The 51,251-nt window shown below is 68.3% G+C and carries 51 protein-coding genes; 27 read left to right on the top strand and 24 right to left on the bottom strand.

What is annotated here, in order from left to right:
• Positions 1–339, bottom strand: a 339-nt coding sequence (locus D7V88_RS04980; RefSeq protein WP_147448622.1) for a hypothetical protein, incomplete at its 3' end; no start/stop codon positions are given.
• A gap of 68 nt (positions 340–407) precedes the next feature.
• On the opposite strand from D7V88_RS04980, the gene D7V88_RS04975 reads away from it, so the two are divergent.
• Entirely contained in the window at positions 408–758 is a 351-nt protein-coding gene (locus D7V88_RS04975; protein WP_147448621.1) for a hypothetical protein, read from the top strand.
• Between the two features lie 474 nt (positions 759–1,232).
• Positions 1,233–1,862: a hypothetical protein gene (locus D7V88_RS04970; protein WP_147448620.1), complete on the top strand. Its 630-nt coding sequence runs from the start codon at positions 1,233–1,235 to the stop codon at positions 1,860–1,862.
• A 15-nt stretch (positions 1,863–1,877) separates the two neighbouring features.
• On the opposite strand, the gene D7V88_RS04965 is transcribed toward D7V88_RS04970, so the two are convergent.
• Genes D7V88_RS04965 through D7V88_RS04955 form a run of 3 tightly spaced genes read right to left on the bottom strand, consistent with a single transcriptional unit; the run spans position 1,878 to position 3,739 of the window.
• Positions 1,878–2,354: a hypothetical protein gene (locus D7V88_RS04965; RefSeq protein ID WP_120539437.1), complete on the bottom strand. Its 477-nt coding sequence runs from the start codon at positions 2,352–2,354 to the stop codon at positions 1,878–1,880.
• A 49-nt stretch (positions 2,355–2,403) separates the two neighbouring features.
• Positions 2,404–2,928: a hypothetical protein gene (locus D7V88_RS04960; RefSeq protein WP_120539436.1), complete on the bottom strand. Its 525-nt coding sequence runs from the start codon at positions 2,926–2,928 to the stop codon at positions 2,404–2,406.
• 40 nt (positions 2,929–2,968) lie between these two features.
• The gene (locus D7V88_RS04955; protein WP_147448619.1) at positions 2,969–3,739 is read right to left on the bottom strand and encodes a hypothetical protein; all 771 of its coding nucleotides are present in this window, start codon (positions 3,737–3,739) and stop codon (positions 2,969–2,971) included.
• A gap of 134 nt (positions 3,740–3,873) precedes the next feature.
• Here D7V88_RS04955 and D7V88_RS04950 point away from each other — a divergent pair, with 134 nt between their 5' ends.
• Positions 3,874–4,266: a RidA family protein gene (locus tag D7V88_RS04950; protein ID WP_120539434.1), complete on the top strand. Its 393-nt coding sequence runs from the start codon at positions 3,874–3,876 to the stop codon at positions 4,264–4,266.
• A gap of 79 nt (positions 4,267–4,345) precedes the next feature.
• Here the strand turns inward: D7V88_RS04950 and D7V88_RS43615 are convergent, their stop codons facing one another.
• The 3 genes from D7V88_RS43615 to D7V88_RS04940 all read right to left on the bottom strand — a co-directional run bounded on the left by D7V88_RS43615 (position 4,346) and on the right by D7V88_RS04940 (position 6,367).
• A complete protein-coding gene (locus D7V88_RS43615) occupies positions 4,346–4,516 on the bottom strand; it encodes a hypothetical protein (protein ID WP_167509810.1) in 171 nt (56 codons plus the stop codon).
• Positions 4,517–4,628: 112 nt separating this feature from the next.
• Positions 4,629–5,417, bottom strand: coding sequence for a hypothetical protein (locus D7V88_RS04945; protein ID WP_120539433.1), 789 nt, complete (start codon positions 5,415–5,417; stop codon positions 4,629–4,631).
• 80 nt (positions 5,418–5,497) lie between these two features.
• Entirely contained in the window at positions 5,498–6,367 is an 870-nt protein-coding gene (locus D7V88_RS04940) for a hypothetical protein (protein ID WP_147448618.1), read from the bottom strand.
• Positions 6,368–6,551: 184 nt separating this feature from the next.
• Between D7V88_RS04940 and D7V88_RS04935 the strand changes: the two genes are divergently transcribed.
• A complete protein-coding gene (locus tag D7V88_RS04935) occupies positions 6,552–7,265 on the top strand; it encodes a hypothetical protein (RefSeq protein WP_147448617.1) in 714 nt (237 codons plus the stop codon).
• Positions 7,266–7,322: 57 nt separating this feature from the next.
• Here D7V88_RS04935 and D7V88_RS04930 read toward each other — a convergent pair whose 3' ends face one another.
• Together D7V88_RS04930 and D7V88_RS04925 are read right to left on the bottom strand one after the other, a co-directional pair.
• Positions 7,323–8,198 (bottom strand): hypothetical protein, encoded by an 876-nt coding sequence (locus tag D7V88_RS04930; protein WP_147448616.1) that lies wholly within the window; start codon positions 8,196–8,198, stop codon positions 7,323–7,325.
• 203 nt (positions 8,199–8,401) lie between these two features.
• The gene (locus tag D7V88_RS04925; protein ID WP_120539429.1) at positions 8,402–8,782 is read right to left on the bottom strand and encodes a VOC family protein; all 381 of its coding nucleotides are present in this window, start codon (positions 8,780–8,782) and stop codon (positions 8,402–8,404) included.
• A 130-nt stretch (positions 8,783–8,912) separates the two neighbouring features.
• Here D7V88_RS04925 and D7V88_RS04920 point away from each other — a divergent pair, with 130 nt between their 5' ends.
• A complete protein-coding gene (locus D7V88_RS04920) occupies positions 8,913–9,689 on the top strand; it encodes a hypothetical protein (RefSeq protein WP_147448615.1) in 777 nt (258 codons plus the stop codon).
• Positions 9,686–11,806 carry a hypothetical protein gene (locus tag D7V88_RS04915; RefSeq protein ID WP_120539427.1) on the top strand — a complete coding sequence of 707 codons (2,121 nt, stop codon included), beginning with the start codon at positions 9,686–9,688 and terminating at the stop codon, positions 11,804–11,806. Before D7V88_RS04920 ends, D7V88_RS04915 begins: the two co-directional genes overlap by 4 nt.
• A gap of 108 nt (positions 11,807–11,914) precedes the next feature.
• Here the strand turns inward: D7V88_RS04915 and D7V88_RS04910 are convergent, their stop codons facing one another.
• From D7V88_RS04910 to D7V88_RS04895, 4 genes are all read right to left on the bottom strand, one after another.
• Positions 11,915–12,532, bottom strand: a complete 618-nt coding sequence (locus D7V88_RS04910) for a CAP domain-containing protein (RefSeq protein ID WP_120539426.1) — start codon at positions 12,530–12,532, stop codon at positions 11,915–11,917.
• 250 nt (positions 12,533–12,782) lie between these two features.
• Positions 12,783–14,405 (bottom strand): Ig-like domain-containing protein, encoded by a 1,623-nt coding sequence (locus D7V88_RS04905; RefSeq protein ID WP_120539425.1) that lies wholly within the window; start codon positions 14,403–14,405, stop codon positions 12,783–12,785.
• Between the two features lie 168 nt (positions 14,406–14,573).
• Positions 14,574–15,386, bottom strand: coding sequence for a metallophosphoesterase family protein (locus tag D7V88_RS04900; protein WP_120539424.1), 813 nt, complete (start codon positions 15,384–15,386; stop codon positions 14,574–14,576).
• 78 nt (positions 15,387–15,464) lie between these two features.
• Complete coding sequence (locus D7V88_RS04895; protein WP_120539423.1) at positions 15,465–15,911, bottom strand: DUF4437 domain-containing protein; 447 nt, start codon at positions 15,909–15,911, stop codon at positions 15,465–15,467.
• Between the two features lie 101 nt (positions 15,912–16,012).
• Here D7V88_RS04895 and D7V88_RS04890 point away from each other — a divergent pair, with 101 nt between their 5' ends.
• Together D7V88_RS04890 and D7V88_RS04885 are read left to right on the top strand one after the other, a co-directional pair.
• Entirely contained in the window at positions 16,013–16,978 is a 966-nt protein-coding gene (locus D7V88_RS04890) for a LysR family transcriptional regulator (protein ID WP_158624999.1), read from the top strand.
• 9 nt (positions 16,979–16,987) lie between these two features.
• On the top strand, positions 16,988–17,593 hold the full coding sequence (locus D7V88_RS04885) for a hypothetical protein (RefSeq protein WP_147448614.1): 606 nt from the start codon (positions 16,988–16,990) through the stop codon (positions 17,591–17,593).
• Between the two features lies 1 nt (position 17,594).
• On the opposite strand, the gene D7V88_RS04880 is transcribed toward D7V88_RS04885, so the two are convergent.
• The gene (locus tag D7V88_RS04880; RefSeq protein WP_120539420.1) at positions 17,595–18,098 is read right to left on the bottom strand and encodes a nuclear transport factor 2 family protein; all 504 of its coding nucleotides are present in this window, start codon (positions 18,096–18,098) and stop codon (positions 17,595–17,597) included.
• A 60-nt stretch (positions 18,099–18,158) separates the two neighbouring features.
• Between D7V88_RS04880 and D7V88_RS04875 the strand changes: the two genes are divergently transcribed.
• The 4 genes from D7V88_RS04875 to D7V88_RS04860 all read left to right on the top strand — a co-directional run bounded on the left by D7V88_RS04875 (position 18,159) and on the right by D7V88_RS04860 (position 22,143).
• Positions 18,159–18,617: a ribosomal L7/L12 family protein gene (locus D7V88_RS04875; protein ID WP_120539419.1), complete on the top strand. Its 459-nt coding sequence runs from the start codon at positions 18,159–18,161 to the stop codon at positions 18,615–18,617.
• Positions 18,618–18,715: 98 nt separating this feature from the next.
• Positions 18,716–20,206: a putative metal-binding motif-containing protein gene (locus tag D7V88_RS04870; RefSeq protein WP_147448613.1), complete on the top strand. Its 1,491-nt coding sequence runs from the start codon at positions 18,716–18,718 to the stop codon at positions 20,204–20,206.
• 109 nt (positions 20,207–20,315) lie between these two features.
• The gene (locus D7V88_RS04865; protein ID WP_208726115.1) at positions 20,316–20,819 is read left to right on the top strand and encodes a MarR family winged helix-turn-helix transcriptional regulator; all 504 of its coding nucleotides are present in this window, start codon (positions 20,316–20,318) and stop codon (positions 20,817–20,819) included.
• A complete protein-coding gene (locus tag D7V88_RS04860; RefSeq protein WP_120539416.1) occupies positions 20,785–22,143 on the top strand; it encodes a S41 family peptidase in 1,359 nt (452 codons plus the stop codon). The genes D7V88_RS04865 and D7V88_RS04860 overlap by 35 nt, the downstream gene beginning before the upstream one ends.
• 15 nt (positions 22,144–22,158) lie before the next feature.
• Here D7V88_RS04860 and D7V88_RS04855 read toward each other — a convergent pair whose 3' ends face one another.
• The 4 genes from D7V88_RS04855 to D7V88_RS04840 are packed head-to-tail and all read right to left on the bottom strand — an operon-like array spanning position 22,159 to position 25,780.
• Positions 22,159–22,917 carry an iron ABC transporter ATP-binding protein gene (locus D7V88_RS04855; protein WP_120539415.1) on the bottom strand — a complete coding sequence of 253 codons (759 nt, stop codon included), beginning with the start codon at positions 22,915–22,917 and terminating at the stop codon, positions 22,159–22,161.
• On the bottom strand, positions 22,914–23,891 hold the full coding sequence (locus D7V88_RS04850; RefSeq protein WP_120539414.1) for an iron chelate uptake ABC transporter family permease subunit: 978 nt from the start codon (positions 23,889–23,891) through the stop codon (positions 22,914–22,916). Before D7V88_RS04850 ends, D7V88_RS04855 begins: the two co-directional genes overlap by 4 nt.
• Positions 23,875–24,933 carry an ABC transporter permease gene (locus D7V88_RS04845; RefSeq protein ID WP_120539413.1) on the bottom strand — a complete coding sequence of 353 codons (1,059 nt, stop codon included), beginning with the start codon at positions 24,931–24,933 and terminating at the stop codon, positions 23,875–23,877. Before D7V88_RS04845 ends, D7V88_RS04850 begins: the two co-directional genes overlap by 17 nt.
• Positions 24,896–25,780 (bottom strand): siderophore ABC transporter substrate-binding protein, encoded by an 885-nt coding sequence (locus tag D7V88_RS04840; RefSeq protein WP_244237986.1) that lies wholly within the window; start codon positions 25,778–25,780, stop codon positions 24,896–24,898. The genes D7V88_RS04845 and D7V88_RS04840 overlap by 38 nt, the downstream gene beginning before the upstream one ends.
• 292 nt (positions 25,781–26,072) lie before the next feature.
• Between D7V88_RS04840 and D7V88_RS04835 the strand changes: the two genes are divergently transcribed.
• The 5 genes from D7V88_RS04835 (at position 26,073) to D7V88_RS04815 (ending at position 34,269) form a co-directional block, all read left to right on the top strand.
• A complete protein-coding gene (locus tag D7V88_RS04835) occupies positions 26,073–27,719 on the top strand; it encodes a glycoside hydrolase family 43 protein (RefSeq protein ID WP_120539411.1) in 1,647 nt (548 codons plus the stop codon).
• Positions 27,720–27,743: 24 nt separating this feature from the next.
• On the top strand, positions 27,744–28,211 hold the full coding sequence (rnhA, locus tag D7V88_RS04830; protein ID WP_120539410.1) for a ribonuclease HI: 468 nt from the start codon (positions 27,744–27,746) through the stop codon (positions 28,209–28,211).
• Positions 28,212–28,363: 152 nt separating this feature from the next.
• Positions 28,364–30,850, top strand: coding sequence for a type VI secretion system Vgr family protein (locus D7V88_RS04825; protein ID WP_120539409.1), 2,487 nt, complete (start codon positions 28,364–28,366; stop codon positions 30,848–30,850).
• A gap of 18 nt (positions 30,851–30,868) precedes the next feature.
• A complete protein-coding gene (locus D7V88_RS04820) occupies positions 30,869–33,160 on the top strand; it encodes an amidohydrolase family protein (RefSeq protein ID WP_120539408.1) in 2,292 nt (763 codons plus the stop codon).
• Positions 33,161–33,189: 29 nt separating this feature from the next.
• Positions 33,190–34,269, top strand: a complete 1,080-nt coding sequence (locus D7V88_RS04815; protein WP_147448612.1) for a hypothetical protein — start codon at positions 33,190–33,192, stop codon at positions 34,267–34,269.
• 18 nt (positions 34,270–34,287) lie between these two features.
• Here D7V88_RS04815 and D7V88_RS04810 read toward each other — a convergent pair whose 3' ends face one another.
• The 3 genes from D7V88_RS04810 to D7V88_RS04800 are packed head-to-tail and all read right to left on the bottom strand — an operon-like array spanning position 34,288 to position 36,965.
• Entirely contained in the window at positions 34,288–35,067 is a 780-nt protein-coding gene (locus D7V88_RS04810; RefSeq protein ID WP_120539406.1) for a hypothetical protein, read from the bottom strand.
• Positions 35,064–35,468 carry a hypothetical protein gene (locus tag D7V88_RS04805; RefSeq protein ID WP_120539405.1) on the bottom strand — a complete coding sequence of 135 codons (405 nt, stop codon included), beginning with the start codon at positions 35,466–35,468 and terminating at the stop codon, positions 35,064–35,066. The genes D7V88_RS04810 and D7V88_RS04805 overlap by 4 nt, the downstream gene beginning before the upstream one ends.
• Before the next feature lie 54 nt (positions 35,469–35,522).
• The gene (locus D7V88_RS04800; protein ID WP_158624998.1) at positions 35,523–36,965 is read right to left on the bottom strand and encodes a hypothetical protein; all 1,443 of its coding nucleotides are present in this window, start codon (positions 36,963–36,965) and stop codon (positions 35,523–35,525) included.
• Positions 36,966–37,111: 146 nt separating this feature from the next.
• Here D7V88_RS04800 and D7V88_RS04795 point away from each other — a divergent pair, with 146 nt between their 5' ends.
• From D7V88_RS04795 to D7V88_RS04775, 5 genes are all read left to right on the top strand, one after another.
• The gene (locus tag D7V88_RS04795) at positions 37,112–37,549 is read left to right on the top strand and encodes a diol dehydratase small subunit (protein ID WP_208726114.1); all 438 of its coding nucleotides are present in this window, start codon (positions 37,112–37,114) and stop codon (positions 37,547–37,549) included.
• Positions 37,550–37,618: 69 nt separating this feature from the next.
• Positions 37,619–39,919, top strand: a complete 2,301-nt coding sequence (locus D7V88_RS04790) for a propanediol/glycerol family dehydratase large subunit (RefSeq protein WP_279635983.1) — start codon at positions 37,619–37,621, stop codon at positions 39,917–39,919.
• A 5-nt stretch (positions 39,920–39,924) separates the two neighbouring features.
• Complete coding sequence (locus tag D7V88_RS04785) at positions 39,925–41,787, top strand: diol dehydratase reactivase subunit alpha (protein ID WP_120539402.1); 1,863 nt, start codon at positions 39,925–39,927, stop codon at positions 41,785–41,787.
• On the top strand, positions 41,777–42,178 hold the full coding sequence (locus D7V88_RS04780; RefSeq protein WP_120539401.1) for a glycerol dehydratase reactivase beta/small subunit family protein: 402 nt from the start codon (positions 41,777–41,779) through the stop codon (positions 42,176–42,178). Before D7V88_RS04785 ends, D7V88_RS04780 begins: the two co-directional genes overlap by 11 nt.
• Positions 42,175–42,585, top strand: a complete 411-nt coding sequence (locus tag D7V88_RS04775; protein ID WP_120539400.1) for a GlcG/HbpS family heme-binding protein — start codon at positions 42,175–42,177, stop codon at positions 42,583–42,585. Before D7V88_RS04780 ends, D7V88_RS04775 begins: the two co-directional genes overlap by 4 nt.
• Positions 42,586–42,610: 25 nt before the next feature.
• Here the strand turns inward: D7V88_RS04775 and D7V88_RS42890 are convergent, their stop codons facing one another.
• The gene (locus D7V88_RS42890) at positions 42,611–43,030 is read right to left on the bottom strand and encodes a hypothetical protein (protein ID WP_158624997.1); all 420 of its coding nucleotides are present in this window, start codon (positions 43,028–43,030) and stop codon (positions 42,611–42,613) included.
• Between the two features lie 85 nt (positions 43,031–43,115).
• Between D7V88_RS42890 and D7V88_RS04770 the strand changes: the two genes are divergently transcribed.
• Both D7V88_RS04770 and D7V88_RS04765 read left to right on the top strand, forming a co-directional pair.
• A complete protein-coding gene (locus D7V88_RS04770; protein ID WP_158624996.1) occupies positions 43,116–43,910 on the top strand; it encodes a helix-turn-helix domain-containing protein in 795 nt (264 codons plus the stop codon).
• An 89-nt stretch (positions 43,911–43,999) separates the two neighbouring features.
• The gene (locus D7V88_RS04765) at positions 44,000–44,386 is read left to right on the top strand and encodes a hypothetical protein (RefSeq protein WP_120539398.1); all 387 of its coding nucleotides are present in this window, start codon (positions 44,000–44,002) and stop codon (positions 44,384–44,386) included.
• Positions 44,387–44,502: 116 nt separating this feature from the next.
• Here the strand turns inward: D7V88_RS04765 and D7V88_RS04760 are convergent, their stop codons facing one another.
• The gene (locus tag D7V88_RS04760) at positions 44,503–46,341 is read right to left on the bottom strand and encodes a CBM96 family carbohydrate-binding protein (protein ID WP_208726112.1); all 1,839 of its coding nucleotides are present in this window, start codon (positions 46,339–46,341) and stop codon (positions 44,503–44,505) included.
• 115 nt (positions 46,342–46,456) lie between these two features.
• Here D7V88_RS04760 and D7V88_RS04755 point away from each other — a divergent pair, with 115 nt between their 5' ends.
• The 3 genes from D7V88_RS04755 to D7V88_RS04745 all read left to right on the top strand — a co-directional run bounded on the left by D7V88_RS04755 (position 46,457) and on the right by D7V88_RS04745 (position 50,235).
• Positions 46,457–47,650: an LLM class flavin-dependent oxidoreductase gene (locus D7V88_RS04755; RefSeq protein ID WP_120539441.1), complete on the top strand. Its 1,194-nt coding sequence runs from the start codon at positions 46,457–46,459 to the stop codon at positions 47,648–47,650.
• 121 nt (positions 47,651–47,771) lie between these two features.
• Positions 47,772–48,914, top strand: coding sequence for a ferrichrome ABC transporter substrate-binding protein (locus D7V88_RS04750; RefSeq protein ID WP_244237985.1), 1,143 nt, complete (start codon positions 47,772–47,774; stop codon positions 48,912–48,914).
• Positions 48,915–49,503: 589 nt separating this feature from the next.
• The gene (locus D7V88_RS04745) at positions 49,504–50,235 is read left to right on the top strand and encodes an SGNH/GDSL hydrolase family protein (RefSeq protein ID WP_244237984.1); all 732 of its coding nucleotides are present in this window, start codon (positions 49,504–49,506) and stop codon (positions 50,233–50,235) included.
• Positions 50,236–50,237: 2 nt separating this feature from the next.
• Here the strand turns inward: D7V88_RS04745 and D7V88_RS04740 are convergent.
• A partial coding sequence (locus D7V88_RS04740; RefSeq protein WP_208726110.1) for a hypothetical protein occupies positions 50,238–51,251 on the bottom strand: 1,014 nt, incomplete at its 5' end.

The raw sequence follows: 51,251 nt of genomic DNA, 5'->3' as shown, positions 1-51,251 counted from the left end.
GCCCTGGGGCGGCTGGGGCAGGTGGGCGCGCACGCGAGGGGGCGCGTCTCCGGGAATGGCGACGCTGAATCGGCGCGGGTCGAGCTTCGTGAGGGGCAGGGCGGTGGGGTTGCCCTCGGTGAAGAGCTGGACCTTGGCGGCGAGCGGGTCGGTGTGGGCGGCGAGGTCGCGGCCAAGCTCCGCGTTCACCTCGAGCTGGAGTCCGAAGGGGCTGCCGAGCAGCAGGTCCTTGATGCCCAGGGACGCGCGGCCGAGCACGGGCGTGTTGCCCGGGAAGTAGAACGTGGCCTCCTCGATGGCGATGCCCTGCCAGGAGGCACTCTGTCCACGGGCCAGCACGGCGTCGGGGGTGACGGCGGTGGAGCTGTCGATGAACGACCTTGCGGACCGTGACGCCGACGTTCCCCATGACGAAGTGGGGCGGCTCGAACCAGCACTGGAAGACGGCACCCGCGGGAGCGTCCGGGTCGAAGGAGTCGGGGCTGTCCACGAACCCGGTGTCGAAGCTCCCGTCGGCGCGCAGCTCGAAGCGGAAGACGCCGCTGGCGACCAGCCGGACCTTGCGGCCGTTCACGTCCTTGACGAGGTGGGCAGGGTGGACGCCCTCCGCCGGCACCCACTGGGCGGCGGTGAAGGGCATGGGCACCGACACCCGGTTCAGCAGCAGGTCGAGCGTGAAGCCCGAGGGCGAGGGCTCTACCGTCTGCCCGGTGCCGGGCGTGGCGCGCCGGAAGGCGAGCTGGAACGGGACGCCGTAGCGAAGGTCGGACGTATCGACCGCGCGTCCCGCATGGGGGGGGCAGGGTGCCCAGGGGGGAGCGCAGGGTGCCCTGGTGGATGAAGGCGTTCGGGCTCTCCAGCGTCCGGACATCGAGCACCGCCAGTTGCTCGAGCACTCGGGCCACATCGGCGGGCACCATGGAGAGCGAGCCCGGAGGCGCCCAGCCGACGAGGTCGAGAATGCTGATGCCCCTGCGCAGGTCCGCCATGCCCACCACCCCTCAGGGGCCGGCATGGTGAAGTCCTCAGCAGGTCGCTGCCACGTCCCCCCGGTGTGGCGTCAGTGTTGAGGACAGCGCTTCGCACATGAGCCGCGGGTGCTGCGTGATTGCCATTGAGACGGGGCCCGCCAGGGGGTTGGCAGGGCCGGAATCACCCGGGATCGCGAGGGGGTTTCCCAAACGAGAGGCGTCTCAAGTTTCCGGTCACCCAGCGAGCAAAGGGGCTTTCCCATGAGGGTCGAAAGGCTTCTGGCAGCACTGCTTGGCGCACTACTGATCTCCAGCACGCCGATGACCGCGGCGGCCCAGGCGCCGAGCTCCGATGTGCGGACTCGTGCGGAGGTCCGCACCCCCGGTACCTCGCTCGACATCACCTGGGACCAGCCGATGCCGGCCGCCGAGTCGGAGGCGTTGACGAAGAGCCTGCAGGGCGCCGTGGAGGAGGAAGGCGTTCAGACCTTCATCCCGAAGCCCAACGGCAATGGGCCGCACTACGACGTCGTCAGGTGCGACAAGGCGAACCACATCTTCACGGACCGGAACGGCATCTTCAGCGTCCGCTACAACTGCCGCTTCAACAACGTCAACTGGGGGTTCAGGGTTTCGCAGAAGCTCGTGGCCATCGCTGTCGGAGACATGAGGGAGTCTGGAATGGTCTGGCATACAGCCACGAAGAAGCTGGGCCAGAACGGGCACCACACCGTGCCCATCTACTACCAGCTCCACGGGACCCAGGGCGGGGTCAAGGATGGTGACGTCTTGCATTGGTCCGACAGGATCTCCTTCCGCGTCAATGCCGGTGGCCGGGAAGGGACCGCCGTCCTCAACATCGGTGGAACCTTCAAGATCGCCCGTCGGTGACGGCCTGGAGCGCTGCTAGAAATCGTCCTTCTTCCTCGGGAACTTGTTCTTGTCCGCGATGCGATGCAGCAGCGCGAAGTTCGTGAGCCGTCCGGCGGCCAGGGACTGCTTCTTCGCGTCGTAGAAGTTCTGCTCACCGCAGCCGAAGCACACCACCACATCCACCCAGGTGTCGCCGCGCCAGAAGCGCAGGGCCATGTCCGGGTTGAAGGTGCACATCATCCGCCCCTTCTTGGGCGTGTTCTCCGGAGAGGTCCAGCTTGCGGCCAGCTCCTTGAGCTCCTCAGGCGTCAGGTCTTGACCCTTCACGGTGAAGACGGCCATGCCCACCCGGGGACGCGTGTCCTCCGTGGGAGGCGTGTCTGGGGTGGGGTCTATCCGGGCTCGGTACACCTCCACGCGGTCCGGCTTCTGGAAGAAGTCGGCCAACGTCGGTGGGTTCGCGCACGCCAGGAACGCCAGCGAGTACAGCGGAATGAGGAGCTTCACCATGGTTCAAGCCTGACAGCGATTGCCTGGACCTGACAACCCCCTCCGGCGCTCAGCTCCAGGCCGCCCCTTGCAGCATCGCTTTCAGCCACGGGTAGCGGTGCTCGACCTGCAACGCCTGACACCACTGTTGGAAGTATTCCGCCAGCCTGACACGATGGGCGTGGGTCCGCGCGTGGTGCAGCTCGAAGTCCTTGCGATTCTGGACCTTGTCGCCCACGAGCATGGCGTTGACCTCCACCAGGGGCGACAGCCGGATGCCCTCGGGAGGCAGCGTGGCACGGGAGAGGTAGGCATTGGCCACCGACCGGTACTCCATCGCGAGCCCCAGCACGAAGGCCCCATCGGGAACAGGTTCCACGGCCTGGGCGACCCGTGCGTAGTGGTCCCGCAGGTCCTCGTCGCCCTGGACGAGGGGGTGCAGGCAGAACGCCCGCATGGCCTGCGGTGATGCCTGGGTGCGCAGCATGACGGCCAGGCCTTCATGGATGTGATTCATGAAGGGGACCTGGCTGCGGCTGGCGCGTTGCTGGCCGTAGAAGTCCTGGACGAGCCCGTGTTCAACGCTCTGAAGCACACCGGAGACTTCAAGGGCGGCCCAGGTCGAGGGATGCAGGTCAGGAGGCGGTTGGCCTGGCATACGAGCGAGTCCTCCTCCATGTCTGGAGCGCCACCCATGTGGCACAGCAGAGCGTCGCAAGCGCTCCGGAGATGCACGCGAGGATCCCCAACGCCAGGGCGAACATCCGAAGGTCCGGCTCGTAGGGTTCCGCCCAGCGCTCGCTCGTGCCAGGCCGCGAGAGATGAGGCGCGAGGTTCCAGAGCAGCACGGCCATCGCCAGGAGTCCGCCCGATGCGAAAAGCCAGGCGCCAGGCGACCGCGTCCAGGCCGTGACGTGCCGGCCAACTTCGGCGGGGCCCTGAGGAGAAAGGACCCTGCGCAGCCACCGCCACAAGCCCCACACGATGGCACCCGCGACGAGCAGGAGCGTCGCGAGGAGGCCGATGAGAACACCGTAGACGAAGAGCGGGGCGGTCATCGAGCACGGTCCAGCACCCAGTTTCCCGTCGTCAGTCCTCCTCGCAACGAGGAGATAGGTCCATCCCGTCTGGAGATGGGCGCCACAGTCGCTTGAGCTCTCGACAGTGCTGGCCCAGAGTTCCACGGGGCGCTCAGGCCACGAGCCCCGCAGGAAGAGGAAGGGGCGAACTCGCAGCAGTCGCTCCCGGATGAAGAAGCGCTCCCTCCGGGCACCCCCGTCCCCCGCGTCAACGGCCCCGATGAAGATGATGGTTTGCGCATCGGCGAGCTCCAACTCCAGGATGTTCCGCGTGGGTTCGCAACTGCACGCAGCCGCCGTCGCGGGGACGAGGAACACCAGAAGCACCGAGAGACGAGCCCATCGCATTGTCACGAACATAGCCTGACGCGAAGTGGGGGGCGTCGGCCTGCCTGGACACCGCCTCCGGACTCTATCCGGTAGGGTCCCGTGTAGACCCGAGCAACCCAATGGAGAAACCCATGACGTCAGCGAAGCACCAGCCCATCGTCGCGCCTGGACTGCCCAGGCCCGCGGGCCCGTACTCTCCCGGCATGCAGTTGGACCGGCTGCTCTTCATCTCCGGACAGGCCGCCCGGGACCCATCCACTGGCGTGCAGGCGGAGGGAATCGAAGCGCAGACGGAGCAGGTGTTGCGCAACCTGGAGCGCATCCTCGTGGCCGGCGGCTCCAGCCTCCAGCACGTCCTGCGCTGCGGCGTCTTCCTGGTGGACATGCAGGAGTTCGCCCGGATGAACGTCGTCTACGAGCGTGTCTTCGCCGGCCACCGGCCCGCGCGCACCACCGTGCAGGTGTCCGCGCTTCCCGACGTCGGCCTGCGCGTGGAGATTGATTGTATCGCCTACGTGCCTTGAGCCTCCTGGCACGGGGCGCACCCTGGAGCTCCGCGCCCACCGTCCAGCGCGGAGCTCCCAGCATTGAAGCGAAGGCGCCTTAGACCGGCGGCGGGTAGGGGCAGATCAGCGCGCCGGTGATGGGATGCCGATAGCAGCCCGACGGCAGCTCCGCGGCCTGAGCCGTGCCCGGAACCAGGGTGAGCCCCGCCACGCCAACGCCAGCGATCGCGGAGAGAAGGGCAACGATGCGAAGGGTCTTCTTGGACATTCACGCACTCCTGAAAACGAGTCGGTACAGCGAGACCATCCTACCGCTTGCGGCCACTGCCCGGCACCCTGGGGACATCGCGAGCCGCGCGCGCCGTCCGGCGCGGCAGGGCTCAGTCGGGTCGCGATGCCAGCGAGCGGCCCGGTTGCCCGATGAGGTAGGTGATGACCACTCCTGGCGCGCGATGAACGCCGCTGCCCCATCGGTATCCATCGGTGTCCAGCCCCGTGGTCAGCTTCTCGAGCTCCTCCGGCGTATAGGTCCGCAGCGACGACACCAGGCCGTCCCAGAGGATGAGCAGCGGAATGATGGGCACCAGGTAGGTGAGGACTAGGCGCCACCCGCGCACCGGGCGGATGAGCAGGGTGAAGATCCACACGAGCGGTACGACGAGCAGGAACTGCACGAGGAGGTACGGCAGCGTGCGCTGGGTCAGCTCGTAGGCGGCGAAGGGGGCCCCGTGCGCGGCGGCGTCCGCGAGGAGCGCCCGGGCCTGCTCCGGGGGGAAGTGGTGCAGCCCCTCGAAGAGGGTCCTCACCCCCGTCAGCTCCTCGGGGATGCGGGTGGCGTCAACCGGGGTGTCGCGGTAGTACGCGCCGGGAGGCAGCTCCTGCACCGGGGTGGGATGAAGGTCGGTGAGCACCACCTCGGCTTCGCTGTGCACCGCGTGGAGTGCCGGAAGCAGGGTGCGCCACGGGCCCCCCGTGCCGGAGCAGAGGTCGACGATGCGATTCGTGCCCGCCGAGCGCAGCAGCTCCGCCAGATGCGGCACCACACTGTTGTAGGGCCGCACGCGGTCGAGCACGACGCGGAGGTAGTCGACCTCGCCCCGGCGCAACAGCCCGGGCAGCCACGGTTGGTCGAGGAATTCGAAGAGCTGCAGGCGGGGGAGCAGAGGCATCGAGCAGAGGATAGGGCCAGCTCGTGGCGCCCGTCCCCTGAATCAGGCGCCCTGCTCACGGCCCTCCGGTCGCGACGCCCTCAATGCCCCAGCGCCCTCAGGTCGAACTGGGCGGCGTCCGTGCTCACGCCCGACAGCGTGTAGAAATCCACGAGGTTCTTGTGGAAGTCGCGCGGGTCGAGCCGGAACAGCATGAAGTCCTGACCCTGGACCGAATAGTCCACGCCTCCCATCTTGAGCGTCCGGCGCTTGCCGCCCAGCGGGTCGTCATACTTCCCGGCCGCGAAGGTCCGCACCGTCGCCGTGTTCAGCAGGGTGAATGTCTGGAATATCCATTCCCGTTGAGCCAGGCCGATGAATGAGCGGATCTCCCGGAGCCTGTCGATGTGGTCGCAGGGGTCGCCACGCTTGCGCGAGCGAGGGGATGCCAGCCATTCGTTCAAGGTCAGGAACGGCATCGCCTCGTTACAGTTGTTCTGGTAGTGGTGGTAGACATAGTTCCCGTCCATCCTCCCGGGAGGCAGGTAGAGGACGTAGGAATGGCCGAGCGGCTTCGAGTCCACCCGTAGCAGGTAGTGGTGTTGCTCGGACCGGCCCCGCAGACGGAACTTCACGAACTCGAAGTCCGACATGATGGAGGACGGAGCCTTCCTCCTCTGCTCCGACAGGTCTGTTTCAAAGGACTTGAGCAGCATGCCGCACAGCCAGTTCGCGAGCTGGCCACACGTCTGCGGCAGGTAGATGGGTGGAAACGGGAGGGGATGCTCAAAGTCGGGGCAACTGAAAGGCCACATCGCATCGAGTTCCTGTCGAGGGTCCTCGGGCGCGCCTTCCGCGGTGGCGCGCGCTGGGGGCAGGCCGATGGCGTACCAGGCATTGAGCTTCTTGAACCGGGGCTCCCTGCTGCTGCAGTCCGCCACGAGTTGCCGTATCCATGTATCCAGATCCATGACGAACCTCCCGTGAGACGAAGCTCCCTCACGTCAGCCGGTCGTGTCCATGGCGCTCTGCCAGGAATCCCCTCAAAAGCGCTGATGGACCCCTCGCGTCCGAAAACCTCACGGCGCGTGGATTCACAACCACTGCTCCCCTCCACTACGTTTCCCCGCTCCTGGAGGTCGGAGGGGGGTGCGCATGGATTGGAAGAGCGTCAGGGTGGCCCTGGTGGTGGTCGCGGTGCTGGGCGCGGGCGTGGCATGGCGGCTGTACCAGCAGTGGCGACCCATGGACTACGACCGCATGGTGGCGGCCATGAGCGCGAGCAGGCCCACCACCGGCATGGAGCGCTACCTGCGGCATTGGGCCCTGGCCACGAAGGCCCACCCTGAAATCCGGCAGTGGTTCGACGCCACGCCGACGATGACCCAGGTCGAACGGGATCAGGTGTCGAAGCAGAAGACGCGGGACGGAATGAACCGGCTCTCCGACAAGGACCTGGTGGACCGCATGGAGCTCCTCTCCCAGATGGTGGAGAAGTTGGGGGTGAAGGACTGCGCCGCGTTCGGCCGTGGCGGCATCAATCCGGAGGTGCTCGGCCGGATGTTCAATCTCATGGACGACGCGTCCCTCCAGCGCTTCAGCGGCATCGTGGTCAATGCGATGGCGGCCGACCTGCGGCAATCCCCTCCGGCCCGGAAGGCCCTCCAGGAAGACGTGGAGCAGGCCTTCATGGAGATGGGGACCCACCTCACCCAGGAGGATGCCCAGCGGATGGCGGACAACCTCCAGGACATGGCCTCTCTCCCGGACGACGAGGCCTGCTGGACGGCCCGGCTCCTCTACCGCGAGGGCAGCGAGCTGAAGGGCCGCAACCGTCGCAACCTGGCGCTGGCGCTCATCAACGGCTGACCGCGCACCGGAAGCCAGACTCCGAGCCCTGGGATGAAGCCCGTGGGCTCACGGTCCTCAGGCCGCGCGGGAGAGCCCCCGGCGCTCCACGAAGGCTTGCAGCTCGGGCCACCGGGCCACCAGGACCTCGAAGTCGCCAGGGCGCACGGGCTGCAGGGAGGCCAGCGTGGCATCGATGGCGGCAGCGTGGATGGCCGGGTCCAGGGCATCCAGGGCGAAGGCCCTGAGGAGCTTGAGGCGGCGGGCGTCCCGCCCCACCAATGCATCCGCCTCGCCCGGCCGCGCGTCCAGCGCCGCCACCGCGTCGGCGGGTTTGCCCTCGCGGCAGAGGAGCGCGACCTCCGGAAGCAGCGCGTAGATGGGAGGCAGCTCGCCGTCCCGCTTGCGGCCCTCCTCCAGCCATGCGCGCGCGGAGGCGAGGTCTCCCTGGGCGAAGCGCGCCGTGGCAATCAGGCTGGGCATCCATCGGTGCATCGCCGGCACGGAGCCTCGCAGCTTGCCCGAGCGCTCCGCGGAGCCGAAGAGCTCCAGCGAGCGCGCGGCGTCTCCCTTCGCGAACTGGCACTGACCCATCATGGCGACCGACACCGCGCGCTGCGCTCCCTGGGTGCTGCGGCGGGCGGCTTCCTCGAAGCGGAGGGTGGCTGCCTGTTCGTCACCCGCGCTGAAGAAGGAAATGCCCTCGTTGTAGGCCGCTGCCCAGCGGCGGATCCGCCAGTAGAAGAAGGCGAACAGCACCAGGAACACGGCGACGATGAGGGGGATGAACAACTGCGGACCCATGGACTCGCTGAGCCCGCCTCCGCCGCGGCTGGCATGGTTGTAGGCGACGAGGAAGACGACGACGGCACCCAGCCAGATGAGGACCCGTTGCCCCGAGAAGACTGGAAAGGGTTTGAGGTGAGGCTCTTTCGGCAGGGGAAGTTCGTTCACGGGGGAGTCCATGGCGTGGTGGGCAATTCCTCTCGTATCCTAGATGGCGCTTCACGTGCCACCTCTCGACGGACGAAGAGGCAGCCGGACGACGCAGGCCCCGCCCAAACCCTGACAGCGAAGGGAGGGCTGCGTTCCCAAAGCCGTGCCTCACTTCGGGAGGGAGAGCCATGGCCCGGGGGCCCCCCTTGCGTCGGGCCAGCTCAGCCGCGGAAGACCGCTTCCATGTTGTTGCCGTCCGGATCGAGCACGAAGGCCGCGTAGTAGCCCTGCGGGTAGCCGGTGGCGGGGGAGCGAAGCCCGGGCGCTCCGTTGTCCGTCCCACCCGCCGCCATCGCGGCCGCGTGGAAGGCGTCGACCTCCGCCCGGCTTCGGGCCGCGAAGGCCGTGTGTTGCTTCACGCTGTGCGGATGGAAGCGATCGATCCAGAAGATGGGGTGGTCGCGACCGTACCCGATGCCATCGGTACCAAGGTCCTCGGGAAGCTGCATGACCCGGCGGAGGCCCAGCGCTCCCAGTGCCGCGTCGTAGAAGGCAGCGGAACGGGCGACGTCCGCGACGCCAATGCCAGTGTGGTCGAGCATGGGCAGGCACGTACCAGAGAACCCGCTCGGTCGTGAAGCAGGAGCCTCTGGCCCTCCGGTACGTGTCATGGAGTGGGCCTTCCGAGCGCGGGCCGGTTCTCCTATGCTGACCCGCGGGGGGTACATATCGATGGGATGGAAAAAGCCCGTGGGGCTCGCGTCATCGCTGAGCCCGTTGGTCGTCCTGGCCTTGCTGTGTCTGGCCTTTCCTGCGCATGCGCGTGACTGGTTCGTTCGCGCGGGCGCCGTGGGGGGCGACGGCTCCCGCGAGAAGCCATTCCGTGACCCCTTCCAGGCCATTACCGAGGCCATCCGCGTCACGGGAGGCTTCGGCACCCGGCCGGCCCAGGTCCGTGACAACACCGTCCTGTTCGTCTGGAACCGGAGCCGCCCGCACGATGGCTCGACCTCAACGGGCAGCGGGCTCGCGCTGACGGGCAACGCCCCGGCGGTGGTGGAGGGGAACGTGTTCCAATACATCGACAACTTCGCGGTGCGGGCTGACTCCCGGCTGAACGAGGTCGTGCTCACGAACAACGCGTTCTTCCGAAACTGGGCGGCGTTCCGTTCGACGCAGGGCATGCCGCCACCGACGGTGGACGAGAAGTCCATGCAACTGCTCGCGGACCTTCCCTTCAAGAAGGCGGAAGGGAACGTGGTGGCGGACGGCGGCTTCGACATCGATCCCGCCTTCTATGCGAGCTGGTTCGCCCGGACCTCGCAGTTGACCAGCCTGTTCACCCCCGAGGAATGGAGCCAGGTCGCGCCCCGACAGATGGGCGGCGAGCCGGCGAAGCCGGGTGTGGGCCGCGCACTTGACTGGAAGGCGGCAGCGAAGCTGTTTCCGAAGAACGCCCGCGTGAAGGGCGCGCGTCCGAAGCCACTGGAGACCGGGAGCGATCGATGAAGAAGACCCTGACCCTGGCGATGCTTTCGCTCCTCGTCGCCGCGCCCGCCTGGGCGGATGAAATCGACGACCGGGTGCGTGCGATTGACGACAACCTGTCCCGCATCAAGGACAAGCTCGACGGAATCGTCTCCGATTCGAGCTCCAGCGATATCGACTCCGCCCTGGATTACCTGAACACGGTCAAGAGCGAGGTCGACCGGCTCAAGTCGCTCGACCCGCAGAGCGACCCGGGCAAGTCGATGGTCTATTACTATCCGGACTGGATTCCGAAGTTCCGGGAGTCGGCGCAGGCGCTGAAGCGGATGAAGGACTTCCAGGTGAAGGCCGACGAGTCCCGCCTGTCCGAGCGTTGCTCGGAAGCGGACCGGAACCTGCGGGCGTTCATGCAGAACTTCGTCGAGCGCAAGGACCCGAACGGGGTCTCGAAGGTCTCCGAAGAGGCCGACAAGGTCGGGCGCCAGTACTCCGACGAGTACAAGCGCATGCAGGAGGTCCACGGTGAGATGGACCGCGCACGTGGGACCGCGAGGTACTTCTCCGAATCCCAGGGCCGCTGGTCGGACGTGAAGGGCGAGCTCCACGACGGCGTGAGCGATATCTGGGATCGCTGGACGCGCCGGATGGAGGAGACGAAGTCGAAGTGCCAGGAGCTGGCACGGGGACGCGAATCCGACGCCGTGAAGGATGCGCTCGCGAAGCTCGGCGACAGCAGCCGGGTGCGCCGGGAGCTTACCGAGAGGATCAACCAGTCGCTCGACCAGGCCGCGGGTGCTCTTTCGGGCGCTGGCGCTCGCACCGGCACGTCGGAACTCGACTCGGCACTCGGCTCCAGCACCGACATCGCGGCCTGGCTTGAACAGCTCAAGAGTGCGCGTGGCGAGGACGACACCGCGAAGCGGATGACCGATGTCTGGCCGGACCGGAACAAGGAGTTCCGCCGCTCGGTGGAATTGCTGAAGCAGGTGAAGCCGCAGCAGTTCTCGTTCGATTCAATCCAGGTGACGTGCAAGACGACCGAGGACCAGCTCATGGGCACGGTGCGGGCCTACCTGGGCGCCCTGGATGATGCCGACGAGGGCGTGAAGGTCGTCACCGAACGGGCGGAGCGGTTCTCCACGGAGACGCGCCAGCAGCTTGAAGCCGCGGAGCGGAAGTTCAGCGAGCAGGAGCGGCTCCTGGAGGAGGCGAAGCGCTTCTCGTTCGACGAAGGGCGCTGGCGGACGGTCCGTGACCGCGTCCAGGAGACCGCGGTCGCCATGCAGCGGCACATGCGCAGCCGGCTCGACGAGTCGAAGGCCGTGTGCGGCAAGCTCGTGCAGGGCACCAACAACCCGGACGTGGTGAACGCGCTCAAGGTGCTGAAGGACCGCGACCTGCTGGTGAAGACGACCCTGGAGCGGGTCGCCCGGGAGTACGAGGAATGGAAGAAGGAGCGCCGGGGCCTGAAGCCGGGCGGGAGGTTCCGCCAGGAGAGCGCGGAGAAGCTCCTCCAGGCCTTCTGTGACCAGGACGAATACCAGCTCGCCGACCGTGTGCAGCGCGTCGCCGACGAGGTGGCGTCCGTGATGGGCAACCTGCAACGCCAGTACCTCGACCGGCTCAAGCGGTTGATTGACGACGTGAAGGCGGTCGAGTCCACCCGGAACCCGACGCTCAAGGCGGAGGTGAACCGCCAGAAGCGGAACATGACCGCGACCTACAAGCGCCTTGAGGATGCGGGGAATCTGGGCATCCTGCGTGGCAGGAACAACCCGCTGGTGAACATGTACCTGGAGAACGGGAACAAGAAGCACCTCGCGCTCCAGACCGGCTGCACGGCGATGGAGTACGAGATTCCAGGGGGGCGCATCGACTGCGTGAACGTCTCGGATGGCTCTTGTGAGGTCATCGAGATCAAGCCCAACAGCCCCTCGGGGCGCTCCGCGGGCGAGGCGCAGATCGCCAGCCGGAAGTCCGTCCTCGAAGACCTGCACCGGAACAACAGACTCGGGGGACTGATGCAGCGCTGCGTGAAGGATGGCAGCCTGAACATCCGGTACCTGGTGAGGTACTACGAGTACTGCCCCGTGGGGATCGCCAACATCGACGTGCAGAACGAGGAGCCCGACGAGTAACGCGCTGTCCGTCTCCGACCCTGACAGGAGGGAGCCTGCGCGAGCCTTCATGCGCTCGCGCAGGGGACCTGCTCCAGACCCTCGTCTCCGTCGGGTCCGGGGTGACGGTCAGGGCCGGCCGAAGTCCTGCACCCAGTAGCCGTACGTGCTGCCCGGCACGGTGTATTGACCCACGCCCACATGGAGGTGCGCGGGGTTCATGATGTTGTTGCAGTCACGGGGAGTGGCCATCCATGCGTCCACCACGGCGGCCGCGGTGCTGGTGTAACCCGCGGCGATGTTCTCCTCCGCGTACGAAAGCGGCGTGTAGCCCGCGAGGGTGATCCGCCGCAAAGGCGTCCAGCCGCTCTGGCCGATGTTGCCGAAGTAGCCAAACTTGCCCATGTCCAGGGCGTGATTGCGCGCGGAGCAGTTCAGGCGCGACTCCGCGGTGAGCGGCGGCACCGGCGGTTTCGCCACGCCGCCACAGATGGCTCCCGTCGCACGCCGCTGGTTGACGAGTGCAATCACGGCCTGCTCCATCTCGAGCGAGAAGCCGGATACGAACGCGATCGAGGTGCAGTAGCCCGCAGGCTGGGCGTTCGTACGGCTCTCGACCGTTCCCAGGTCGTCGGTGGGGAGGACGGTGCTCTCGTTGATGGGGGTGGTCGTGGGCGCTGCATCACAGCCACCCAGCAGGGCGGTGCCAAGGAGCATCAGGGAGACAGAACGGGAGGTGAAGCTCATGCGAGGAACCCTTTCAGTGGACGGTGAAGTCCAGGTGTTCCGAGTTTACCACTTTTACATTTTTGACTGAAGGTTTCCCGGCCGCAGGGGCTGGGATGGGGCGCCCGGGTTGCATGGCGGACAATCGCCTCTGTCGCGTGGTGCCCTTCGGGGCGCGGCCATCCAGCGGATGAAAGGCGAGGCGGCGCTCGACCCGGTGATGCCGTGCGGACGAGGGCACCCGCGCCCCCGCCCGCACATCTGCTTCAACCTACGGCACGGTCACGGTAACCGGGTTGCTGCGCCGCACATTGCCCGCGCGGTCCGTGGCGATGGCGACAATCACATGCGTGCCGGACTGGCCGGTGGTGTCCCAGGTCTTCGTGAACGGCGCGGTGGTCGCGTAGGGCGTGAGGTTCACGCCGTCCACTTCGAAGATGACGTAGGCCAGGGCCTGGCTGTCGCTCGCGGACGCCGCCAGCGTGACGATGCCGCTGACCACCGCGCCGTTGGCGGGCGAGGTGATGTTCGACACGGACGGCTTCACGTTGTCCACGATGAGCGACCGGGTGTTGAGGACGGACGCGTTGCCCGCGGCGTCGGTCGCCTGGAAGCCGATGTTGTAGGCGCGGTTGCCCAGCACCAGCGTGTTCCAGGAGATGGAGTAGACGGTGCCGGAGACGTTGGGACTCGACGTCAGCACGGCCCCGTCCTGGTAGACCCGCGCCAGGGACACGGGAGCCCCCCCTTGCAGGGCCACCGTCCACGACACGGTGACGGTGCCGCGCACGTAGTTCTGGGTGGTGGGCGTGTACTGGGGCGCGCCCGTGAGGACCAGCGGGGGATTGTTGTCCACGGTGACGTTCACCGCGCTGGAGGTGCCGCTGTTGCCGGCGGCATCGAAGGCCTGCGCGGTCAGCGAATGCACCCCTTGCAACAACGACGACGTGTTCCAGGACGCGCTGAACGGCGCGGTGAACGAAGAGCCGATGAGCGAGGCGCCATCGAAGAAGTCCACGCGGGCGACACCCACGTCGTCGGTGGCGTTCGCCGTGACCGTCACGGTGGAGCGCACGAAGCTGCCGCCAGCCGGCGCGGTGAGCGTCGCGGTGGGCGCCTGGGTATCGTCGTCCAGCAGGGTGCGCAGGTCGGCGGCGCGGCGCCCGAGTTCCTTCGGCTCGGTCGGCTCGGTGGTGCCGAGGATGGCCCGGCCCGCCCCGGGCGGGAAGCGGTCGGTGATGGCCTGGAGGGCGGAGTTGAACGCCTCGGTGCCAGGCGTCAGGCGGGCCAGCGCATGCCAGCGGCGGGCCTGCTCGAGCACGTCCGCGTGCGTCCGCGCGGGCAGCTCGTACGCGAGGGTGATGGTGAGGCCCAGCGGCTGGCCGCTCGCGTCGAGCACGTCGAAGACGAAGTGACCTTCACCGGCGCTGCCTCGCGACACGTCGCGCAGGTCCAGGCGGTTGGCGATGGACCGCAGGCGCAGGGGCGCCTTCGTCAGGTCCAGCTTTCCATCGGCGCGCGTCGGCCAGTCCCGCGCGACGCCGGCCTCCCACCGCGTGAGCAGGTCCCGCACGAAGTCCTCGGGGGCCACGGGGCCGCTCAGCCTGGCGACCAGACGACCGAAGCTCCACGCTCCCTCCGCGGCATTCCCGTCCGTGGACAGCGCACCAGACCCCGTGGTGCGAACCGCGTCGTTCACCACGCCCGGGTCCTGGATGACCAGCTCTCGCTCCGGGACGATGGCGGAGGTGCGCTCCAGAGAGGCTTTCGCTTCATGGGCCTGGGACGGGCTGTTCTCCGGCGTGCCCTGGACCTCACCACAGCCGGCGGCGAGTGCGCTCACGCCGATGAGTGCGATGGCGATGCCACGGGTGCCACTCGAAACGATGCTCATTGGGATTTCCCTTGGGAAACAAGCGCCCGCGTGGGTGGAGCGCCCGTGGAGAAAGACATATCAAGAGTGTCTTTCGATGGGATCCCTGAACGTCAACTGGAAGCGTTTGCAACTCCAACTTCCCGGGCCCGTCGTGCTTTCAAGGAAAAATGCAGGACTGGCGAGGGTTCAGGATGCGCGCTGGAGGAGCACGGCCCTGCTGTCCACGTTGAGCACCTGCGCTCCTCCGGGGAGGGTTGCGAGCGGCGTCTCCCAATGCGCATGACCGCACACCACCAGGGGCCCCTCTCGTTCTGGCAGTGCCAGACGGATGGCAGTGCTCCCTCGCAGCCGCGTGCCGGGTACGTCCGGTCCCTGGTGCAGCACGAGCATGTCCGGGGCCTGGCTCAGCGTGTCCCCCAGCAGTCGCAGGTGCTCGGGCTCTTCGCGTCGCCCCGGCTTGTCCCCACGACCCATGATGCAGCCCACACCACCCACGCGCAGGCCCTCCAGGTCGGCGGTTTCGCCATCGAGCAGATGCAGTCCGGGCTGCTGCTGGAAGCGGGCCTGTTCGCGGGGCCCCCCGAACGTGTCGTGGTTTCCCGCCACGCCCACCACCCACCGGAAGTGCTCCCCGAAGGCCCGCCACACGCTGCGCACGTCCCCGGAGGCTCCTCGCACGTTGGCGCTCGCCGCTGAGTACAGGTCTCCCGCGAGGACCACGCCGATGTGCGCGGAAGGTGGCAGGGAGCCCTCCTCGCACAGCAGGGCCAGGGCGTCCGCGAGCACCTCGCCCAGGAGGGCCACGGCCCCGTCCTTGCGGGCGTGCGGCGCGACGCCTTGAAGGTCCGAGGTCACCAGCAGCGCTTCCAGTCCATCCGGGAGCGTGTCCACCGTCCCGCGCAGCAAGGGCAGGAGTTGTGTCTCCGTCCCGCCGCGCGGTGCTGCATTGAGATAGGGCCACGCGTGCAGGGGCACCGTGTCCAGGGTCATGATTCGCATGGCGCCGACGGTCGGTGGACGCCCCGGGTTCCTGACAGCCCCTGTGTGCGATGGCCCCGCCCAGCGGCGGTCCTCCGCCTACTTCGCCTTCGCCGGAGCGAAGTCGAACGGCTTGTCCTGGGCAATCAACATCACGCACTCGGACTCCGGCGCGCACTGGTTGCGGTGCACCATCTTGCCGGGCTGGTCCCAGGTGCTGCCGGCCTCCACGGCGCCGGCCGGGGCCGCGCCATCGCTGGTGTTCGTCATCCGGCCCTTCACCAGCACGCCGTGGTAGTCGGCGGAGTGGGTGTGCGGCCCCGAGTCGAACCCCGCGGGAAACTTCATCAGGAGCGCGTACGGGCCCTTCTTCATGTCGCCCCAGAGGACGTGCACCGACGGGCCTCCGGGCATCATCTCCGTCCAGGTGAGCTTGTCGTAGGCGGTCTGCTGGAACGCCGCAGCTTCCGTCTTGCCCTTCGCGGTGGCGAGACCGAAGGCGGAGACGACGACGAGCGCGGCGGCGAACTTGGAAAGGGTCTTCACGGTGGGAACTCCTCGGTGGAAGCGACGCCGGGAAGAATGGCGGCAGGGGGCCTCTGCGAAAATGCCCGTTTCCGCAGGGCTCCTCTGCAAGAATGCAGGCCATGCCCCAGTGGAGCGACCTGCAGCACTTCCTGGCCATCGCGAGGGGTGGGAACCTCTCCGCGGCGGCCCGCCAGTTGAAGGTGGACCAGACCACCGTGGGCCGGCGCCTCGCGGTGCTGGAGCGGGAGTTGGGGGCCCGGCTCTTCGACCGGACGCCCTCGGGGCTCCGCCCGACGGCGGTGGCCCTGCGCATCCTGCCGGCCGCGGAGGCGGTGGAGGCAGAGGCGCTGCGGGTGGAGCGGCTCGCCAGCGGAGAGGACCTGCGTCCCTCCGGGCCCGTGACGGTCACCGCGACGGACTCCTTCCTGGTCCACAACGTGCTGCCGTGGCTCGCCGGCTTCCGGGAGCGGCACCCCGAAATCGAGCTGCACCTGCTCTCCGGCTACGAAACGCTGTCGCTCGTCCGGCGCGAAGCCGACGTGGCCATCCGGCTGGTGCGTCCCCAGGAGCCCTCCCTGCGGGCCCGGAAGGTGGCGGCCATCAGCATCGTGCCCTTCGCGTCCCAGGCGTACCTTGACCGCAGGGGACCCGTGCGCTTCGACGCGGGGCTCCAGGGACATGCCGTGGTCGGGTACGCGCAGGACTCCAGGCGGTGGCCCGAATCGAAGTGGCTGGACGTGCACGCGGCCCGGGCCACCGTCGCGGTGCGGCTGACCTCCATCCTGGGTCTGCTCCAGGCCGCGCGAGAGGGATTGGGCGTGACGTTGCTGCCGGCCATCTTCGGCCACCTGTATCCGGAGCTCGTTCCCCTGCGCGACGTCCTGCCGGAGCTGGAGCGGACCGTGTGGCTGGTGTTCCACGAGGACCTGGCCAACAACGCCCGGGTGCGCGCGGTGGTGGATTTCCTGGCGGAGACCATTGGAACTCAAGCGGGGGCATTGGCGAAGGCGCCCGCGCGTCCCCGGCGGAAGCGCGCCTCGGGTGATGCGGCCCGCCGTGTCGGCAAGGCGCGGGAGAGCAGGTAGATTGGCGGGATGACCTCTCGCATCCTGTTGCTATTGGCCGTCTGTGTCCCATTGCTTGCCTCGGCCAAGGAGCCGAAGCCGCGCACCTATGACATCATCATCGTCGGAGGTGGGAAGACCGAAGAGGAGGCTCAGGCCGCGTTGGACCGGCTGAAAGCCAAGGTGCTCTATGTTCGCTTCGCGACCCCGAGCGGGGACTTGCTGACCGTGAGGAAGTCCGACGACTACCCCGGGCTCAACAAGGGGCTGTACATCGCCGTGCTCGGGATGTGTGCCCGGGACGCGGAAGTGGTCGAGGACATGAAGCGCTTCATGAAGGCGCTCAAGGTGCATGCGCCGGGGGCGTACTCCAAGACCATCAAGGGCCAGTATGGCGACCCGTGTCCTCCGTCAAATGCCTTCATGCCACCGGAGGCGGAGGAGAAGGCGTTCCTGGAGCGCATCGCGAAGGAGCCGAAGTCCGCGGATGCGTACTTCGCCTATGCCATGTTCCTCAAGAATGAGTCCCGTCTGGACGAGGCCAACGCCATCGTCACCCAGGCGCTGGACCTCGACCCCCAACACGAGGAGGCCAAGGCCCTGGGCCATCTGCTCATGGTGCTGCTGACGCCCTGACCTACGGGGTGCCCAGCCGCTTGCCCTGGACGAACTGGAGGCCCAGCAGGTTGCCGCGCTGGTGCATCGGATCCAAAGTGACCTTCTGGATGCGCCACCCCTCCTGGGCCGTCTTCACCACCTCGTGCGTGTAGCGTCCCACCAGCGTCCACTCCTGCGGCACGCCGTCGAGCTTGAAGAAGTGGGACACCTCCGCGTAGGCGTGCACCGTCGCCTGCGTGTCGCTCTTGAACTCGGTGCGCACCGTGTTGGCGGTGGCGTGCTGCGTGCGTGTGAAGCATTCCAGCGACACGTCGCCGAACTTCGCCAGCACTGCGCGCGGCTGCGTGACGGGCGGCACGCCCATGAAGCGCGAGTAGTCCGACGTCACCTCCGGCGTGAAGACCCGCTCCCAGCGCGTCCAGTCGCCCGTGTCCTTGCCATGGTCGATGGCCTGCCCGTACTCGGCCACCAGTTCCTGGATGGCAATCCAATCCAGCGTGTACTCCAGGTTCTTCTCGCGCATCGGCGTCTGCCTTTCTGAAGAAGGACTGAGAACATATCGGTTTTCACCTATGCTCGGGGCATGTCCTTGAACCTCATCGGATGGATTGTCCTCGCGCTCATCGCCGGGGGCATCCTGGCCCTCGCGCAACGTCGCCTTCGTGAGTCCTCCTCCCGAGATGAGCAGGAACTGGATCCGCCGCCCGTGCCCGCGCCGGCCCGGCTGGCCCCGGAGGTGTTCCAGTCACGCATCGAGGCGTTGATCGACGCGGGGCAGACCATCAACGCCATCAAGCTGTACCGCGAGCAGCACGGCGTTGGCCTGAAGGAGGCCAAGGACTCCGTGGAGGCGCTCATCGCGGAGCGGCATCCCTTTGGACGCGAGCCCTCGGGGCCCGTGGATGCGGATGCGGACATCGAGCAGGCCCTGCGCGAGGACAACCTCATCGAAGCCATCAAGCTCTACAAGGATCGCTACGGCGTGGGCCTGAAGGAAGCGAAAGACGCCTGCGACGCGATGCGAAGGCGTCTGCGCGGATGAGCCTCAGGCATGGCACACGGCGTGGGTGGCTGCCGGTGCCAGGAGTTGGATGGCCTTGCATGAGGTGGCGCACCGGTAGGGTGCGTCTTGAGGGGACCATGCCAGAGTGGATGAAGTCGTCGGGCCGGACGTGGGCGGTGATGTGTGTCGTGGGAGGCCTGCTGCTGGGAGGCTGTGATTCCTCCCGGGGTCCCATCGCTCCGTTGCCCGATGCCGGGACGCAAGCGGATGCGGGCGTGCCGGAGCCCTTGCCGTGTGAGCGCACGCAGGGCGTCTGCGTTGGAGCGAAGCGGGCGCTGGTGGACGGCGTGCCCGAAGTGGTCTGCACGGCGCGCTCCTATGGCAGCTCCTTCGAGGGCGCGGAGACGCGCTGTGACGGACTGGACAACGACTGCGACGGGGTGGCGGACCCCTCGACGTGGACGGATGTGGCGTCGCTGCAATGGAACCCCTACGCGTCGATGGTGGACAGTCTGCCCGTGGAGGGGGGCTTCCTGGTGGCTGCATCCGTGGGGAGTGGACGGATCCAGGTCGTCCGACTGGATACAGCCCTGGCTGGGGTCGCGACCACGAACGTGGAGGTGGAGACGGGCATCCCGGCGACGGTGACCCAACTGGTGCGCACGTCCAGAGGGCCCGCGCTCTTCCATGTCACGGCGGGCGCGACGGCAGACTCCTCGCGGGGGCATCTCACGCAGCTCGATGAACAGGGAGTCCCCGTCGTCCGGCAAGAAAGCGGGAGGGAGGACGCCGTCCTATTCGAACAGCCCGCGCAGGCCGTGCCGGCTTTCGTGGGTGTGTCCGTGGACGGTTCCCGGGTGTTGACGGTCTGGACCTCTGGCCATCCTGTCAGCGGTCTGTCCCATGAACTCCTGGGCTCGGTCGCGGACCCTTCCGGGGAGGTGCGAGTCGTGCCCCGGGTCCTGGTCCAGAGGCAATCGCAAGACGGTGCCCTGTTCGCCCCCTCGGTGCTGGCCCTGGACGATGGGAACTTCCTGGTGATGGTGGTGGAGGACCGCGGCTTCGAACAGACCACGCTCATCCACCTGCGGCGCTACGACCGCGACCTGTCGCCCGCGGGGGAGGAGCGCGTTTTGTCCGTGGGGTATTCGCCCATGCCCGTGCTCCTTCGAGAGAACCCCTCGGCCGACGGCACCCCGGGTGAGCCCATCCTGCTCCTGCGGGATGTCTCGGGAGGGAGCCGGAAGTTGCTACGCGTGCGCTCCCTCTTCGACGGCGGTGCTCCGGAGACCCTGGTCGAGCGGATGACGACGGCGGCGATGGAGAGCCCATGGTTCAGCGCCACGATGACGTCGCGCGGACTCCAGACGACCTGGCTCTCCGCGCAGTATGACTACAGCCTCCCGGGGGATTCCTTCCTGTTCGGTCAAGGGCGGCTCTGGGGACGGAGCCCGACGGGCGCCGTGACGGACTGGACCCCCGGAGCGGGGTTGATGCCCTTGCATCGACAGCAGGAGTGGGTGCTGATGCACGAACTCTCAGGCCAGTGGATGGGCGCCTTCCTGATGACCGCCACCGCCAACCCGCCCACGTACACCCTCAAGTCGCTCCGGTACTGCGCGCCCTGAGTCCCTCCGGGCCTGCTTCGACGCGGCAGCCCACCGCGCCGGAGCAGGCCATGAAGCCACCCAGCTTGACCCAGACATATCCGTAAGCGATAACGGAGTTGTGGATTACGTGGCCAGACAGGGGACGGGGGCCTTCGGTTCGCGGCTGCGCCGACTGGTGGAGCGGCTGGACCGGGACGTCCACGCCATCTACCGCGCCGCGGGCGAGCGCTTCGAGCCGCGCTGGTACGCGGTCTTCACCGCGCTGCGGGAGCACGGGCCCCTGACGGTGGGGGAGCTGGCGCAGCGGCTGGGTGTCACGCACGCGGCCGTCAGCCAGGTGCGCACCGCGCTGGAGCGCGAAAAGCTGATCGCCGGTGAGCCCGACCCACAGGACGGCCGACGCCAGCGATTGAAGCTCACCGCGCGCGGAAGGCAGACAGCCCAGCGGTTGGAGCCGTTGTGGGCGGCCATCGCGGCGGCGGCCACCCAGCTCCTCGCGGAAGGCGCGCCGGGCTTGCTGGCGGAACTGGACGGGCTGGATGCGGCGCTCGACCGGCGCGCTCTGCGGGCCCGGGTAGGCGAAACCCTGCATCTGGATGGACTGGACGGAGAACCCGATGACGCTGAATAGACATATGACCGTCGCGGTGGTGTCGCTGCTCCTCACGGGAGCGCTGCCCGCCCAGGCACAGCCCTCCGGTCCCACGACACACGCCGAGGCACCGGCCCGGCTCACGCCCGCTGAGCGCGACACCGCCCTGGCCGCCATCACGGAGGCGGTCCAGAAGTCCTACGTCTTCCCGGAGAAGCGCGCGGCGGTGCTCGAACGGTTGAGCCAGTCCCGGAAGGCGGGCCGCTACGACGTGGACTCACCGTTGCTGCTGGCCGAACGCGTCACCGACGACCTGAAAGGCTCCAGCGGCGACCTGCACCTGTACCTTCAGCACGCCCCCGCACGGTACGCCGCCGCGAAGGCCCCGAAGGGGGAGGGCGTGGACGCCGACGCGTACCGGCGCAATCAGGCCCTGCGTGAACACCACGGCCTCACCGAGACGCGGGTGCTGGCGGGCAACATCCGCTACCTGAAGATTGCCGGCTTCCGCTGGACCCGGGACGAAACCGGCGCGGCCTATGACGACGCCATGCGGTTCCTGAAGGACGGGGACGCGCTCATCCTCGACGTGCGTGGCAACGGCGGTGGTGCACACGCGGCGGTGCAATACCTGGTCAGCCACTTCCTGGAGGAGGGCACGCTGCTCATGACCTTCCACCGGGGCTCGGAGCCGCCGGTGCAGTCCCGCACGCTGGAGCATGTTCCGGCGGGACGGCTGAAGGGCAAGCCGCTGTATGTCTTGATTGACGGGAGCGTGGGTTCGGCGGGCGAGGACTTCGTCTACGACGTGCAACAGTTCAAGCTGGGCGAGCTGATTGGCGCCCGGACCTCGGGCGCCGCCAACAACAACTGGTTCACGCCCATCCCTCCGGCCTTCATGCTCAGCGTGCCGGAGGGCCGCCCCGTCCACTCCGTGAGCCAGACCAACTGGGACGGTGTTGGCATTGCCCCCGACGTGGAGGTCCCTACCGCCCAGGCCCTGGAGGTCGCGCACTCGCGGGCCCTGAAGGGCTTGATGGCAACGTCCGCTCCCACGCCCGCGCAGCGCGCCGAATACACCTGGGCCCAGGTGGGCATCGAAGCCCGGCTCCACCCGGTGTCCATCGCACCGGCCCGGTTGAAGTCCCTGGCCGGTCGCTTCGGGGAGATGCAGGCCACGTTCCGCGACGGCGCGCTCTGGCTCGTGCGCGACCGGCGTCAGGACGCCCGCCTGACGCCCCTGACGCAAGACGGGCTGTTCGCGGTGGAGGGCAGCGAGCGCCTGCGCGTGCGGCTCACCGGAAAGGCCCTGGAGCTGTCGCGGCTGGGGGAGCCCACGCCGGTCGTGCTCGCGCGAAGCTGAGTCCGCCCGCGGGCGCTACCGGTAGTGGACGGCGATCCACCTTCCGTCGAGCTGGTGGATGGCGATGTCCAGGTCGTAGATGCCGCGCAGGACCTCGGTGCGCATCAGCTCTTCCGCGTTGCCCTGGAAGGCGACCTTGCCCTCGCGCATCGCGATGATGTGGTCGGAGTAGCAGGAGGCGAAGTTGAGGTCGTGCAGCACCAGGATGACGCTCTTGCCCAGCGCATCCGCCGCGCGTCGCAACTCCTGCATCATGGATACCGCGTGCTTCATGTCCAGGCTGTTGAGCGGCTCATCCAGCAGCACGTAGTGCGTGTCCTGGCACAGCACCATCGCCACGAAGGCGCGCTGGCGCTGGCCGCCGGACAGCTCGTCCAGGAAACGGTGGGCGATGGGCTCCAGGCCCAGGTGGTGGATGGCCCCTTCCACGAAGGCGCGGTCCTCCACCGTCGGGCGGCCCCTCGAATGCGGATAGCGGCCGAACGTCACCAGGTCGCGCACGGTCAGCCGCGCGGTGAGGTGGTTGTCCTGGCGGAGGATGGCCAGCCTCCGGGCCAGCGCGTCCCCGGGCGTCTTCGTCACGTCCAGGTCGTCCACCAGGACCACGCCCGAGGACAGCGGCAACAGCCGGCTGATCATCGACAGCAGGGTGGACTTGCCGGCGCCGTTGGGCCCGATGATGGACGTGACGCCGCGCTCGGGAATCCGCAGGGAGACGTCGTCCACCACCAGGGTGTCTCCGTAGCGGCGGGAGACGTTCCGGGCCTCGATCATCGCAGGGCGCCTCTCATGAGCAGGGCGATGAACATCAGCCCGCCCAGGAACTCGATGATGACACGCAGGTTGGCGCCAAAGGAGAACACCTGCTCCAGCACCAACTGCCCGCCCAAGAGGCCAATCACCGCGAGGAACACGGCCGCCGGCAGGATGTGGACATGCCGGTGCGAGCCCACCAGCCCGTACGCCAGGTTGGCCACCAGCAGGCCGAAGAAGGTCACCGGCCCGACGAGCGCCGTGGACACCGACACCAGCACCGCCACCACCACCAGCAGGAGCGACACCGTCCGGCGGTGATCCAACCCCAGGTTGATGGCCAGGTCCCGGCCCAGCCCCAGGACATCACAGGCGCGCAGCAGGCCCAGACCCAGGCCGGAGGCGCCCAGGGTCACCACCGCCGACACCGCGAGCAGGTCCGGATCCGGGTTGTTGAAGCTCGCGAAGAAGCGGTCCTGGAGGAAGGCGAACTCGCTGGGGGCGATGACGCGCTGGAGGAAGGTGGACAGGCTGCGGAACAGCACGCCCAGCACCACGCCCGTGAGCAACAGCAGGTGGATGCTCCGGCGCCCGCTCCAGAACAGCCACCGGTGAAGCACGCCGGAGAAGAGCACCATGACGGCGACCTCCACCGCGAACAGCAGCCGCACGTCCAGCGAGGCCACCGTGGTGGAGCCCAGGAAGAAGAGCAGGCACGTCTGGAGCAGCACGTAGAGCGTGTCGAAGCCCATGATGGCCGGCGTCAGCACGCGGTTCTCCGTCACGGTCTGGAACAGCACCGTGGAGACCGCGATGGCGTAGCCCACCAGCATCACCGTCGCGACCTTGCGCCCCCGGAAGGGCAGCACGAAGTCCCACTGGCCGTTGGCGCCAAGGGTCATGAACACCGCGACGCACAGCAGGGCCAGGCCTCCCAGCAGGAGCAGCCGCCGCTCGTGGCCCACGGGCCTGAGCGCGCTAGCCCACACGGGCATCCCTCCGCAGCAGCAGGTAGAGGAACAGCAGGCTGCCCACCACGCCCGCCACGGTGCCGACGGGAATCTCATACGGGTAGCGCACCACCCGCCCGACGATGTCACAGAGCAGCACGAAGCCCGCGCCCATCACCGCCACCCACGGGATGGAGCGCCGCGCGTTGTCGCCCATCATCAGGCTGACCAGGTTCGGCACGATGAGCCCGATGAACGGAATCATTCCCACGGTGGCCACCACCACGGCGGTCACCATCGCGACGATGGCCAGCCCCAGCGCGACGATGCGCCGGTGGTTCAGCCCCAGGTTCGTGGTGAACGCCTCGCCCATGCCCGCGACGGTGAAGCGGTCCGCGACGACGTAGGCGACGGCTGTCAGCGCGAAGGCGCTCCACAGCAATTCATAGCGTCCGCGCATCACGCTGGAGAAGTCGCCCGTGGTCCAGGCCGCCAGCGATTGCAGCAGGGAGAAGCGGTAGGCGAAGAACGTCGTCACCGCGTCGAAGATGGCCCCCAGCACCAGTCCGACCAGCGGCACGACGAGCGCCGAGCGCAGCGGGAGCTTGCGGAGGATGAGCAGGAACAGCGCCGTGCCCGCCAGCGCGAAGCCCGCGGCCACCAGCGTCTTGGCCAGGATGGGCAGGCCGGGGGCCAGCACCGTGACGGCGAGGATGCCCAGGCTCGCGGACTCCGCGGTGCCCGCCGTGAAGGGCTCCACGAAGCGGTTGCGCGCGAGCATCTGCAGGATGAGGCCCGCCACGCCCAGCGACATGCCCGACAGCATCAGCGCCAGGGTGCGCGGCACGCGGCTGATGACCAGCACCTGCGTGGCGCGGTCATCCCCGCCGGCCGCGAAGAGTGCGTCCCACGACACGTGGCTCACGCCAATCAGCAGGCTGACGACGGCGAGCCCGAGCACGCCGAGTCCGGCCACGACGAGGCGCGGCACGGCGCTCGACCCCGCCTGCGCGAGGGCCACCGGCTCACGTCGTGCGAAGGGGCCCGAATCAGGGAGCGGTGGGCTGTCGGGGCTGAGCGTAGACATCGGCGATCTGTTCCATCAGGCGCCGCATCGACTGGATGCCTCCGCCGATGAGGTAGGTGTTGGCGGGCTCCAGGTAGACGACCTGTCCCTGCTTCCAGGCCGTCGTCTGGCGCACCAGTTCGTTGTCGAGCAGCCGCTGTGCGCCCCCACCCTCGCCGATGGCCGCGTCCCGGTCGATGACGAACAGCCAGTCCGGGTTCGTTTCCAGGATGAACTCCGACCCCACGGCCTCGCCATGCAGTGACGCCTTGAGCGTCGGGGCCGCCGACGGGATGCCGAAGCCCTCATGGAGCACCCCGAAGCGGGAACCAGGCCCATAGGCGCTCATCCGCCCGCCTGTCGTCAGGATGATGAGGCCCCGACCCCGGGTCGCGGTGGTCTGCTTCAAGGTCGCGATGGAGCGGTCCAGGTCCTCCAGCAGGGCGCGGCCCTTCTCCTGCTTGCCGAACACCGCCGCCAGCCGCTCCGTGTTGGCCTTCACGGTCTCCAGGTAGTGCGCGTCGTCCGTGGGCTGGTCGATGGTGGGCGCGATGTCCTTCAGCTTCGAGTACCGCGCGCTGGAGCGACCGCCGGTGATGATGAGGTCGGGCCGCGCGGCGTTCAGCGCCTCGTAGTCGGGCTCGAACAGGGTGCCGAACCGGGGGTACTTCTTCGCGTCCGCGAACTTCGCCAACTGCCCGGGGAAGTACTCACCGGCCACCCCCTGGACCTCCACGCCCAGGGCGTCCAGCGTGTCCAGGGCGGCCAGGTCGAACACCACCACCTGCTTCGGGTGCTCCGCGACCACGGTGCTGCCCTGTCCGTGGGTGAAGCTCCGGCCCGCCGCGGGCGCCGTCGCTGCGGGCACGACCGCTTCCGGGGCGGGCGTGGAAGGGCGCGAGGCCCGCAGGGCGAAGACCGCGAGTCCAAGGACCGCGACGCCACCAGCGGCCGCGAGAAGGGGAGGGAAACGCCGGGGGGAGGTGCTCACGGGGTCGTTCAATCCAGGCTGGCTACTGATATCAAATGATTTTGATAATCAATATCGCGCCTGATATAGCGGATCGGGGCCGGACCGTCAAAGGTGGGACGACCTTGGCCATTGCGCCCTTGCGCCCTACCTGCTCTTTCTGGAATTTGAGGATTTCCAGGAGGAAGCCATGAAGCCCCTTCGCATCGTCATGTTGGTGTCCGCGCTCTCCACCCCGTTCGCCGGCTGTGGAGGGGGCCCTGCCCCTGAGCCTGGCCCCGCGCCAGAGGCCGCTTCGACGGCGGCGCTGGCGGAGGGGGACAACGCACGGACGCTGCTGGTGCCGTGGCTGGCGGATCCGGAGGTCCTCAAGGAGAACGACGACCTGTTCTTCCTCACCGGCACGGGCAACGGGGTGGTGCTGCCGCTCTACGAGTCGAACGACCTCACGGCGTTCCGCTTCAAGCGCGACTACAATCCGTCCGCTGCGGATCCGACTTACGACTACTGCTTCCTGTGGGCGCCGGACCTCAACAAGTCCAACGGCGCCTACCAGCTCCACTTCTCCGCGCACCGGGTGCCCAACGGCGCGGCGTGCCCTCCGGCCGGCCAGGAGGTGACGACCTTTGTCGCCACGGCGCCCGACCTGAATTTCAACTTCGGCGCGCCCCAGCCGCTCAACGCCAACACGACGTTGCCGCGCACCTCCACCGCCCCGGGCTGTCTGCCGCAGGGCTGCAACCGGAACATCCGCATCGACGCGGCGACGTACAACGACACCGCCGCGCGCTGGTTCTTCTATGTGTGGTTCGACCGGGGCAACAACATCTCCTCGTTCAACACCGCCGCGCCGGGCACCGTCTACAACCACGCGGGGCCGGCCGTGTTCGCGACGCCTGCCCATGAAGAGGGCATCAACGAAGCCCCGGAGGTCTTCAAGCGCAATGGCATCTACTACCTGCTCTTCAGCGGCGGTTGGTACAACAGCCAGTACGCCATGTATTACGTGATGGCTGACTCCATCCCAAACCTCACGCGGGCGCGCGCGGTGCGGCGGCTGTCGCTTTCGCAGCGCAACTCCGCCGGCAGGCTGGTGCAGAGCCACGGCCACAACGTCATCGTCGAGCGCCGGGGGGAGTACTTCAATGTCTTCCATGTCGGGGCCTTCGACACCGCGGGCAACCTCACCTCGCGCAGCACCTACAAGCAGCGCGTCGGCTTCAAGCCCGACGGTGCGATGACCTCCCTCAACCAGGTGAGCGTCCGCTGGAACAAGCTCAATGGCTACAGCTACTCGCTGGACGTCGTCCTGCGCGATGGGTCGGTGATTGGACCGTGCAGCTCCGTGGCGCTCCTGGGCCAGTCCAACAAGACCGTCTTCGACGGCGTGTGCCGCAGCGCGGGGGACCGCGTGGTGACGAAGGGGGAGATCGCGGCCTTCCGCATCTTCTATGCCATCAACGGCGCCTGGGGCGCCTTCGTGGAGAAGGCGTATGACGGCATCTCCGACGACGTCTCCCTGGAGCTGCCCGGGGGCTTCACGCCGTTTGTGGACCTGGAGTGGAGCGAGACGCAGACGAACGCCCAGTACTCCATCGACGTGCAGCGGCGGGACACCGGCGCGTGGATTGGCCCCTGTATCGGGGTGGCGGCCGTCAACAAGAGCCTGGCCTGGACCTACCAGGGACGCTGTGACACGCCGGGCATCAACGTGCCCGCTTCCAACATCCAGGCCTTCCGCGTCTGCTCGGCGGTGAATGGGGACTGGGCGCATCCGCGCTGCGGCGCCGCGGCCTATGACGGCCGGAGCCTGCACTCGCGCATCGTCATCCCCTGAGCGGCGGGGTAGGGTGCGCGTTCGATGTCGCTCCCCCTCGTCCACATCTACTGCGACGGCGCCTGTTCGCCGAACCCCGGCCTGGGCGGCTGGGGGGCCATCCTCATCGCCCCGGAGCGGCAGTCCTACCGCAAGGAGCTCCAGGGCTCGGAGGCGGACTCCACCAACAACCGGATGGAGCTGACCGCGGCGCTCGTGGCGCTCAAGGCCCTGAAGATGCCGTGCCGCGTCCAGGTGTTCACCGACTCCAAGTACGTGTGCAACGCCTTCGAGGCGAAGTGGCTGGACAAGTGGCAGGGCAACGGCTGGCGCACGTCGGACAAGAAGGCCGTGTCCAACGCGGACCTCTGGCGCGAACTGCTGGAGGCCGTGCGTGGCCATGAGGTGTCCTGGCACTGGGTGCGGGGCCACTCGGATGACGTGGAGAACAACCGGGCGGATGCGCTGGCCGTCGCGGCCCGGCTCGAACTGGCGGCGCGGCTCGGAGGGTAGCGGCCGGCTCGCGCGCCGAACCCCTCCACATTCGACCCCAATCTCCCACCCTTGGGAGCACCGGCCTTTTGACGGCCTCGCGGTGCAAGGCTTGCACACTCCTGGTATGGTAGCCCTTTCAGTCGCAGGCCTTGCACTGACGGGGGAAGTCCATGCCCAACGCCAAATCACCTGCCTTCACCCTGCGGGTGGGAGCCCTCGAGGCCGAATCACTGGTCGTCGAGCGATTGCAGGGTGAGGAGGGCCTGAGCCGCCTCTTCGACTTCAGCGTGGACTTCGCGCCCCTGGCGCCCGAATCCCTGGACACCGCGCCCCTGGTGGGAGCCGAAGCGCTGTTGACGGTGGCCCAGCCCGGTGGGACGCCGCGCCATGTGCACGGCATGGTGCGCACGGTGGAGTCGCTGGGCCTGCGCGATGGCCGCTGGCGCTACCGCGCTCGCATCGTGCCCGCGCTGTGGCGCCTCACGCAGGTGAGGCGCAGCCGCATCTTCCAGGGCCAGTCCGTGCCGGACATCCTCAAGGACGTCCTCACCGCCGCGAAGGTGGAGGTGCGCGTCAGCCTTCACGAAAGCCACGCTCCGCGCGAGTACTGCACCCAGTACCGTGAGACGGATTTCGACTTCCTCAGTCGCCTGATGGAGTGGGAGGGCATCTTCTACTTCTTCGAACACTCCGAAGAGGGGCACGTCCTGGTGCTCGGGGATGCCCCCAGCGTCCATGAGGCACCGCCCGGTGGCGCGGCGCTGCCCCTGCGTGACGAGGACGGCCGGGTGGAGACGGGCGAATACCTGACGGACCTGCGGCGCGTGCGCAGGCTCCGCCCCGGCGCGGTGCACCTGAAGGACTTCGACTTCGAGAAGCCCTCGCTGGACGTGTCCGGCAAGTCGAAGTCCTCCGAGGGGATGGAGGCGCTGGAGGTGTACGACTACCCCGGCGGCTACGTGGCCGCGGGCACGGGCAAGGCGGCGGCGAAGGTGCGCGTCCAGGAGGCCACCCAGGCGTCGCTGACGCTCGAAGGGGAGGGCATCTGCCCCCGCCTCACCTCCGGGCACCTGTTGCAGGTGGAGGACGACGGCACGCACGAGGGCCGCTACGTCGTGGTGACGGTGCGGCACCATGGCGGTCAGCCGGAGACCCACGGTGGCCGCGAGGCGCTGGGAGGCCTGTACCGCAACCAGTTCCAGGTGATGCCCGCCAACGTGCCCTTCCGTCCGCGCAGGCTCACGCCCCGGCACCGCATCTCCGGCCTTCAGACGGCGCAGGTGGTGGGCCCGGCCGGCGAGGAGATCCACACCGACGCGCACGGTCGCATCAAGGTCCAGTTCCACTGGGACCGCGACGGCCAGCGGGATGAGAAGGCGTCCTGCTGGGTGCGCACCTGCCAGGCGCTGGGCGGCCCCGCGTGGGGGGCGCTCGTCCTGCCGCGCATCGGGCAGGAGGTGGTGGTGCGCTTCCTGGAAGGCGACCCCGACCGGCCGCTGGTCGCGGGCTCCGTCTACAACGGCGCCAACGCGACGCCCTACGCGCTGCCGGATGAGAAGACGAAGAGCACCCACAAGAGCGCCTCCAGCAAGGGCAGCGACGGCTTCAACGAGCTGCGCTTCGAGGACGCCAAGGGCCAGGAGGAGGTCTTCCACCACGCGCAGAAGGACCAGGACCTCGTCACGGAGAACGACAAGGATCAGGAGGTCCGGGCGTTCGAGGACCTGCTCGTGAAGAAGGACCGGGCGCGCACGGTGGAGGGCAACCAGTTCCTCTTCGTCAAGAAGGACGACGTCGGCGGCGTCGAAGGAAACCAGACGCTCCAGGTGCACAAGGACCGGACCAGCACCACGCAGGGCAGCCACGACGAGTCGGTGGAAGGCAACCAGGTGGTGACGGTCGGCGGCAAGTCGACGGTCTTCATCACGCAGGCCGCGACGATGGATGTGGGCGCCGCGCGGGCCCAGACCATCGGTGGGGCTTCACTGGTCAACGTGGCGCTCGCGTACAACGAGGCCACGGGAGGACTGCGCTCGCTCCAGATTGGCGGCGCTTCCACCGAGTACGTCCTGGGCACGCGGCAGGAGTCCGTGGGCGGCAACAGCTCGCGCAAGGTGGGCGGGGACTTCGTCACCGAGGCGAAGAAGCAACTGACGGTGACGGTGGGCAAGGACCTGGGCGAAGAGGCCGGGGCCGACTCCCAGGTGAAGGTGGAGGAGGCGACCGCGTGGCTCGCGAAGACGTTCGGGCTGAAGGCGGACCGCTTCTCGCTGATGGTGGGCGACCACCTCATCCTCGACATGGAGAAGTCCGGCGCGGTGAAGCTCTTCGCGAAGACGCTCACCGTCGACGGCTCCGAGGTGAAGTTCAAGGGCGCGAAGGTGAAGATGGATGGCTCCGGCTCGCTCAAGGACAAGAAGGCGAAGCTCAAGGACATCCAGAAGCTGACGCAGGAGAAGCCCGCGCCCATGGACCTCCAGCTCAAGGGGCCGGACGGCAAGGCGCTCTCCAACGTGGCCTTCGAGGCGGAGCTGCCGGATGGCACCGTGCAGAAGGGCATGCTGGATGGCAGCGGCAAGGCGAAGTTGAAGGACATCCCGCCCGGCCCGGTTCGCATCTCCTTCCCCGACCTGGATGCGGGAATCTCCAAGAGCTGAAGCGCACCCGAGGACACCATGAAGAACTACACCGTCCAGGATGGCGACACGCCCCAGGGCCTCGCCTCGCTGTTTGGCTTCAGTGACTGGAAGAACATCTACGAGCACAAGTCCAACGAATCACTGAGGGGCAAGCGCGGGCCCAATGAAATCAAGCCCGGGGACAGCGTCACCATCCCGGATGCCTTCATCGAACTGCCCGGAGGCTCCAGCGCCGCGCTGCTCGCGACGGAAAAGCTGCCGCTGCCGCCCGTCGTCATCGACGCGCACATGCACATCATGAGCGGCAACTGCACGCCGTTCCCGGTGGCGTACTACACGCAGTTGGAGCCCCGCGTGGGCGGCATCCTGTCGCCGGCCAGCTCGCGCAAGTTCCTCAACGGCGTGGGCAGCCTGCTCATCGTCCGGTGGTTCCAACCCTTCCTGGGCTGGTCTCCGCGCAAGACGTTGCAGATCGGCGTGGACACCGTCGACCAGAACGACAGCGTGTTCTCCGTGTTCCGCAAGTCCGACGCGACGAAGCACCTGCGCGACTGCGAGCCGTCCTTCCTGGGCATGTCCATCGTGCTGACCATGGACATGGACCTGTGCCATCTGGATGGCTACAAGGGCCAGAGCGTCTACACGGAGGTGGAGCCTCCCGACGGCGGAGATTCCTACTACACCTTCAGCACCCGCCTCACGGGGGACGTCAACGAGCGGCCCGACCTGGGCGCCGCCCACCCTGCGGAGTGGGGCATCTTCGAGCCATGGAACGCGCAGGTCCTGGCCACGAAGACGGCGTGCGCCGAGCACCCGTTCCGGCTCATCCCCATGTATCACTACGAGCCGCGCCGCTACTCGCAGTGGACGGGCAAGGAGAAGGCCTTCCCGGAGGCTTCACTCTCTCCTGACTGGAACAAACCCTTCGCGGAGCTGGCCACGAAGTCGCAGGCGGGCATGTTCGCGGGCTTCAAGATGTACACGTCACAGGCCTACCAGCCCACGGATCCAAACGTGCCGGCCCTGGCGGAGTTCTTCGCGAAGTGCGCGGGCGAGGGCGTGCCCATCATGACCCACTGCACCCCGAGCGGTCACTTCACGCACGACCGCAAGCTCTACATCGAGCTGGATCCCGCCGCGGCGGGTGCGCTCAGTCAGGCGGACAAGGACGCCTACTCGGACGCGCGCAAGAAGCGCGACACCTACCTGGACGCGAAGGAGACGTTCTCCCAGAAGGAGAAGACCTTCGAGGACTACTGCGCCGAGCACAGCCTGCCGCTGGACCCTCATCTGTACAATCAGTACGGGACGCTCGCGCCTGATCTGTCGGCCATCTCCATGCTGCCGACCGATCCCGAATACTGGAAGGCCTACGGCGAATACAACGACGCACGGGCCGCGATGGATGAGACAGGCGAGGCCTATGAGAAGGCCGCGCGCGTCGTCCGCATGCACGAGGACATGCCGGCGCGGCTCGCACGCGCCGGAGGCGACACGCAGAAGATGCTCCAGGATCCGCCCCTGCGCCTGAAGTACTTCAAGGAGAAGCACCTGCACCCGGAGGCGTGGCGGCCGCTGCTGGAGCGCCACGACAAGCTCAAGCTGTGCCTGGCACACTTCGCCTCGGACCGGTGCCTGTGGTGGCACTACCTGAAGGATGAGAACGGCAAGTGCTTCGACGAGGACGACGTGCCCTACGAGAAGAACTGGGTGACGTCCATCATCGAGCTCTGCGAGAAGTACGACAACTTCCACACGGACCTGTCGTACCTGCCCCTGCTGGAGCCGCTGATGCCGTCTCCGGAGCGCTCGAAGAAGGAGGCGCAGGCCAACAAGAAGATGGAGCGCGAGGGACAGTTGCCCTTGATGTGGGAGGGTCTGGCCAAGGTCTGCAAGCAGAAGCACATGCTGACGCGGATCATGTTCGGTACCGACTGGTACATGATCCTCGCGTCCAAGAAGAAATACTCGAAGTGGTACGAGGAGACCATCAAGGGCCTGGCGCTCGTCGAAGAGCGGCTCAACCTGCCCCGGAAGATCAACCTCTTCTACCAGTTCGCGGTGGTGAACCCGATGCGCTTCTACGGGCTGCCCGTCATCGCGGACAACCTCAAGAAAGGCATTGAGGCCTTCGTGGAGACCAAGGCGCTGACCGAGAAGGAGAAGAAGAAGCACTTCGCCAGGACGCAGGAGCGGATGATGCGCAACCATCCCATCCTCAAGAACCTGGCGGCGGTGCTGGAGAAGGTGGAGAACGCTCCCGGAGAGGACAAGGGGCTGCTCTACGAGGATCAGGTCCGCTTCGTGAACGTGGTGCCCACGTCGTGACACGCCATCCTGGAGCCTGAATGCCTCCCGTGCCCTTCACACTGAGCCAGAGCCTGCCCTTTGCTTCGGCAGCCCGGAGCTACCCGCTGCCGGTGACGGCGGAGCAACTGGCGTTGGTGATGCCCACGCCCCGGCCCGGCGCCGCGGCCGTCATCCTCTTCGACGAAACGCTGCGCATGCTGACCCTGGGCGCGGACTCCGCCCAGACGTCCCGGGTGGACAAGGGCTACCTGCCGCAGGTGTCTGGCGGAGACCTCCAGGCCATTTCGCCCGCGGTAATTCCCGACGCCTGCGCCTACCTGCAGTCGCGGCTGCTGGTCGTCTACGACCTGACGCAGCAGCGCCACCAGATGCACATGGCCGCCAGGAGGATGGATGAATCTCCGGTGGGCGCGCGGTGGCTGTCGGTGGAGCCGCGCCGCATCGCCGTGCTGATACGGGACCTGAAGAACTACCTGAGCACCGGGAACGTGGACTTCCGACTGCGCGTGCTGGACCTGAGCGGGCCCAAGGCGAAGACCGTGGGTGAGCGGGAGATGGGCAACGACGGCGGCTTCATCTGGGACGCGGGCGCGGGCGTGCTCGTCCTGCGCAAGGACAACGAGGTGCAGGTGCACGGCCCCGCGCTGGACGGGCCCCTGGACCATCCGCTGGCGCGCGCACTGGCCGTCCTTCTGGCGGGCTCCGGCGGCCTGCGCCTGGACGAACTTCGGCTGCATCCCACCCAGCCGCTGGCGGTCTTCACCGTCGCGGGACTGCCTTCCTCGGACAAGGACAAGGACCGGGATGTGAGCGGCGTCTGGAGGGCCACCTGGGACGCTCAGGAAGCGACGCTGACACCGCTCGTGAAGCTGTCGCCCCTGGAGCGGGTGGAACTGGGCGAGTTCTCCCCCGAGGGTGGCTGGCTCACCTATCTCCAGACGGAGCCGGGGCCCTCCCGCCTCTACGCCCAGCAGGTGATGGGGACGCCGGGGCCGCCCCATGCACTGGGCACGGTGGAGGATGGGGAGAACCTGCTCTGGACGCGGGCCCCGCTGGCGCTCGCGGCGGTGGTGCCGCGCAAGCAGCTCATCACGCGTTGGGACTTCAGCCGGACTCCGGGGCCCTGACGCCAGGCCCCGCTGGCTTCAGCGGGACAGCGCGAGGAGGATGAACGTGGGCACGGCGGCGACGAGCACGCCCGCTCCGAACGCGAGCAGCTTCTGGACGAAGAACATGTCCTCCAGCGTCTCCACCAGCGCGCCCTCCAGCCGGTCGATGGCCAGCGTCTCCAGCTCCCGCACCGCGGAAGGGACGTCCGGCGACGTCACCACCGCGCGCAGGGCGATGAGGCCCAGGACGCGGCGGGACTGCTCCATGAGGAAGCGCTCCAGTCGTTCGGTGCGGGAGGGCGGTGCATCCGGCTCCTCCGTTGGCACTTCCTTCAACTGCTCCGCCACGGACTGCTCGATGGCGCGGGTGAGCTCCGCGCGGCTGGTGGTCCCGGCACCTCGCAGGCGCCGGGCGGCCTGGAGCGTCGCGGGCTTGATGACGGCGTAGGCGTAGCGCATCAACCCGCGCTCCAGCACCTCGTGGGCGAGCCGGGCGCTGACGCCGTGGACCATCAGCACGTAGCCCCCAGAGAGGGCCAGGGCGAGCGGCGTGAGCACGAAGCTCAGCACTTCCAGCCACAGGGGCGTGGGCGCCGCGCCGGACAGTCGGGGCACCAGCACGAAGACGCCGGCCATCACCAGGCCGAAGGTGCCGAAGAGGAAGAAGCCCTTCAGCGCGCCCCAGAAGCCGGAGCCCACCAGTGAAGGCACCACGCTCACGAGCAGCCGCAGCCCTGCCCGGGCCATCCCCGCCATGCGTTCGCGCTGGGGGACCGGAGGGGCTTCCTCCTTCACTTCCACGAGGGCGGTGCTCATCGCGCCTGCTCCTGGGCCAGCTCGGCGGCGGCCCACCGGTCCACCTCTTCAGCGGAGGGCGGGGACAGCGGCACCGCGGTGGACTTCGGATCGCGGCGGCGGCGCCACCACACCAGCAGCGCGGCGGCACCGAACAGCACGGCCCCGAAGGCCAGCCGGGGCAGCAGTCCGAAGCGGGGGGCGAAGCGCCCGCCTTCGTCCTTCCACGCCTTGAAGCTTCCCGCCGCGGCGAGGACCCCGAGCAGGGCGGCGACGCGAAGGACGTCTCCGCTGGCCGGTCCCGGCACGAGTCCCAACAATCCGAGCAGCACGGCCACGGTCCAAAGCAGCACGCGGCCCACTCGGAAATCCATCATCTTGATCAGCGCGGCCGCCACCGGCTGTGTGCCTTCACCACTCATGTGCTGCCCCCAGGGCACGACGTCCCAGTACCCCGAGGCACTTTCCTACGAGACTCAGCGGGGACAGGCAACCTTGACGGTCCCGTGGGTGCCCGCCACGCTGTAGAAGAAGTAGGGCTGCGTGGCATCGTCCGAGGCGAAGATGAGGTCGGGCTGCTCGTTGAGCCACGCATTCGTGGCGGCCAGGTCGGCACAGGGGTCCTTGAACTTCTCGCCCAGGCGCTCCGCGAGGGGCTCCAGCTTCGCGTTGGCTTCCACCTGTTCCTTGGAGCGGATGAGGCGCTTCTGCGGTTCGCTCATCCAGATGCCCCCGTCGGCGAAGCGCACCTTGACGGCCAGCCGCGCGGTGCGAGCCCTCGTCGTGTCGAGCGAGACCTGGAGCTTCTGCGCCTGGAGCTCTTGCGGAAGTTCGAGCGTGGCGTGGCGTTGGACCGCCTTGCCGCCCTCATCCAGTTCCACCAGGGCCACCTCGGTGGGCCTGGGGATGAGCCTGTCGAGGTACACCGCGACATTCAGGGGCGCGGTGTCCCCCACGAGGATGTCCCAGGGCTCTTCCAGGCTCAGCAGGTCCCGGGCGGAGGCGACGCGCTGGGGGATGGACTCATCGCAGCTCACCGTCAGCGTCACGGGGATGTCGCGCTCCATCACGGGTCTGCCCTGGCAGGACAGGCTGCCGTGCAGGGTGCGCATGTGGGTCGTCCGGGCACTGGCGCAGCCCTGGACCACGTCCTCGGAGGTCCAGAGTGGAGGGTCCACGACGAAGCGCGCCGCCGTGCTGTTCGCGGCGTCAGGCCGCAGCGTGCGGGCCTGGAACCCGGCGTCGCCGCGCAGTTCCACCTTCTCCAGGGGGCCGCCGCAGTCGAGTTCCAGGATGAGGCGCGGATGGACCTGGAGGGGCGTGTAGCCGCCTCCCTCCACCCCTTCGAGCCGCTCCTTCGCGACATAGGCAGTCGTCTTCTGCGAGACCCTGAAGACCGGCCCGCTCATCGCTTCGTTGGTGGACTGTGCGAGCCGCGCGAAATAGAGGCCCATCTGCTGCGCGCTCAGCCGTTCCAACTGCTCCTTTGAGAGGGGCATGACAGGAAAGGGATTGTCGGGGACCGGCTCCCGACTCTGGATCAGGACGGAGCCCGGGCCCTTCTTCTTCGGACCCTTCGAGGCCACCCTCAACTCCAGGTACTCCCCAGGCTGGGGCGTCAACGCGTCCAGCAGGTCGGCTTCGTTGAGCAGGGGCAGGGGCGTGTGGGAGGTGAAGCTCCGCACGGGCATGGAGATGCGCAGCAGCGTCATCCCGGTCTTGAGCCCCGCCTTGTCGGCGCTGCCCTTCTTGACCACCTGGGTGACGGTGACCGTCTCTCCATCGGAGCGGGCGGAGTAGCCCGCGGACTTCACCGTGACGGTGAACGGCACCGCCGCGAGCATCCATGCACCAGTGAACACAGACAGCAGTGACGACAGGAACATCCAGGAGGCTCCGAGCAGGGCAACGGCCAGCAAGAAGGCGGGCCCCTGCCATCCTTGGTCGTTCCATCGGGTTCTGGAAGAAAAGCGCGTGCGGCGCCAGGAATAGCGCGGCGCGTGACGAATTCCATGCGGTGCCTTCCGCCTCCCAATAGGGACACCTTCTCCAAGGAGCGATGCCCATGAGCCGCGATGCGCAGCGACCCTCCAAGCCCTTGAGCTATCCGCTGGGCAAACATCACCCTGAACGGCTGCACACACCCACTGGCAAGACCCTGGAGGCGATGACCTTCCAGGCGGTGCTCGATGGCCGGGTGACCGCGGAGGATCTGCGCATCACCGCGGAGACCCTTCAGCTTCAAGCAGGCATCGCGGAGTCGGTGGGGCGCACCCAGCTCGCGGGCAACTTCCGCAGGGCGGGCGAGCTGACCGCCGTCTCCGACGAGCGCATCCTTCAAATCTACAACGCCCTGCGTCCCGGGGCCTCCACGTGTGATGAGCTGCTGGCCATCGCGAAGGAGCTGGAGGAGCAGTACGGGGCGAAGAGCAGCGCGGCGCTCGTCCGCGAAGCCGCCAGCGTCTACAAGCGGCGCGGCATCCTGAGCGATTCGCACGGATGACCTTCCGCCGGATCCTCTGAACCCACGCATGTAGACATCCCACGACACCCCTCCAGGAGGAGACCACCGATGGCGAACGGGCCCAGCCACACCGAGTCAGCACCGGGGCGCACGAAGCGGAAGTCCCTTCGCACACAGCTCCTGGAGGCACGGCCAGTCAACCGCGACGGCTTCGTGGACGAGTGGCCCGAGGTCGGTCTGGTCGCGATGGAGAGCGACGGAGACCCCCGCCCCAGCATCCGGGTGGAGAGCGGCGTCGTCGTGGAGATGGATGGCCGGCTGCGCGCGGAGTTCGACTTCATCGACCAGTTCATCGCCGACCACGCCATCGACGTCGCCACGGCGGAGCAGTCCATGGCGGTGCCTCCGGACGAGGTGGCCCGCCGCATCGTGGACGCGCGCGTGCCACGCGCGGAGGTCGTCGCGCTGGCCCGGGGTCTCACGCCCGCCCGGCTCCTGGACGTGATGAAGACGATGAACGTCGTCGAGATGATGATGGGCATGCAGAAGATGCGCGCCCGCCGCACGACGTCCAACCAGGCGCACGCCACCAGCGGTCGCGACAACCCCTTGCAGATCGCGGCCGACGCGGCGGAGGGCGCGCTGCGCGGCTTCTCCGAACTGGAGACCACGCTGGGCATCGTCCGCTATGCGCCGCTCGCCGCGCTGGGGCTGCTGATTGGCGCCCAGACGGGCCGCCCGGGCGTGCTCACGCAGTGCGCGCTGGAAGAGGCCACGGAGCTGGAGCTGGGCATGAAGGGCCTGACGACCTACGCGGAGACCATCTCCGTGTACGGCACGGAGAAGGTGTTCGTGGACGGGGACGACACGCCCTGGTCCAAGGCCTTCCTCGCCTCCGCGTATGCCTCGCGCGGCATCAAGATGCGCTTTACCTCCGGCACGGGTTCGGAGGTGCAGATGGGCAACGCGGAGGGACGCTCCATGCTGTACCTGGAGATCCGCTGCATCCTCATCGCCAAGGGCGCGGGGGTGCAGGGGCTCCAGAACGGCTCCATCAGTTGCATTGGCGTGCCCGGCGCCGTGCCCTCCGGCATCCGCGCGGTGCTCGCGGAGAACCTGGTGGCCAGCACGCTGGACCTGGAGTGCGCGTCTGGCAACGACCAGAGCTTCTCGCACTCGGACATGCGGCGGACGGCGCGCGGGCTCATGCAGCTTCTGCCGGGCACCGACTTCGTCTGCTCCGGCTACTCCAGCGTGCCCAATTCGGACAACATGTTCGCGGGCTCCAACTTCGATGCCACCGACTACGACGACTGGAACGTGCTCCAGCGCGACCTGAAGGTGGACGGAGGCCTGCGGCACGTGCCGGAGGAGGAGATCCTCGCCGTGCGGGAGAAGGCCGCGCGCGCCCTCCAGGCGGTGTTCGAGTCCTTCGGCTTCCCGCCCATCACCGACGCGGAGGTGGAGGCCGTCACCTACGCGCACGGCAGCGAGGACCTGCCGCTGCGCAAGGTGGTGGAGGATTTGAAGGCGGCGCAGTCCATGACCGAGCGGGGCATCACCGGCCTGGATGTCGTGAAGGCGCTGGAGGCGCAGGGCTTCCGGGACGTGGCGGAGGCCGTGTTCAACATGCTGCGCCAGCGCGTCACCGGGGACCTGCTGCACACCGCCGCCATCATGGACGCGCACGGTGAGCCCCTGAGCGCGGTGAACGACCCCAATGACTACGCGGGCCCGGGGACGGGCTTCCGCCCGACGGGCGCTCGCTGGGAGGAATTGAAGCGGCTGCGCTACACGACCAACGCCAACAACCCGGAGACGACGGGCGGGGGCCAGGGCCCGGCGGTGGGCACCGGCGGCCGCGTCCTCACGCTGGACGAGCGAGGCCCGGCGACGCCGGGGACCCGGAGCGACGAGGTGGTGGTGGCGGTGTCGCCAGCCTTCGCACGCTTCTTCACCCGGACCATCGTGGACGTGCCGTTGGCGGAGGTGCTCCGGACGGTCCTCGCGGGCATCGAGGAGGAGGGCGTGTCGGCGCGCGTGGTGCGGGTGCTGTCGAGCGCGGACCTGGCCTTCATCGCGCACTCGGGCGCGCGCCTGAGCGGTTCGGGCATCTCCGTGGGATTGCTCGCCCGGGGCACGACGATGATCCACCAGCGGGACCTGCCGCGCCTGTCCAGCCTGGAGCTGTTCCCCCAGGCGCCGCTGCTCGACCTGGAGACCTTCCGCAAGATTGGTCGCAACGCCGCGCGCTACGCGAAGGGAGACGCGCCGGAGCCCGTGCCGGTGCGCAACGACTTCATGGCCCGGCCGCGCTACCAGGCCAAGGCGGCCGTGCTCCAGCTCAAGGAGACGGAGTTCATCGAGGCCCGCCGCGCCCCCATCGAGCTCGCGGTCTCCTTCGGCTGACGCCGATGGGTTCCCTGAAGGAATCGGAGGCCCCGGCCGCGCGGCTGGTCGCGGGCGTCGACATCGGCAACTCGACCACCGAGGCGTGCATCGCGGAGGTGGACGGGCAGGGGGTGCGCTACCTGGGCGGAGGCATCGCGCGCACCAGCGGCATCAAGGGCACGACCCGCAACGTCCAGGGCGTGCTGGAGGCCGTCACCGGCGCGCTGGCCCGTGCCGGCCGTCCCCTGTCGGCGCTGGACACGGTGCTGCTCAACGAGGCCACACCCGTCATCAGCGGCATGGCCATGGAGACGCTCACCGAGACGGTCATCACCGAGTCCACGATGATTGGCCATGACCCGGCCACGCCCGGGGGCCTGGGTCTGGGCGTGGGCGTCACGGTGCCGTTCAGCGCGCTGGGTGAGCGGGCGGACCCCGCTCCGGTCATCGTCGTGATTCCCGGGGACGTGGACTACGAGGACGCCGCGAGGGGGCTCGAAGCCGCCCGCGCGCGCGGGGTCGTCGTGCGCGGCGCGATGGTGCAGCGGGACGATGCGCGCCTCATCGGCAACCGGCTGGGGCAGCCCATCCCCATCGTGGATGAGATTGCGCTCATCGACCGGGTGCCCCTGGGCATGCAGGCGGCGGTGGAGGTCGCGCCGCCGGGACACACCATCCGTGAGCTGTCCAATCCCTATGGCCTCGCCACCCTCTTCGGCTTGAGCGCGGAGGAGACGCGGCTCGCGGCGCCCATCTCCCGCGCGCTGGTGGGCAGCCGCTCCGCGGTGGTCATCCGCACGCCCGCGGGTGACATCACGGACCGGCGCATCCCGGCGGGCTCGTTGGAGCTCATCGGCGAGCGCACGCGGCAGACGATTGATGTCACGGAGGGCGCGGAGGCCATCATGCGCCTGCTGCGGCGGGTGCAGCCACTCCAGGACGCGGTGGGAGCGCCGGGGACGAACGTGGGCGGCATGCTGGCCCGCGTGCGCGACACCATGGCGGAGCTGACCGGAGACCCGCCGGAGACGGTCCACATCCGGGACGTGCTCGCGGTGGACACCTTCGTGCCCCGGGAGGTCCGGGGCGGGCTCGCGGGGGAGTTCGCCTTGGAGAGCGCGGTGGCCCTGGCCGCGATGGTGCGCACCCGCCACGGCGCGATGGCGCGGCTGGCGGAGGCGCTCACGCGGGAGCTGGGCTGTGACGTGCGGGTGGGCGGTGTGGAGGCGGACATGGCCTTGAAGGGCGCGCTGACCACGCCCGGCACGGAGCGTCCGGTGGCGGTGCTGGACCTGGGCGGCGGCTCCACCGACGCGGCGTTGATCAACGCCCAGGGCGAGGTGCGCACCACGCATGTCTCCGGCGCCGGGGATCTGGTGACGCGGCTCATCGCCTCCGAGCTGGGATTGGAGGACGAGGAGACGGCGGAGAACGTCAAACGCTACCCGCTGGCCAAGGTGGAGAGCCTCTTCCAGTTGCGGCTGGAGAACGGCCAGGTGTCGTTCTTCGATTCTCCCCTGCCCGCGGAGACCTTCGCGCGCGTCGTGGCCCTGAAGGAGCACGGCGTGCTGGCGCCCGTGCCGTGCCGCCACCCGCTGGAGAAGATCCGTCAGATTCGCCGGGACGCGAAGCGGCGCGTGTTCGTGGTGAACGCGCTCCGGGCCCTGGAGCAGGTCGCGCCGGGGGGCAACCTGCGGCGGTTGGACTTCGTGGTGCTGCTGGGCGGCTCTTCGTTGGACTTCGAGATCCCGGAGCTCATCGCGGAGGCGACCGCCGAGTACGGCATCGTCTGCGGGACGGGCAACGTCCGGGGCACCGAGGGGCCTCGCAACGCCGTGGCGACGGGGCTCGTCGCCGCCCACGCGGAGCAGTCCCGTGAGGGATGAGCGGCGGGACAAGACTTCGCAAAGGCCCACGGTCCGCGTGGTGTACCGCCGGGACGCGCTGGTGGCCCTGCGCGAGGTCTGCGCGGGCCTGGAGGAGGAGGGCGTGCCCTTCGAGTGCGAACCGACGGACGCGCCGCTCCTCGCCGCCGCGCATGAGGCGGCGGCGCGCTCACGCCTGCTGGTGGGCGTCGCGGTGGCGGGCACCGAGGCTTGCGTCCACTTCAGCCAGCTTGCCGTGGATGCGCCCGTCCTGCACGTCACCGACGCCAGCGCCTCCATGTTGCGGCTGCTGGGCCAGGACGCCGCGCGGCTGGTCAAGGTCATGCCGTTGGGCACGCCGTTGTCGCGGCGTGCCGCATCCCGGAAGTCCCTCAAGGAGAATGCACCATGAGCAGGAAGCTGACGCTGGCGGCCGCGGAGAAGATGCTGGATGCGGCCAAGCGGGAGGCCCAGAAGATTGGCCACCCCATGAACATCGCCGTGGTGGATGCGGGCGGCCACCTGGTGGCCTTCGCGCGGATGGACGGCTCCATCTTCGCGAGCGTCGACATCTCCCAGCGCAAGGCCTACACGGCCATCTCGCTGAAACTCCAGACCCGCCTGTTGGGGCCGCTGACCCAGCCGGGAGCACCGCTCTTCGGCATCGAGCGCAACAGCGGGGGACTGGTGTCCTTCGCGGGCGGCATCCCGCTCACGGACGAGCAGGGCGAATTCGTGGGAGCCATTGGCGTGAGCGCGGGCTCCGTCGAACAGGACCAGCAGGTCGCCGAAGCGGGCGCCGCCGCGTTCTCCGGCTGAGGGACCCGAGCCCAGGGTCGGTCGGTCATCCCAGGGCCTGTCCGGGTGCGGCCCCACGCGAGGTTGTTCCTGAGGGCTGGCGCGCGAACCAGAAGAAGCCCGCCGCCAGCACGACGTGCACCGCCGAGTTGGGGACGATGCCCGACAGCCGGGAGATGACGCCCTCGTGCCACGCGACGATTTCGATGGGGAACAGGCCCACGTGCACGAGGCCGTTGCCCACAAGCAGTGCCCGCATCGTCGGTGAGTCGGGATGGTTCCGGACGAGGAAGGCCATCACCGCGAGGCACAGCAACAGCACCCCCACCTCGCGCACCCAGATGCGCGTCGCGGGTCCGGCCGCGACGCCTTTTGCTTCGAGCAGCAGGTCCGGCAGCAGCGTCGCGAAGAGTCCCACTCCCAGGGCGATGCATCCCGTCACCGTGAACCACGTCGTTCGTGTCATGACGCCACGGTGCTTGAGGCACGGGGGCCGCTCAATGACCTCCCCAGGTCATCGCGCCCGCGGAGCCGTCCGCTATGCTCGTGCGATGACCGGCCAGCTCTTCCCCGCGCTGTTGCGGTACTGGCGCCAGCGGCGCGGCCTCTCGCAGTTGGAGCTTTCGCTGGAGACGGATGTCTCGGCGCGGCACATCAGCTACCTGGAGTCGAACCGCGCGCGCCCTGGAGAGGAAATGGTGCTGCGCCTGCTGTCGGTGCTCGGCGCGCCGCTGCGGGCCCAGAATCAGGCGCTGGTGGCCGCCGGCTACGAACCCCGCTTCGCCGAGCCCGCGCTCGAGGCCCTCGCCCCGGAAATCGACGCCGCCATCGCGCAGATGATGCGCCAGCATGAGCCCTTTCCGCTCGTCGCCCTCTCGCTCGACGGCACCCTTGTTCGAAGCAACGAGGCCGCGACCCGCGTGTTCAGCGCCTTCCTCGCCGAACCGCAGGCCATGCCGGCGACCCCCGACATGTTCTCGCTGCTGTTCGACCCGCGCCTGCTGCGCCCCTTCGTCGTGGACTGGGAGACGCTGGCGCGGGGCATGACCTTCCGGCTGCACCGGGAGCGACTGCTGACCGGTGACGCCCGCCTCAACGACACCCTGGAGCGGGTGCTGGCCTACCCGGGCGTGCCGAAGGCCTGGCGGCAGCCGGACTTCTCCCAGGACCCCCAACCCCTGGTGCGCGTGGAGCTCGCACGGGAAGGGCTGCGCGTCGCGTTCCTGGTGACCGTCACCGTGTTCTCCGCGCCGCAGCAGGTCACGCTCGACGAGCTGCGCATCGAAAGCTGCTTCCCGCTCGATGACCAGACGCGTGAAGTCTGTCTTCAACTCGCCAGACGGTGAGGGCGTGCGAGTTTTGAGGGACTTCCTGGCAATGGCGGGTGCAGACTGCGCTTGTCGTCATCCATCCCCCTCCAAAAGAGAGACACATCATGAGGCATTGCCTGGGAATCTTCGCTGCGCTGGTCATCACGGGCCTGGTGGCCTGTGGCGGTGTGGAGTCTGGCGAAGCGCAGGAGGAAATCGGGCAGCAGTCGAGCGCCCTCACCTGTTCGGCGACGTGTCCTTCTGGAACGATCACCTGTCAGGGCTCCAGTTGCTCCGCGGTCGACGGTTCCCACGTGCAGTGTGACGGCGTGACCCAGTTCTGCCCGCCGCTGCTCTGCAACCGTGCCACGGCGTGCGAGAGCCTCAATGGCAGGGCGTGCTCGCCCTCGGGCTCCACGCGCGGCTGTTGCCTGGTCGGGCAGCCCACGGGCGCCTGCTACTGCACCGTCAACGGCACGTGGACGTGCATGATGTCGCCAGAGGATCCGTAGGCGGCTTCGGTCCCCGGCACCTTCCGCTGGGTCAATGGGTTCCACGCCGCATCGCATGACTCCCGCCGTCCGGAAGCCCTTCCCTCCGGACGGCGTGGGGCGGTTTCAGCTCCCTGTCAGTCGTTCACGTTGCTGCTGTAGAGGTTGCCGCCGCCCGTGCGGACATCGCCGCTGGCGGTGGTGCCCGTGGCCTGGCTTGTGGCGAACACGACGTAGCCCGGGGAGTCGTCCAGGTCGACGATGTTGCCGGAGAAGGCGTTGTTTTCGCCCGTCGCGTAGCCGGTGCCGTGCGTGCGGACCTGGAAGGCATCCAGGACCTTGGGATTGCCCTGGCGGTAGCCCCGGTTGTTGCGCACCACGGTGTTGACGCCCTTGACGTCCACGAAGCTGTCGGCGCTGTTCTCGCCGGAGATGCCCGCGCCCTGGAAGGTGCAGCCCTCCACCAGCGTGCCATCCGCGCCCTCCTTGATGTCGATGTGCTCCGCGGTGATGCCCCCGGCGAACTCCGTGGTCCGGATGACGTTGCCCACGACGACGTGCTCGTACGGGTTGCTGACGTCGGAGCCGACGTAGGCCCCTTCACCATATTTGGCCTGATACAGGCCGGTGCCGTGGATGCGGGAGGCCTGGAGCGTGTTGTAGGAGCTGCCATCCCGGAAGTGGACGGCCTCGTCACCGACGGAGTGGACCTCCACGCCGTGCAGCAGGTTGTGATTGCCATTGTCGATGATGATGCCCTTCTGCGCGGTGGTGACGCGAAGGTCGCGGACCTGCCAGTGGTCGCCCGTCAGGTGAAATCCATAGGAGCCATCCTTGACCGAGGTCCCCGTGAGGGTGGCCGGGTTGGCGGGATCACAGCTCTTCAGGACGATGGGGTTGGCGGACGTGCCGCTCTGGCCCGAATAGAACAGGCCCTGGCCACCGGGGTCGCCACTGGTGGACCGGTTGCCGGTGTACGTGCCCGGCGCGAGGAGCAGGACGGCGCCGGGCGCGGCGCTCTTCAGCGCGGCCTGGATGGCGGCGGTCGAGGCCAGGGCGTTCGCGCACGTCGTCCCGCCTCCGCCGAGGGTCGTCGCGGTGACGGTGACGCTGCTCGCGGACGCATTGCCCGCCGCGTCCTGCGCCCTGACGGAGTAGCTGTAGGTCGTCGACGCGGAGAGGCCGGTGTCGCTGGTGGAGGTCTCGCTGACGTTCTTCAGGAACGCGTTGTTCCGGTAGAGCGCATAGCCGGTGACGCCCACGTTGTCGGAGGCGGCGCTCCAGCCCAGGTTGATCTGACTGCTGGAGGTCGCGGTGGCCGTCAGGTTCGCGGGCACCGTGGGGGGCTGCGTGTCTCCCGTGCCGCCACCGCTGGGGGTGACGTCCAACTGGGGCACGTTCGCGCTGCCCTCGCTGCTGACCAGCGTGGTGTATTTGCCGACGGTCTCCTGCAACACGAAGGACACCGTGCCGTCCCCGGCCGCCTGCGCGTTCACGTAGGCCGTGACGTCGATTTCATGGTTCGCGTTCGCCGTCGTGAGCGCCACGGAGCCCACCAGGGTGCCCACGGCGGGCTTGTTGCTCCAGGTGAGGGAGGACTCCGTCCAGCCATCCGCGGTCTGGAAAGCCTGGAGCGTCGTGCTGGAGGATGCGCTTCCGTGGATGCGCAGCCGGGCGCTGGTGACGCCCGCAATGCCAGTCAGGTTGAACTTCAGGAAGGCATACCGGCTCGCGCCCGCGTCATTCTTGATGAACAGCGAGGTGGCCGAACCGTAATTGGAGGTGACGTTGGATTCATGGACGTAGGTGTCCTCCGTCGCCGTCAACGTCGTGAGCGCCTGCCGCTGTGCGCCATCATGGGAGGCGGTCTCGTCTTCCCGCTCCACGCCGCAGCCCGCCACCGCCAGGGTCAGCCCCGTGAGCAACCATCGCCGGGCGTTGAACCCATGCGTCATTCCCAGTGTGTCCGTGCTCATGTGTTTCACTCCTCCCTTTTTGAGTAAAAACAGCTTAAGCTGAATTTGCCTCATGGAGGTGCGGCCTTTCCGTCCTGGAGGGCGACGCGCCTCCATGGCGGAAAGAGGGGACGACATGCGACTCGACATCTTTTCGGAGATGCAGCACCCGAAGGAACTCTGGACCGGTCCGGACCACGAGCACCGGTTGATCCAGGAGACGCTGGAACAGGCTCGGTTGGCGGACGAGATGGGCTACGGCGTCTGGTGGCAGGTGGAGCACCACGCCGCCGTGGAGTTCAGCTACAGCTCGGCGCCGGAGATCATGCTCACGGCCATCGCCGGGAGCACGAAGAACATCCACGTGGGGCACTCGTCGGCACTGGCGCCGACGCGCTTCAACCACCCCATCCGCATCGCGGAACGCTCGGCCTTCATCGACCACCTGAGCGGCGGTCGCTTCCAACTGGGGCTCGCTCGCAGCACCATCCCGGAGTGGCGTACCTTCAACATCGAACCCGACTCCACGCGCGGGCAGATGCAGCAGTCCTTCGAACTGCTTCCGAAGCTGTGGACACAGGACAAGGTCTCCTGGAACAGCGCCGACATCCAGCTCAACAACGTCACCGTCATCCCGAAGCCGTACCGCAAGCCGCACCCGCCGCTGTGGCAGGCGTGCTCCAGCCCCGCCTCGTTCGAACAGGCCGGACGCAACGGCGTGGGGGCGCTGGGGGTGACGCTCTGGGCCTCGCCGGAGGAGGTCGCGGAGATGATCCACATCTACCGCGAGGCGCAGCGCACCCGCTGTGAGCCGGTGGGCGAGTTCGTCAACAACCAGGTCGCCTTCTTCACCTTCGTCCACTGCGCGGACAGCGAGCGCGAGGCGATGGAGAACGGTGCCGCGAAGGCCGCAGCCTGGTACACGGCCGGCTCCTTCACCTTCTTCGAGGCGAAGGACGCCTTCGTCAAGACCGCCGCGGAGCTGGAGGCGCTGGCGAAGGACCCCGCGGGCGGCGGGCTGACGGGCCAGTACCTGCGCAACAAGAACCCGAACGCGCCGCAGTCCCAGGCGCAGCGCATCCTGGGGCGCATCATGTCCGGTGAGAACGTGCCGGATGAACAGGTCTGGGAGGTCCTGAGCGGGCAGGACTCGCTCATCGTCGGGACCCAGGACCAGGTGCGCACGCGGCTGAAGCGCTACGAGGCGCTGGGCATCGACGCGCTGATGTCCTTCCACCAGGTGGGGGCCCTGACGCACGACTCGGTGATGAAGAGCATCCGCCTCACCGGGGCGCTCAACGCGGAGTTCAAGACGCCCGCGCCGCCGTAGGAAGGAACACGGGGGCCGGGCAGCCGGCCCCTCCCCGGGAGCAGGCAGGGAGGGGTGTGTCACCCACACCCATGCCCCGCGCGGCTTCACTGTCGGGCCCGGGAGGTGCAAGCTGTTCCATGTGTCGCGGCGCTCCCAGATGTTCCTGCTGCTCGTGGTGTCGGTGCTGCTGCACGCGGCGCTGTTCGCCGCGCTGTCGCGCATCCCGCCCCCGGCGGCCCGGCGCCCGGCGGTAGCGGAGCCCATCGAATGGGAGGTCGTGCCTCCAGAGGAGCGACCGGTGCCTCCTCCCTCCGCCCAGCCTCCTGCTCCCACGAGCCAGAAGCCGCCCCGTCGGGTGGAGCGACCGCGGCCCGCTGCGCCGTCGACGCCCGACAAGGCGCCGCCCCAGCGCGCGGAGCGGCCCTCCGCGCCGGAAGAGGCGCCTGCCCCCTCCGCGCAGCGACCGTCACCGCCTGGGGAGGCGCCTGCCCGGGACGCGGAGCGACCTCCAGGGCTGTCGGAGCCTGCCTCCCCGCCGTTGGCCCGGGATGTTCCTCGCGCCTCCCCGCCGCCCGACCTCGAGCCTCCAGGCCTGCTCGGGGGGGGGCTGCTCAAGGGGCCTCCTTCGACGGGACGGACCCTGCGCAACACGGGGGAGGTCCCCGACCCGAAGGCGCTGGCGGCACGGGAGGCGGAGGAGGCGCGGCAGCGCGTGGACGGCTGGGCCCAGGACGCGGCCGCGACGGCGCGGGCCTCCGGTGGCGTGGTGCATCCGTACTTCGCGAAGCTCCAGAAGGGCTTCGCGAAGCAGTTGGTGGATCCTCCCGCGCTGGACATGAAGTTGCTCGCCTCGCGGGCGAAGCGCGAACAGGTCGACGCCATCCAGCGGTTCGGCAAGACGGGCAGCCCCGTGGTCTCCGAGCCCCGCGACCTGCGCCTCGAAACGCGCAACCGCATGCAGGCGGCCGTGGAGGCCGGGCGCGCGGCGAACATGTACATGGTGGACGTCACCGCGCCGGTGCTCGCGCTCACCGCCATCGTGGAGGTCCGGCAGGCGCGCGACGGCAAGCTCCTGGACCTCAAGGTGCTGGAGGGGTCGGGCGACCCGAAGTTCGACGTCTGGGCCGTGGCCCAGTTGAAGGAGGCGCTCGCCGTGGCCGACCCGCCCCAGGAAGGGACCCGGGGCGCGGGCATCCACGACGACGGAATGGCCAGCCGGTGGCGGTTGGAGGAGTACCTGGGCAACCCCCGCGTGCAGATCCACCTGATTGGCGTCTACTGACCCCCGGCGCGGGCACCCGCGTCCCGCGTCGGAAGCCCTACGGCAGTCGGTGTCGCGTCCGATACTCGGGGCTGTCCATCAGCACCTTCGTGACCGACGCCCGCTGCGTCCCTGACTGGAGCGCGGCATGCCCCACCTCACGGCGGCCTCGCGGTCATTCCGGTACGGCGACATGTCCATCGTGAAGGAACCGGGCGTCACCTTGATGGCATAGGTGGCGGTGGAGACCTCCTGTTCAGGCGCCTGCGTGCCATACGTGCAACTGTTGTCTTTGGGTCATGAAGCATCGCGTCCAGGCGGACGGTGCGCTGGCTGGGCACCCACGCCGTCCGCCAGTCCTTGTCCACCGTGCTGACAGGCGGTGAATGGAGGTTCAAACCGCACGTGAAGGCATACACCCCGCGATGCGGGAGCAATGCCCAGGACCGACGCCGCGAGAAGCAGGAGTTGGCGAAGTGGCTTCCATTCCACAGCCCGGTCTGGGGGGTGGGACGACGAACTTCCATTGAAAAGGGATTGATTGCGTTTCTGGATTTGACGGGATTCATGACCAGGACTTCCTGGAAGGGGGCTTCTGATGCATCGGAGGATGAATCAGGTGTGGGGCTCGCTGTGCGTGGCGCTGCTCGGCTGCAGCGGTCCGCTGGAAGGGGAGTCGCTGGAGGAGTGGGGCACGGAGGAGGTGCGTGTCGCCGCGCGGGCGCCGAAGAAGGTGATGCCGCTGGGCGACTCCATCACCCAGGGGGCGGCAGGGCACGCCAGCTACCGGTGTCCGCTCTGGCGGAAGCTGAACTCGAGGGGCTACAGGGCGGACTTCGTGGGCACCCTGACGAAGGGCTACCTGGGGGCGAACACCTGCACCTCCGCCTTGTTCGATCGCGACCATGACGGCCACTGGAGTTGGCGGACGGATCAGGTGCTCGCGAACATCTCCGCCTGGGCCGCGAGCACGCGTCCCGACCTGGTGCTCATCCACCTGGGCACCAACGACACGTACCATCTCCAGACAGAGGACAGCACCGTGTCGGAGCTGGGGCAGATCATCGACCGGCTGCGCGTGGTGAACCCACGGGTGAAGGTGTTCCTGGCCCAGATCATCCCCACCTCGAGCGCCCTGGCGTCGCTGAAGCTCCAGTCCCTCAACCAGCGCATGCCCTTGCTGGCCGAGGCCAAGAGCACGGAGGACTCGCCTGTCTACGTGGTGGACCAGTGGACCGGCTTCACCCCTTCAACGGACACGTATGACGGGGTCCATCCGAATCTCATCGGTGAGGAGAAGATGGCGGAGCGCTGGTACCAGGCCATCCGCGAGCACCTCTGACGTCACCAGCGTCCGAGCGTGCCGACCAGACTGCCTGTGTCGGCTTCAAAGACATCCAGCCACGTCCAGTGCGGCACGTAGACGCGGCTGCCCTGGACCCAGACGGCGTCCGGCGCGCTGCCGTCCTTGGAGCGGGGGATGGCCACGTCCCAGACCATGACGCCGGTGCGCAGGTCGCGGCGGATCAGCCGCACGCCGCCCTGCTCCAGCTCGTAGGTGAGGTACATGGCGTCCGCGGTCAGCTCGGCGACCTCCGGGACCCGGTCCTTCAGGGTGAGCGGATCCGTGTCCGCGACGACGCCGTGCCACACAGGCTTCTTCGTCCCCTTCTGGAACAGCGCCGCCATGGGCACGGACGTGCCCGGCCGCCGGGTGCCCGTCACCAGGATGGAGTTTGCGTTGCGGTAGATGAACGTGGGGGAGAAGCCCCGGATGTCGGAGGGCGGGTAGCTGGAGCGCTCGCAGGTGGTGGTGAGCTCCACGGGGCGGGACATGGAGCACGTCTGTGGGCTCAGCGGCGGCGTCGCGCAGCGCGGTGGGGCCCGAGGCGCGGGCCGGGCGGTGGCCGTCCGCGTGTTCAGTAGGAGGTGCTGTCCATCCAGCACCTCCACCCAGACGGACTCGCTGTCGCCCGGAGGGATGCACAGCCGGCGCGGTGAGTCCGACAGGGGCACGCGTCCGAGCCGCTTCCCGGTCTCCGCCTCCAGCAGGTTCACCGCCCGCTGTTCGCTCATCACCAGCCGGCCTCCCTGGGCGATGACCTTCGTCGTCCGCGAGGTGTCGGTCCCTTCCGCGGGCGGCGTCTCCCAGAGCGGGGCGAGCGTCTTGCCGTCGAACGCGGCCACCAGGTCCTGCCCCTGGGAGGAGGCGAAGCGGCGCACGTGCCCGATGATGTCGTCCGTCCCGTCGCCGTTGATGTCCACGAACACCGGCGCGGTCCTGGAGGCCCACTGGAGGTCCGACCGGGTGGAGCCCCGGTCGGGCATGGGGGCCGCGGGCGGAGGGACGAAGGGGGG

It is taken from the genome of Corallococcus terminator (assembly GCF_003611635.1).
GTDB classification, from domain to species: domain Bacteria; phylum Myxococcota; class Myxococcia; order Myxococcales; family Myxococcaceae; genus Corallococcus; species Corallococcus terminator.
The sequence above is the reverse complement of the archived record's forward strand: the minus strand, read 5'-3'. Positions and strand labels throughout refer to the sequence as shown.

Bases quoted from the DNA above. Each gene is read 5' to 3' on its own strand.
- D7V88_RS43615 (WP_167509810.1), bottom strand. From the start codon at position 4,516: ATGTCCAAGAAGACCCTTCGCATCGTTGCCCTTCTCTCCGCGATCGCT.
- D7V88_RS04950 (WP_120539434.1), top strand. From the start codon at position 3,874: ATGACGTCAGCGAAGCACCAGCCCATCGTCGCGCCTGGACTGCCCAGG.
- D7V88_RS04920 (WP_147448615.1), top strand. From the start codon at position 8,913: ATGGGATGGAAAAAGCCCGTGGGGCTCGCGTCATCGCTGAGCCCGTTG.
- D7V88_RS04850 (WP_120539414.1), bottom strand. From the start codon at position 23,891: ATGCCCGTGTGGGCTAGCGCGCTCAGGCCCGTGGGCCACGAGCGGCGG.
- D7V88_RS04940 (WP_147448618.1), bottom strand. From the start codon at position 6,367: ATGGATCTGGATACATGGATACGGCAACTCGTGGCGGACTGCAGCAGC.
- D7V88_RS04870 (WP_147448613.1), top strand. From the start codon at position 18,716: ATGCCAGAGTGGATGAAGTCGTCGGGCCGGACGTGGGCGGTGATGTGT.
- D7V88_RS04845 (WP_120539413.1), bottom strand. From the start codon at position 24,933: ATGTCTACGCTCAGCCCCGACAGCCCACCGCTCCCTGATTCGGGCCCC.
- D7V88_RS04945 (WP_120539433.1), bottom strand. From the start codon at position 5,417: ATGCCTCTGCTCCCCCGCCTGCAGCTCTTCGAATTCCTCGACCAACCG.
- D7V88_RS04775 (WP_120539400.1), top strand. From the start codon at position 42,175: ATGAGCAGGAAGCTGACGCTGGCGGCCGCGGAGAAGATGCTGGATGCG.
- D7V88_RS04925 (WP_120539429.1), bottom strand. From the start codon at position 8,782: ATGCTCGACCACACTGGCATTGGCGTCGCGGACGTCGCCCGTTCCGCT.
- D7V88_RS04885 (WP_147448614.1), top strand. From the start codon at position 16,988: ATGACCTCTCGCATCCTGTTGCTATTGGCCGTCTGTGTCCCATTGCTT.
- D7V88_RS04770 (WP_158624996.1), top strand. From the start codon at position 43,116: ATGACCGGCCAGCTCTTCCCCGCGCTGTTGCGGTACTGGCGCCAGCGG.
- D7V88_RS04880 (WP_120539420.1), bottom strand. From the start codon at position 18,098: ATGCGCGAGAAGAACCTGGAGTACACGCTGGATTGGATTGCCATCCAG.
- D7V88_RS04910 (WP_120539426.1), bottom strand. From the start codon at position 12,532: ATGAGCTTCACCTCCCGTTCTGTCTCCCTGATGCTCCTTGGCACCGCC.
- D7V88_RS04970 (WP_147448620.1), top strand. From the start codon at position 1,233: ATGAGGGTCGAAAGGCTTCTGGCAGCACTGCTTGGCGCACTACTGATC.
- D7V88_RS04810 (WP_120539406.1), bottom strand. From the start codon at position 35,067: ATGAGCACCGCCCTCGTGGAAGTGAAGGAGGAAGCCCCTCCGGTCCCC.
- D7V88_RS04915 (WP_120539427.1), top strand. From the start codon at position 9,686: ATGAAGAAGACCCTGACCCTGGCGATGCTTTCGCTCCTCGTCGCCGCG.
- D7V88_RS04835 (WP_120539411.1), top strand. From the start codon at position 26,073: ATGAAGCCCCTTCGCATCGTCATGTTGGTGTCCGCGCTCTCCACCCCG.
- D7V88_RS04875 (WP_120539419.1), top strand. From the start codon at position 18,159: ATGTCCTTGAACCTCATCGGATGGATTGTCCTCGCGCTCATCGCCGGG.
- D7V88_RS42890 (WP_158624997.1), bottom strand. From the start codon at position 43,030: ATGACACGAACGACGTGGTTCACGGTGACGGGATGCATCGCCCTGGGA.
- D7V88_RS04805 (WP_120539405.1), bottom strand. From the start codon at position 35,468: ATGAGTGGTGAAGGCACACAGCCGGTGGCGGCCGCGCTGATCAAGATG.
- D7V88_RS04825 (WP_120539409.1), top strand. From the start codon at position 28,364: ATGCCCAACGCCAAATCACCTGCCTTCACCCTGCGGGTGGGAGCCCTC.
- D7V88_RS04755 (WP_120539441.1), top strand. From the start codon at position 46,457: ATGCGACTCGACATCTTTTCGGAGATGCAGCACCCGAAGGAACTCTGG.
- D7V88_RS04795 (WP_208726114.1), top strand. From the start codon at position 37,112: ATGAGCCGCGATGCGCAGCGACCCTCCAAGCCCTTGAGCTATCCGCTG.
- D7V88_RS04785 (WP_120539402.1), top strand. From the start codon at position 39,925: ATGGGTTCCCTGAAGGAATCGGAGGCCCCGGCCGCGCGGCTGGTCGCG.
- D7V88_RS04790 (WP_279635983.1), top strand. From the start codon at position 37,619: ATGGCGAACGGGCCCAGCCACACCGAGTCAGCACCGGGGCGCACGAAG.
- D7V88_RS04965 (WP_120539437.1), bottom strand. From the start codon at position 2,354: ATGGTGAAGCTCCTCATTCCGCTGTACTCGCTGGCGTTCCTGGCGTGC.
- D7V88_RS04745 (WP_244237984.1), top strand. From the start codon at position 49,504: ATGAATCAGGTGTGGGGCTCGCTGTGCGTGGCGCTGCTCGGCTGCAGC.
- rnhA (WP_120539410.1), top strand. From the start codon at position 27,744: ATGTCGCTCCCCCTCGTCCACATCTACTGCGACGGCGCCTGTTCGCCG.
- D7V88_RS04935 (WP_147448617.1), top strand. From the start codon at position 6,552: ATGGATTGGAAGAGCGTCAGGGTGGCCCTGGTGGTGGTCGCGGTGCTG.
- D7V88_RS04760 (WP_208726112.1), bottom strand. From the start codon at position 46,341: ATGAGCACGGACACACTGGGAATGACGCATGGGTTCAACGCCCGGCGA.
- D7V88_RS04855 (WP_120539415.1), bottom strand. From the start codon at position 22,917: ATGATCGAGGCCCGGAACGTCTCCCGCCGCTACGGAGACACCCTGGTG.
- D7V88_RS04890 (WP_158624999.1), top strand. From the start codon at position 16,013: ATGCCCCAGTGGAGCGACCTGCAGCACTTCCTGGCCATCGCGAGGGGT.
- D7V88_RS04900 (WP_120539424.1), bottom strand. From the start codon at position 15,386: ATGCGAATCATGACCCTGGACACGGTGCCCCTGCACGCGTGGCCCTAT.
- D7V88_RS04975 (WP_147448621.1), top strand. From the start codon at position 408: ATGACGAAGTGGGGCGGCTCGAACCAGCACTGGAAGACGGCACCCGCG.
- D7V88_RS04820 (WP_120539408.1), top strand. From the start codon at position 30,869: ATGAAGAACTACACCGTCCAGGATGGCGACACGCCCCAGGGCCTCGCC.
- D7V88_RS04905 (WP_120539425.1), bottom strand. From the start codon at position 14,405: ATGAGCATCGTTTCGAGTGGCACCCGTGGCATCGCCATCGCACTCATC.
- D7V88_RS04765 (WP_120539398.1), top strand. From the start codon at position 44,000: ATGAGGCATTGCCTGGGAATCTTCGCTGCGCTGGTCATCACGGGCCTG.
- D7V88_RS04860 (WP_120539416.1), top strand. From the start codon at position 20,785: ATGGACTGGACGGAGAACCCGATGACGCTGAATAGACATATGACCGTC.